Source organism: Mycobacterium sp. JS623 (genome assembly GCF_000328565.1).
Taxonomy (GTDB): Bacteria; Actinomycetota; Actinomycetes; order Mycobacteriales; family Mycobacteriaceae; genus Mycobacterium.
Genome location: NC_019966.1, coordinates 5,108,619 through 5,165,821, shown reverse-complemented (window position 1 = coordinate 5,165,821; position 57,203 = coordinate 5,108,619). Strand labels below are relative to the sequence as shown.

At 65.6% G+C, this 57,203-nt stretch carries 51 protein-coding genes, 1 tRNA gene and 2 pseudogenes (2 of these 54 cut by a window edge); 27 read left to right on the top strand and 27 right to left on the bottom strand.

Annotated elements, in window-relative coordinates; all coding sequences use genetic code 11:
- On the top strand, positions 1 to 533 hold the 3' portion of the coding sequence (locus MYCSM_RS25165; RefSeq protein ID WP_015308990.1) for a DUF5642 family protein. Its footprint begins 136 nt before the window's first position; only the last 533 of its 669 coding nucleotides appear in the window; the start codon falls outside the window, past its left edge; its stop codon occupies positions 531 to 533.
- Here the strand turns inward: MYCSM_RS25165 and MYCSM_RS25160 are convergent.
- Together MYCSM_RS25160 and soxR are read right to left on the bottom strand one after the other, a co-directional pair.
- The gene (locus tag MYCSM_RS25160) at positions 530 to 1,126 is read right to left on the bottom strand and encodes an alpha-ketoglutarate-dependent dioxygenase AlkB (RefSeq protein WP_015308989.1); all 597 of its coding nucleotides are present in this window, start codon (positions 1,124 to 1,126) and stop codon (positions 530 to 532) included. The two genes, MYCSM_RS25165 and MYCSM_RS25160, sit on opposite strands and share 4 nt — an antisense overlap.
- Before the next feature lie 32 nt (positions 1,127 to 1,158).
- Entirely contained in the window at positions 1,159 to 1,593 is a 435-nt protein-coding gene (gene soxR / locus MYCSM_RS25155; protein WP_015308988.1) for a redox-sensitive transcriptional activator SoxR, read from the bottom strand.
- Positions 1,594 to 1,630: 37 nt separating this feature from the next.
- Between soxR and arcA the strand changes: the two genes are divergently transcribed.
- On the top strand, positions 1,631 to 2,842 hold the full coding sequence (gene arcA, locus MYCSM_RS25150) for an arginine deiminase (protein WP_041314950.1): 1,212 nt from the start codon (positions 1,631 to 1,633) through the stop codon (positions 2,840 to 2,842).
- Positions 2,843 to 2,893: 51 nt separating this feature from the next.
- Here the strand turns inward: arcA and MYCSM_RS25145 are convergent, their stop codons facing one another.
- Both MYCSM_RS25145 and MYCSM_RS25140 read right to left on the bottom strand, forming a co-directional pair.
- Positions 2,894 to 3,748, bottom strand: coding sequence for a type IV toxin-antitoxin system AbiEi family antitoxin (locus MYCSM_RS25145; RefSeq protein ID WP_015308986.1), 855 nt, complete (start codon positions 3,746 to 3,748; stop codon positions 2,894 to 2,896).
- A gap of 101 nt (positions 3,749 to 3,849) precedes the next feature.
- Entirely contained in the window at positions 3,850 to 5,391 is a 1,542-nt protein-coding gene (locus MYCSM_RS25140) for a dolichyl-phosphate-mannose--protein mannosyltransferase (RefSeq protein WP_442928541.1), read from the bottom strand.
- Positions 5,392 to 5,424: 33 nt separating this feature from the next.
- Between MYCSM_RS25140 and rsmI the strand changes: the two genes are divergently transcribed.
- Entirely contained in the window at positions 5,425 to 6,261 is an 837-nt protein-coding gene (rsmI, locus tag MYCSM_RS25135) for a 16S rRNA (cytidine(1402)-2'-O)-methyltransferase (RefSeq protein WP_015308984.1), read from the top strand.
- Between the two features lie 15 nt (positions 6,262 to 6,276).
- Positions 6,277 to 6,729: a hypothetical protein gene (locus tag MYCSM_RS25130; protein WP_157681394.1), complete on the top strand. Its 453-nt coding sequence runs from the start codon at positions 6,277 to 6,279 to the stop codon at positions 6,727 to 6,729.
- Here MYCSM_RS25130 and MYCSM_RS25125 read toward each other — a convergent pair.
- From MYCSM_RS25125 to MYCSM_RS25115, 3 genes are read right to left on the bottom strand one after another with little or no spacing between them, the layout of a single operon-like run.
- Complete coding sequence (locus tag MYCSM_RS25125; RefSeq protein WP_015308982.1) at positions 6,666 to 7,931, bottom strand: aminodeoxychorismate synthase component I; 1,266 nt, start codon at positions 7,929 to 7,931, stop codon at positions 6,666 to 6,668. The two genes, MYCSM_RS25130 and MYCSM_RS25125, sit on opposite strands and share 64 nt — an antisense overlap.
- 20 nt (positions 7,932 to 7,951) lie before the next feature.
- Positions 7,952 to 8,854: an RNA polymerase sigma factor SigJ gene (gene sigJ, locus MYCSM_RS25120; RefSeq protein ID WP_015308981.1), complete on the bottom strand. Its 903-nt coding sequence runs from the start codon at positions 8,852 to 8,854 to the stop codon at positions 7,952 to 7,954.
- On the bottom strand, positions 8,851 to 10,032 hold the full coding sequence (locus MYCSM_RS25115) for an NAD(P)/FAD-dependent oxidoreductase (protein ID WP_015308980.1): 1,182 nt from the start codon (positions 10,030 to 10,032) through the stop codon (positions 8,851 to 8,853). Before MYCSM_RS25115 ends, sigJ begins: the two co-directional genes overlap by 4 nt.
- A gap of 128 nt (positions 10,033 to 10,160) precedes the next feature.
- Between MYCSM_RS25115 and MYCSM_RS25110 the strand changes: the two genes are divergently transcribed.
- Positions 10,161 to 11,474, top strand: coding sequence for an NtaA/DmoA family FMN-dependent monooxygenase (locus MYCSM_RS25110; RefSeq protein ID WP_015308979.1), 1,314 nt, complete (start codon positions 10,161 to 10,163; stop codon positions 11,472 to 11,474).
- 141 nt (positions 11,475 to 11,615) lie between these two features.
- Positions 11,616 to 13,241 carry an ABC transporter substrate-binding protein gene (locus MYCSM_RS25105; protein WP_015308978.1) on the top strand — a complete coding sequence of 542 codons (1,626 nt, stop codon included), beginning with the start codon at positions 11,616 to 11,618 and terminating at the stop codon, positions 13,239 to 13,241.
- On the opposite strand, the gene MYCSM_RS25100 is transcribed toward MYCSM_RS25105, so the two are convergent.
- Positions 13,238 to 13,780, bottom strand: a complete 543-nt coding sequence (locus MYCSM_RS25100; protein WP_015308977.1) for a flavin reductase family protein — start codon at positions 13,778 to 13,780, stop codon at positions 13,238 to 13,240. The two genes, MYCSM_RS25105 and MYCSM_RS25100, sit on opposite strands and share 4 nt — an antisense overlap.
- The gene (locus tag MYCSM_RS25095) at positions 13,735 to 14,220 is read right to left on the bottom strand and encodes an NADPH-dependent FMN reductase (RefSeq protein WP_015308976.1); all 486 of its coding nucleotides are present in this window, start codon (positions 14,218 to 14,220) and stop codon (positions 13,735 to 13,737) included. The genes MYCSM_RS25100 and MYCSM_RS25095 overlap by 46 nt, the downstream gene beginning before the upstream one ends.
- Before the next feature lie 207 nt (positions 14,221 to 14,427).
- Here MYCSM_RS25095 and MYCSM_RS25090 point away from each other — a divergent pair, with 207 nt between their 5' ends.
- The 5 genes and pseudogenes from MYCSM_RS25090 to MYCSM_RS38425 all read left to right on the top strand — a co-directional run.
- Positions 14,428 to 16,377 carry a dipeptide ABC transporter ATP-binding protein gene (locus MYCSM_RS25090; RefSeq protein WP_015308975.1) on the top strand — a complete coding sequence of 650 codons (1,950 nt, stop codon included), beginning with the start codon at positions 14,428 to 14,430 and terminating at the stop codon, positions 16,375 to 16,377.
- Between the two features lie 62 nt (positions 16,378 to 16,439).
- Positions 16,440 to 17,756, top strand: coding sequence for an NtaA/DmoA family FMN-dependent monooxygenase (locus MYCSM_RS25085; protein WP_015308974.1), 1,317 nt, complete (start codon positions 16,440 to 16,442; stop codon positions 17,754 to 17,756).
- Between the two features lie 27 nt (positions 17,757 to 17,783).
- Positions 17,784 to 18,662 carry an ABC transporter permease gene (locus tag MYCSM_RS25080; protein WP_015308973.1) on the top strand — a complete coding sequence of 293 codons (879 nt, stop codon included), beginning with the start codon at positions 17,784 to 17,786 and terminating at the stop codon, positions 18,660 to 18,662.
- Positions 18,662 to 19,657: an ABC transporter permease gene (locus tag MYCSM_RS25075; RefSeq protein WP_015308972.1), complete on the top strand. Its 996-nt coding sequence runs from the start codon at positions 18,662 to 18,664 to the stop codon at positions 19,655 to 19,657. The genes MYCSM_RS25080 and MYCSM_RS25075 overlap by 1 nt, the downstream gene beginning before the upstream one ends.
- A gap of 50 nt (positions 19,658 to 19,707) precedes the next feature.
- Positions 19,708 to 20,796: pseudogene (locus tag MYCSM_RS38425) on the top strand (MFS transporter); the annotation flags it as partial.
- Between the two features lie 18 nt (positions 20,797 to 20,814).
- Here the strand turns inward: MYCSM_RS38425 and MYCSM_RS36220 are convergent.
- Positions 20,815 to 21,549 carry a GntR family transcriptional regulator gene (locus tag MYCSM_RS36220; protein WP_257720763.1) on the bottom strand — a complete coding sequence of 245 codons (735 nt, stop codon included), beginning with the start codon at positions 21,547 to 21,549 and terminating at the stop codon, positions 20,815 to 20,817.
- Positions 21,550 to 22,268: 719 nt separating this feature from the next.
- Positions 22,269 to 22,754: a hypothetical protein gene (locus MYCSM_RS25065; RefSeq protein WP_015308969.1), complete on the bottom strand. Its 486-nt coding sequence runs from the start codon at positions 22,752 to 22,754 to the stop codon at positions 22,269 to 22,271.
- Positions 22,755 to 23,189: 435 nt separating this feature from the next.
- On the opposite strand from MYCSM_RS25065, the gene MYCSM_RS25060 reads away from it, so the two are divergent.
- Positions 23,190 to 23,453, top strand: a complete 264-nt coding sequence (locus MYCSM_RS25060; RefSeq protein WP_015308968.1) for a hypothetical protein — start codon at positions 23,190 to 23,192, stop codon at positions 23,451 to 23,453.
- Between the two features lie 18 nt (positions 23,454 to 23,471).
- On the opposite strand, the gene MYCSM_RS25055 is transcribed toward MYCSM_RS25060, so the two are convergent.
- The 5 genes from MYCSM_RS25055 to metG form a co-directional block, all read right to left on the bottom strand.
- On the bottom strand, positions 23,472 to 24,653 hold the full coding sequence (locus tag MYCSM_RS25055; protein WP_015308967.1) for an MFS transporter: 1,182 nt from the start codon (positions 24,651 to 24,653) through the stop codon (positions 23,472 to 23,474).
- Positions 24,653 to 25,792: a 3,4-dihydroxy-2-butanone-4-phosphate synthase gene (ribB, locus tag MYCSM_RS25050; RefSeq protein ID WP_015308966.1), complete on the bottom strand. Its 1,140-nt coding sequence runs from the start codon at positions 25,790 to 25,792 to the stop codon at positions 24,653 to 24,655. Before ribB ends, MYCSM_RS25055 begins: the two co-directional genes overlap by 1 nt.
- Before the next feature lie 2 nt (positions 25,793 to 25,794).
- Complete coding sequence (locus tag MYCSM_RS25045) at positions 25,795 to 27,096, bottom strand: NtaA/DmoA family FMN-dependent monooxygenase (RefSeq protein WP_015308965.1); 1,302 nt, start codon at positions 27,094 to 27,096, stop codon at positions 25,795 to 25,797.
- Entirely contained in the window at positions 27,096 to 28,397 is a 1,302-nt protein-coding gene (locus tag MYCSM_RS25040; RefSeq protein ID WP_041312654.1) for an NtaA/DmoA family FMN-dependent monooxygenase, read from the bottom strand. The genes MYCSM_RS25045 and MYCSM_RS25040 overlap by 1 nt, the downstream gene beginning before the upstream one ends.
- A gap of 145 nt (positions 28,398 to 28,542) precedes the next feature.
- The gene (metG, locus tag MYCSM_RS25035) at positions 28,543 to 30,117 is read right to left on the bottom strand and encodes a methionine--tRNA ligase (RefSeq protein WP_015308963.1); all 1,575 of its coding nucleotides are present in this window, start codon (positions 30,115 to 30,117) and stop codon (positions 28,543 to 28,545) included.
- Positions 30,118 to 30,141: 24 nt separating this feature from the next.
- On the opposite strand from metG, the gene MYCSM_RS25030 reads away from it, so the two are divergent.
- The 3 genes from MYCSM_RS25030 (at position 30,142) to rsmA (ending at position 33,196) form a co-directional block, all read left to right on the top strand.
- The gene (locus MYCSM_RS25030) at positions 30,142 to 30,984 is read left to right on the top strand and encodes a TatD family hydrolase (RefSeq protein WP_015308962.1); all 843 of its coding nucleotides are present in this window, start codon (positions 30,142 to 30,144) and stop codon (positions 30,982 to 30,984) included.
- 83 nt (positions 30,985 to 31,067) lie between these two features.
- Complete coding sequence (locus MYCSM_RS25025; RefSeq protein WP_041312650.1) at positions 31,068 to 32,195, top strand: resuscitation-promoting factor; 1,128 nt, start codon at positions 31,068 to 31,070, stop codon at positions 32,193 to 32,195.
- On the top strand, positions 32,192 to 33,196 hold the full coding sequence (rsmA, locus tag MYCSM_RS25020) for a 16S rRNA (adenine(1518)-N(6)/adenine(1519)-N(6))-dimethyltransferase RsmA (protein WP_015308960.1): 1,005 nt from the start codon (positions 32,192 to 32,194) through the stop codon (positions 33,194 to 33,196). Before MYCSM_RS25025 ends, rsmA begins: the two co-directional genes overlap by 4 nt.
- A 15-nt stretch (positions 33,197 to 33,211) precedes the next feature.
- Here rsmA and MYCSM_RS25015 read toward each other — a convergent pair whose 3' ends face one another.
- Positions 33,212 to 34,009, bottom strand: coding sequence for a serine/threonine-protein kinase (locus MYCSM_RS25015; protein ID WP_015308959.1), 798 nt, complete (start codon positions 34,007 to 34,009; stop codon positions 33,212 to 33,214).
- Positions 34,010 to 34,125: 116 nt separating this feature from the next.
- Here MYCSM_RS25015 and MYCSM_RS25010 point away from each other — a divergent pair, with 116 nt between their 5' ends.
- Positions 34,126 to 35,100 carry a 4-(cytidine 5'-diphospho)-2-C-methyl-D-erythritol kinase gene (locus tag MYCSM_RS25010; protein ID WP_015308958.1) on the top strand — a complete coding sequence of 325 codons (975 nt, stop codon included), beginning with the start codon at positions 34,126 to 34,128 and terminating at the stop codon, positions 35,098 to 35,100.
- Between the two features lie 309 nt (positions 35,101 to 35,409).
- Positions 35,410 to 37,044 (top strand): fatty acyl-AMP ligase, encoded by a 1,635-nt coding sequence (locus MYCSM_RS25005; protein WP_015308957.1) that lies wholly within the window; start codon positions 35,410 to 35,412, stop codon positions 37,042 to 37,044.
- A gap of 58 nt (positions 37,045 to 37,102) precedes the next feature.
- Here MYCSM_RS25005 and MYCSM_RS25000 read toward each other — a convergent pair whose 3' ends face one another.
- Entirely contained in the window at positions 37,103 to 38,557 is a 1,455-nt protein-coding gene (locus tag MYCSM_RS25000) for a lipase maturation factor family protein (protein ID WP_015308956.1), read from the bottom strand.
- A gap of 101 nt (positions 38,558 to 38,658) precedes the next feature.
- On the opposite strand from MYCSM_RS25000, the gene MYCSM_RS24995 reads away from it, so the two are divergent.
- From MYCSM_RS24995 to MYCSM_RS24975, 5 genes are all read left to right on the top strand, one after another.
- Positions 38,659 to 39,612 (top strand): daunorubicin resistance protein DrrA family ABC transporter ATP-binding protein, encoded by a 954-nt coding sequence (locus tag MYCSM_RS24995; RefSeq protein ID WP_041314934.1) that lies wholly within the window; start codon positions 38,659 to 38,661, stop codon positions 39,610 to 39,612.
- A gap of 69 nt (positions 39,613 to 39,681) precedes the next feature.
- Positions 39,682 to 40,530, top strand: coding sequence for an ABC transporter permease (locus MYCSM_RS24990; RefSeq protein WP_015308954.1), 849 nt, complete (start codon positions 39,682 to 39,684; stop codon positions 40,528 to 40,530).
- Positions 40,531 to 40,766: 236 nt separating this feature from the next.
- Positions 40,767 to 42,248 carry a flavin-containing monooxygenase gene (locus MYCSM_RS24985; protein ID WP_015308953.1) on the top strand — a complete coding sequence of 494 codons (1,482 nt, stop codon included), beginning with the start codon at positions 40,767 to 40,769 and terminating at the stop codon, positions 42,246 to 42,248.
- Positions 42,221 to 42,661, top strand: coding sequence for a VOC family protein (locus MYCSM_RS24980; protein WP_015308952.1), 441 nt, complete (start codon positions 42,221 to 42,223; stop codon positions 42,659 to 42,661). The genes MYCSM_RS24985 and MYCSM_RS24980 overlap by 28 nt, the downstream gene beginning before the upstream one ends.
- Positions 42,658 to 43,383 carry an SDR family NAD(P)-dependent oxidoreductase gene (locus MYCSM_RS24975; RefSeq protein ID WP_015308951.1) on the top strand — a complete coding sequence of 242 codons (726 nt, stop codon included), beginning with the start codon at positions 42,658 to 42,660 and terminating at the stop codon, positions 43,381 to 43,383. Before MYCSM_RS24980 ends, MYCSM_RS24975 begins: the two co-directional genes overlap by 4 nt.
- Here MYCSM_RS24975 and MYCSM_RS24970 read toward each other — a convergent pair.
- Positions 43,380 to 43,919, bottom strand: a complete 540-nt coding sequence (locus MYCSM_RS24970) for a DUF6611 family protein (RefSeq protein ID WP_015308950.1) — start codon at positions 43,917 to 43,919, stop codon at positions 43,380 to 43,382. The genes MYCSM_RS24975 and MYCSM_RS24970 overlap by 4 nt on opposite strands.
- Before the next feature lie 114 nt (positions 43,920 to 44,033).
- On the opposite strand from MYCSM_RS24970, the gene MYCSM_RS24965 reads away from it, so the two are divergent.
- The 3 genes and pseudogenes from MYCSM_RS24965 to MYCSM_RS24955 all read left to right on the top strand — a co-directional run bounded on the left by MYCSM_RS24965 (position 44,034) and on the right by MYCSM_RS24955 (position 47,109).
- A complete protein-coding gene (locus MYCSM_RS24965) occupies positions 44,034 to 45,068 on the top strand; it encodes a 4Fe-4S binding protein (protein ID WP_015308949.1) in 1,035 nt (344 codons plus the stop codon).
- Positions 45,069 to 45,583: 515 nt separating this feature from the next.
- Positions 45,584 to 45,898: pseudogene (locus tag MYCSM_RS24960) on the top strand (transglycosylase family protein); the annotation flags it as partial.
- A 77-nt stretch (positions 45,899 to 45,975) separates the two neighbouring features.
- Complete coding sequence (locus tag MYCSM_RS24955) at positions 45,976 to 47,109, top strand: cellulase family glycosylhydrolase (RefSeq protein WP_015308947.1); 1,134 nt, start codon at positions 45,976 to 45,978, stop codon at positions 47,107 to 47,109.
- A gap of 23 nt (positions 47,110 to 47,132) precedes the next feature.
- On the opposite strand, the gene pth is transcribed toward MYCSM_RS24955, so the two are convergent.
- The 8 genes from pth to MYCSM_RS24915 all read right to left on the bottom strand — a co-directional run bounded on the left by pth (position 47,133) and on the right by MYCSM_RS24915 (position 53,063).
- Positions 47,133 to 47,711: an aminoacyl-tRNA hydrolase gene (pth, locus tag MYCSM_RS24950; protein ID WP_015308946.1), complete on the bottom strand. Its 579-nt coding sequence runs from the start codon at positions 47,709 to 47,711 to the stop codon at positions 47,133 to 47,135.
- Positions 47,712 to 47,723: 12 nt separating this feature from the next.
- Positions 47,724 to 48,395, bottom strand: a complete 672-nt coding sequence (locus tag MYCSM_RS24945; RefSeq protein ID WP_015308945.1) for a 50S ribosomal protein L25/general stress protein Ctc — start codon at positions 48,393 to 48,395, stop codon at positions 47,724 to 47,726.
- A gap of 126 nt (positions 48,396 to 48,521) precedes the next feature.
- On the bottom strand, positions 48,522 to 49,391 hold the full coding sequence (locus MYCSM_RS24940; RefSeq protein ID WP_015308944.1) for an oxidoreductase: 870 nt from the start codon (positions 49,389 to 49,391) through the stop codon (positions 48,522 to 48,524).
- 32 nt (positions 49,392 to 49,423) lie between these two features.
- Positions 49,424 to 50,074, bottom strand: coding sequence for an LpqN/LpqT family lipoprotein (locus MYCSM_RS24935; RefSeq protein ID WP_015308943.1), 651 nt, complete (start codon positions 50,072 to 50,074; stop codon positions 49,424 to 49,426).
- Complete coding sequence (arsC, locus tag MYCSM_RS24930) at positions 50,071 to 50,415, bottom strand: arsenate reductase (glutaredoxin) (protein WP_015308942.1); 345 nt, start codon at positions 50,413 to 50,415, stop codon at positions 50,071 to 50,073. Before arsC ends, MYCSM_RS24935 begins: the two co-directional genes overlap by 4 nt.
- Complete coding sequence (locus tag MYCSM_RS24925; RefSeq protein WP_015308941.1) at positions 50,415 to 51,395, bottom strand: ribose-phosphate diphosphokinase; 981 nt, start codon at positions 51,393 to 51,395, stop codon at positions 50,415 to 50,417. The genes arsC and MYCSM_RS24925 overlap by 1 nt, the downstream gene beginning before the upstream one ends.
- 74 nt (positions 51,396 to 51,469) lie before the next feature.
- Positions 51,470 to 52,987, bottom strand: coding sequence for a bifunctional UDP-N-acetylglucosamine diphosphorylase/glucosamine-1-phosphate N-acetyltransferase GlmU (gene glmU, locus MYCSM_RS24920; RefSeq protein ID WP_015308940.1), 1,518 nt, complete (start codon positions 52,985 to 52,987; stop codon positions 51,470 to 51,472).
- A 4-nt stretch (positions 52,988 to 52,991) separates the two neighbouring features.
- Positions 52,992 to 53,063, bottom strand: a tRNA-Gln gene (locus tag MYCSM_RS24915).
- A 124-nt stretch (positions 53,064 to 53,187) separates the two neighbouring features.
- On the opposite strand from MYCSM_RS24915, the gene MYCSM_RS24910 reads away from it, so the two are divergent.
- Entirely contained in the window at positions 53,188 to 53,790 is a 603-nt protein-coding gene (locus MYCSM_RS24910) for a TetR/AcrR family transcriptional regulator (RefSeq protein WP_015308939.1), read from the top strand.
- Positions 53,791 to 53,895: 105 nt separating this feature from the next.
- Positions 53,896 to 57,203, top strand: the 5' portion of a protein-coding gene (gene mfd, locus MYCSM_RS24905) for a transcription-repair coupling factor (protein ID WP_015308938.1). The gene runs 388 nt beyond the window's last position; only the first 3,308 of its 3,696 coding nucleotides appear in the window; the start codon lies at positions 53,896 to 53,898; its stop codon lies beyond the right edge, outside the window.

The window sequence follows — 57,203 nt, the reverse complement described above, 5'->3', positions numbered from 1 at the left end:
CGGAGTTCAAGGTCACGAGCGTGGGACCGACGGGCATCGATCCGCGACTGCTTGGGCCGCAGGCGTTGCCACAAGGCATGACGTTCGACCCCGCGGACTGCGCCAACGCCGTCAGCCAGCAGGTGCTGCCCGCCGGGGTGAAGGGCAACATGGCCGCCACGACCGCCGAGGGCAAGGGCAACCGGTTCATCGCGATCGCGATCGAGACGTCGGAGGCGGTGCCGCGCAACGACCCCGCGCAGAACTGCCAGAAGGTCGGCTTCACCGGCGCGGGTGTGCGTGGTCTGGTCGAGGTGGTGCAGGCGCCGCAGATCGACGGGGTGCACACGCTGGGCATCCATCGGGTGCTGCAGACGACCGCCGACGGGAAGCCCCGCACCGGCGAGCTCTACAACTACATCGCGAACTTCGGCACGTTCGTCGTCATCGTCACGGCCAACCCGCTGGTACTGCCCGACAAGCCGGTCGTGCCGGTGGACACGCAGCGCGCACGTGACCTGCTGACCGCGGCGGTCGCTGATGTACGGGGCTAGCGGACGTCATGTGGGCGGAACTGGATACTGATCCGCGGGCCGACTGGTCGCGTCGTCTTCGGGATCGCGTGCTCCCAGGTGCGCTGGCACGACCCGCCCATCACCAGCAGGTCGCCGTGCCGGTGCGCCAGTCGCAATGACTTGCCGCCGCCCTTCGGGCGTAGCGCGAAAACCCTTGTGGCGCCGAGGCTGACGATCGCGATCATGGTGTCCTCGGTGCTGCTGCGGCCGATCCTGTCGCCGTGCCAGGCGACACTGTCGTTGCCGTCGCGGTACAGGCATAGGCCGGCGGTGGTGAACGGTTCGCCGAGCTCGCCGCCGTAAGTGTCGTTGAGGCGTCGCCGCATCTGCTTCAACCGCGGATGAGGGGCCGGCTCTTCGATGAGGTTGTGAAAGCTGACGAGCCGGGGCACGTCGAGCACGCGGTCATACATGTGTCTGCGCTCGGCGCGCCACGGGATGCAGTCGTACAGTTCGCCGAACAGCTCGTCGGCGTCGGATAGCCAGCCGGAGCGCACCTCGACCCACGCGCCGCTGCCGAGGTCACGCCGCTCGGCGTGCTCGAACAGAGAGCTTTGGAGAGCCAGCTCCATGACGGCGAGTCTATCGCACAGGCGTTCGATTCCTAAAGGCGGACGGCACCGGGCCCCTGGTCGGCGAGCACGTCGCCCGGATTGGACAGCGCGCAGGTTTTCAGGCTCAGGCAGCCGCAACCGATGCAGCCGGCGAGGTTGTCGCGCAGGCGCTCCAGGTGCAGGATGCGGTCGTCGAGGTCCTGGCGCCAGCCGGCCGAGAGTTTGGCCCAGTCCTTGCTGGTGGGGACGCGATCCGACGGCAGGCTCGCGAGGGCATCGCGAATGCGTGCCAGCGGGATGCCGAGGCGCTGCGACATCCGGATGAACGCGACGCGTCGCAGCGTCTCGCGGGCGTACCGGCGTTGGTTGCCGCTGGTGCGCTTGCTGGCGATCAGGCCCTCGCGTTCGTAGAAGTGGAGCGCCGAGACGGCGACGCCGCTGCGCTGCGACATCTCGCCGGGAGTGAGTTCATGTATCAGCTCCATAACCCAAACCATAGTTGAGGTGCTGGATGCGGTTACGGTGCTAGATGTGAAGTTGGGCTGCGACTCCGAGGTCGGCACGCTGCGGACCGTCATCCTGCATCGGCCGGGGGCGGAGTTGCAGCGGCTCACACCGCGCAACAACGACGCACTGCTGTTCGACGGGCTGCCGTGGGTGTCCAAGGCGCAGGAGGAGCACGACGCGTTCACGGAGTTGCTGGAGTCGCGGGCAGTCGAGGTGCTGTTGCTCGCGGATCTGCTGACCGAGGCGCTTTCGCACAGCGGCGCGGCGCGGATGCATGGCATATCGGCGGCTGTCGATTCGCGACGACTGGGATTGCCGCTGGCGCAAGAGCTTTCAGCGTATCTGCGGACGCTGGACGCGGGCCCGCTGGCGCGGGTGCTGATGGCGGGTATGACGTTCAACGAGTTGCCGCTGTCTGGGGGCGACCTGTCGCTGGTGCGGCGCATGCACCATGGCGGGGACTTCGTCATCGAGCCGCTGCCGAATCTGTTGTTCACACGCGACTCGTCGTTCTGGATCGGGCCGCGGGTGGCGATCCCGTCGCTGGCATTGCCTGCGCGGGTGCGCGAGACATCGCTGACCGACCTGATCTACGCGCACCATCCGCGGTTCCTCGGGGTGCGGCGGGCATACGAGTCGCGGTCGGCGCCGGTCGAGGGTGGCGACGTGCTGCTGCTGGCGCCGGGCGTCGTTGCGGTTGGGGTGGGGGAGCGGACGACACCCGCGGGCGCGGAAGCGTTGGCGCGCAGCCTGTTCGACGATGACTTGGCGCATACGGTGCTGGCGGTGCCGATCGCGCAGGAGCGTGCGCAGATGCATCTGGACACGGTGTGCACGATGGTCGACGTCGATGCGGTCGTGATGTACCCGAAGATTGTGGACTCGTTGTCGGCGTTCACAATTCACCGCGACGGTGCCGGGGGTGTGAAGATCGACGACGCGGTACCGTTCGTGGAGGCGGCCGCTGCGGCGATGCACATTGACAAGCTGCGGGTCATCGCGACGGGCCTGGACCCGGTGACCGCGGAGCGTGAGCAGTGGGACGACGGCAACAACACGCTCGCGCTGGCGCCGGGCGTGGTGATCGCATACGAGCGCAACACGGAAACCAATGCGCGGCTTGCCGATGCGGGCATCGAGGTGCTGCCGATCGCGGCGTCCGAGCTGGGCACCGGTCGCGGCGGACCCCGCTGCATGTCATGCCCGGCGGCGCGCGACCCGCTCTAGTCGGGATCCAATTTTGCACTCACGGCTATAATTTCGTCGAATTCACAACCCTCACTGCAATTTTGGAGGTGTCCACCCGCGTCGGTCGAATGCTTCGTGCGCACGGTGCAGGATGAATCGCCTGCTGTGTTCGGCGACAACCTTGATGTCGATCCAGCCCTCACGATCGACCAGTTCTGCTCGGCCGATGTCGTGCACGTACCGATTGCGGTTGGCTTGGTGTTGCTCGCCGTCGTAGTCGAAGCCCACCATCGGCTCGTGGTAGCCCATGTCGAGAAATGCCTCGCACACTCCGTCGCTCACTCTGATCTGAGTGTGTGGCGGCGGCAACCCGTCGTCGATGAGGATCAGCCGGACTCGTGTTTCCTGCGGCGATTCAGCCCCACCATCCATCAGCGGCAGCGCTATTCGCGATCGTGGCAGTCCGCGTGCCCTCGGATAACGATCAGCGAGCAATTGGACATCGGTCACTTTGATGCCAGTGGCCCGAGCGAGCGCATCGAGATGTCGGATCGCGAGATCACGCGGCAGGTGTCGAGCGATGTCGAAGGCAGTTCGTTCCGGTGTCGTGACGGGGATTCCGCCGACCAGCATGATGTCTTCGGCGTCTATTCGCTCGGTGTGCACGACGATGCCAGCGGGAGGGCGACCGCATCGCCAGATCATCTCGATGGGCGTTGTCGCGTCGATCCACAGCGCACCGTGGAGTTCGGCCGCGGCTCGACCGGCGATCACGCCTTCGCGCTTCGACCACAACCACGCGCCGACGGTACGGAGCTGAAGCGATGGCACCGCAAGCTTGGAAAAGTAGACGTCAGGGAACATCGTGCGGTAGTTCCAACGTAGCTGCGCGCGCGTCAGGCCACCGCTGGCCAACGCCTCACTGCCGATGAACACCTCACGCATGCCGCGATGCTCTCGGTCAACGCCGACAGTTCCGCGGTTATCGCCTCGATTTTGCGCCTAGGGCTGTGGATAACGCCGAACTACAGCCTTGAGTGCAAAATTCAGCGCCAAGAGGGCAGCCAGATCTGCATATTCCACGTCGCCTGCGAGATGGGCAGACCCGTCAGGATCGGATACATCCACGCGAAATTCGTTATGACAAGCGCGATATAGCAGCACACGGCGATCAAGCCCAGTGTTCGCCGCTCCGCGTTCTGGTTCGGCTTGTGCAGTATGTCGCCCAGGATCATCGCGATCATCAACACGAGGAACGGCGCCATCGTCGCCGCGTAGAAGAAATACATCTGCCGGTCGATGTCGCCGAACCACGGCAGGAATCCCGCGCCGTAGCCGACCAGCAGCGCGCCATACCGCCAGTCCCGTTTGACGAACGCCCGCCACAGCGCCCACCCCAGCACCGGCACCGCGATGAACCACATCGCCGGCGTGCCGACCAGCATCACGGCCTTCACACACGACTGCGCCCCACACCCCGGCACGTTCTGGTTGTCGATCGCGTAGAGCACCGGCCGCAACGACATCGGCCACGTCCACGGCTTGGACTCCCATGGATGGTGATTGCCCGCTGCGTTGGTCAGGCCGGAATGAAAGTGATACGCGGCGTATGTGTAATGCCACAGCGAGCGCAACGCGTCCGGAATGGGCAGCACGCTGTCGGGCCCGATGGAATTGCCGACCTCATGCCGATTCACCGCCGTCTCCGACGCGAACCACGGCGAATACGACGCCAGGTACACCCCGAACGGGATCAGCACCAACGCATACAACGACGGGCCGAGGTCTCGCCGCAACGCCCCGACCCATGGCCGCGGCACCCGATACTGCCTGCGCGCGTTGATGTCGAAGGCGAGCGTCATCAGGCCGAAGAACACGATGAAGTACAGTCCGGACCACTTTGTGGCACAAGCCAATCCGAGCAGCACGCCAGCGCCGAACCGCCACCACCGCACCCCCAGCCGGGGCCCCCACGGCGTCTCACTGATGCGGCCTTCCAGCAAGGCAACGTGCATGCGCTCGCGTACCTGATCGCGGTCGACGATCAAAGCGCCGAACGCCGCCACCACGAACACCACCAGGAAGCCGTCCAGCAGCGCCGTACGCGATGCGACAAAGCTGACGCCGTCGCCGATCAACAACAGCCCGGCCATCCCGCCGACCAATGTCGACCGGCTGATCCGTCGCCCGATCCGCGCGACCAGCAGCACCAGGATGATGCCGCACACCGCGCCGCTGAACCGCCAGCCCAGCCCGTTGTATCCGAAGATCGCCTCACCGATCGCGATCAGCTGCTTGCCGACCGGCGGGTGCACCACCAGCCCATAGCCGGGGTTGTCCTCGACACCGTGGTTGTGCAGCACCTGCCATGCCTGCGGCGCGTAGTGCTTCTCGTCGAAGATCGGGGTGCCCGCATCGGTCGGCGAGCCCAGGTTCAGGAAACGCGTTATCGCCGCCAGCGCCGTGATGACCGCCGTCATCGCCCAGCCCTGCAGCCGGTCAACCGGGCCGAAGTCAGCGACGGGCACCAGGGGCGCGGGGCTGATGACGGGAACCGCGCGCCCCTTGGCAACGAGTTCATCGGCCAGGGCGGTCACGACAGCGATCGTAGGCTGTCTCCCATGTCCACCGGCCGACTGCTCATCGGCGCCACGCCGCTGGGCCAGCCGACGGACGCATCCGCGCGGCTGGTCAAGGCGCTGGCGAGCGCCGACGTGATCGCCGCCGAGGACACCAGGCGCATCCGCACGCTGGCCGCAGCCCTCGAGGTCAAGCCCCGCGGCAAGGTGCTCAGCCTTTACGACGCCAACGAGGCGTCGCGGGTGCCTGCGCTGGTGGACGACATCCAGGCCGGGGCGACGGTCCTCCTGGTCAGTGACGCGGGCATGCCGCTGATCAACGATCCGGGCTATCGGCTAGTCGCGGCCTGCATCGGGGCAGGCGCACAGGTTCAGTGCCTGCCGGGCCCGTCGGCGGTCACCACGGCGCTCGCGGTGTCGGGTCTGCCGGCGGACAGGTTCTGCTTCGAGGGGTTCGCCCCGCGTAAGCACGCCGCACGCGTGTCCTGGTTCAAGGCGCTCGCCGCCGAGCCACGCACATGCGTGTTCTTCGAATCGCCACGCCGGTTACCCGACACGCTGAGGGACGCGGTCGAAGCGCTCGGTCCTGGGCGCAAGGCGGTCGTCTGCCGCGAGCTGACCAAGACGCACGAGGAAATTCTCCGCGGCACGCTCGGCGAGCTCGCAAAGTGGGCGAGCGACGGCGTGCTCGGCGAGATCACGGTCGTGCTCGCCGGGGCGACCCCGAAGGCCGACATCGACACGCTCGTTGCTGAAGTCACCGCGCTGGTTGACGACGGAGCGCGCGTCAAGGATGCGTGCGCGCAAGTTGTTGAGCAGAACCCGGGGGCGCCGTCACGCCGTGAGCTCTACGATGCGGTGTTGCGCGCACGCCGCTGAGAGGGGTGGGCCACGGTGAGTACCGCGGTGTTTGTTGTCTTACTGGTCGTCGGGATTCTGGCTGTGCAGGCGTTGATCTGGATTCCGATCATCGTGTGGTTTCGGCGCCGCAGCCGCCGAGTTGCGGCCGAGCTGGCGACCGAGTTGCAGAGCGAGACCGTTGTCCGCCCGCCCGAGAAGGGCAACTATCGAGGGGCGACGGCGCCTGGCTACCCCATGGTCAAGAACAACGGTTTGATCGCGCTGACGAAGCGACGCCTGGTTTTTCGGACGCTGACCGGCAAGGCGATCGACATCCCCGTCGCCGCGATCACCGGCGTTCGCGAGGCAGCCGTGTTCAACGGTTCGGTGGTTGGCGGGCGCAAGCACCTGATTGTTGCGACGGCCGCTGGCGAAATCGGCTTCTACGTCTCGGATAACGCGGGCTGGACGGCCGCGCTGTTGCCGGGTCGGCAAGTGTCACTTTGACGGCCGATGAACGGTGCCGCCTTGTGCAGGCACTCCTCCCATTCGCGGTCGGGGTCGGAGTCGGCGGTGATGCCGCCGCCCACGCCAAGGACCGCGTTGCCAGCAGCGTCGAACTCCACCGTCCGGATCGCCACGTTCAGCTCGCATCCTGCGACGGGTGACGCTAAACCGACTGTGCCGCAATACACTCCGCGGCGATGAGGCTCCCAGCCGCGTAGCAGCTGACGGGCCCGCAGCTTCGGCGTGCCGGTCACAGACGCTGGCGGGAACGTCGCTTCCAACACCGAACCGAGTGGCACGCCGACCCCGACGCGCGCCGACACCGTCGACACCAGATGCCACACGCCCGGCGCCGGTTCGACCGCCAACAACTCGGGCACCGTGACGGTGCCCGTCATCGCGACGCGGCCAAGGTCGTTGCGGACCAGATCGACGATCATGATGTTCTCCGCGACGTCCTTGACCGAGGCCCGCAGTGCCGCCGGATCGGCGTCCCGCGGCAGCGTGCCCTTGATCGGGCTCGACGTCACCGTCTCACCGCGACGCCGCAGGAACAGTTCCGGCGACAACGACGCCACCGCGCCCCACGCGCCGGCCACATATGCGGCGCGCGCGGGAGACGTCCGCTCGACGGCGTCGACGAAGAAATCGATTGGTGCACCGTCGATGCGGCCCGAGAACTGCGTGCACACACACGCCTGGTAGATCTCTCCCGCTGCAATCGCTTCCAGGCACTCGAGCACGCCGCGGTGGTGAGCATCCCGGTCGGCGTCGTCCCACTCGATGTGGAAGTGCCGCGGCGGCACACGTCGGTCAATGGCTTCGGCCACCCACTCCGGAAGCGCTGTGCCGGAAAGGCTTTCATACCACCACTGCCCATCGCGGTCCTGCCGCAACACGCAATCCGACCAGCCGCCTGCGGCTACAGGAATTCGTGGACCACGGCCGTCGACGCCGCCGTCGGGATACGACAGATACCCGAACCAGCCACCGCCGATCGCGCGGCCGGATTCACCGGTGGGCACCGCGAAGACGTCGTCAACGGCGACGGCCTTCAGCGACGGAGCGATGACCGCCGCGGAGCCAAACCAGTCGCCGATCAGTGCGGCTGGCGGCGCATGGCCATACCGCAGTGCACCTGCGGCGATCGCGCTCAGCACCCCGGGTGCTTCGCCCAAGTCGCCGAGCCGCTCGATACGCACAGATCAAGCGTGACAGAGGGCTAGCGGCTGATCACCCGCGGGACCGCGATGCCCACCAGCTTGTCCGGGTTGCGCATTGCGTAGAAGTGCGTGATCTTGCCGTCGACGACCTCCACCAGGAACACACCCTCTAGGTGATCGCCGCTGTAGACGACGACCGCAGGCGCACTGTTGTACACCGCCGTCTCGATTCGCACGTTCGGCAGCTTCTGCCCGAGTCGGAAGATTCCGATGATCGCCTTGGCCACCCTGTCCGCGCCCACGACCGGGCGGCGGGCAGCGCTGGCCTTGCCGTTGCTGTCGGCGGTCCACACGGCATCCGGCGCGAGCATCGACATCAGCCCGTCCAAGTCACCGGTGGATGCTGCGGTCAGGAACTGCTCCGTCAGCTCTGTGGTCCGAGCGGAGTCGACGGGCTCGAAGCGCTTGCGCCGCGCATGCACGTGCCCGCGGGCACGGTGCGCGACCTGGCGCACCGTCGTGACGGATTTGCCTACCGCTCCGGCGATTTCGTCGTAGTCGAAACCGAACACCTCGCGCAACACGAACACCGCGCGCTCATCGGGCGTGAGTGTCTCGAGCAGTACCAACATCGCCATCGACACCGACTCGGCAAGCACGACGTCACTAGAGGCGTCGCACTCGTCGAGCAGCAGTGGTTCGGGCAGCCACGGGCCGATGTAGTCCTCGCGTCGACGAGCGCCTGCGCGCAACGCATTCAGCGCCTGACGGGTCACCAACTGCGCCAGATACGACTTCGTATCCCGCACCGTCGCGAGGTCCACTTCGGCCCACCGCAGATAGCTGTCCTGCAGCACGTCATCGGATTCCGTTGCTGAGCCCAGTATTTCGTAGACGATCGTGAACAGCAGCGGCCGCAGATGCGTGAACCGCTCGGCGTGTTCCGTCGACGAGGTGGTCACGATTCCGTGACCACCTGGCGCAGTGGAGCAGAAGGACGCCTGCCGCCCTTCATCACGAAGGTGGAGCCTGGCTTGCGCGCCTCGTGGCGGATGCCCCACAGCGTGCCCTTGCAGATGGCCTCCTTGAGCGCCGCGCCGAGTCGGCCGCCGAAGTAGAAATTCACGGGCGTGTCGTCCTTGCGGGCCAATTGCACCGTGGCGGCGTGCCGCCCCAGGCTGACGCAGGATCCCACGAACGCCTGGTCGATGGGAGCCGGCTCGGTGCCTGCGATCCGGCTCAGCACGGTGTCGGCCGCCCGCGCCCCCAACGGCACCGCGGCCTGGCAGCTCATCCGCAGTGGCTGGCCCGACGGGGCCGCGCAGTCGCCTGCCGCCACAATGCCCGGGTCGTCGACGCTGGTGAGCGATTCATCGGTGAGCAGCCGGCCCATCCCATCAGTCTGCAGTCCGCTGGCGGCAGCCAGTTCGGGCACGCCGAAGCCCGCGGTCCAGATGGTCAGCGCGCTCGGCCGGACTGCGCCGTCTGCAAAGACGACGGCATCGCGGCGAACTTCCTTCACCACGTCGGCGTCGAGCACTGTGACGCCCAGCTTGCCGAGCCGCTTGCGCGCGGAGCGCCGGCCGGGCTCCGACAGCGTCGGAAGCAATTGGCCGCCGCAGACCAGAGTGACGTTGCGACCCTCTTCGGCGAACTCGGCCGCGGTCTCGGTGCCGGTCAACCCGGCGCCGACGACGGTGATCGGGGCGGAAGGATGCAGCTCGTCGAGCGCGCTACGCAACCGCTGCGCCAGCTCCAATTCGGCGATGGGATAGGCGAATTCGGCCGCGCCCGGAACCGATGCGGGCGCACCGCCGGTGCTGCCAACGGCATAGATGACGTAGTCGTAGTCCAGCGCCCGACCCGACGCGAGGGCGACGGTGCGCGAAGCGGTGTCGATTCTGATCGCGCTGTCTACGACAAGGCGGACGCCCTCGCCGAGCAGCGTGCCGTAGTCGACAGTCGCGTCGTAGTTGCCTACGACGTGCTGGTGCAGCCTGATCCGCTCGACGAACTTCGGGCGGGAGTTGACCAGCGTGATGTCGACGTCGGTGCGCTGCCGCAAGTGGTTGGCCGCGGTGGTGCCTGCATAGCCGCCGCCGATGACGACGACGTTTGTGCTTCCGTTGTGTTCAGTCATGCCCTCAAGACACCGCCGACCGCCGCGATGTGACGAGGGGTGACGCAGATCACTGCTCTGCGGCGGCGTAATGCGCGCGGAATCATCTGTCCCCGTGCGCCGAAACATCTGCACGTCACATTGGTTGCATGTTTCATCTGGGTTGGTTCATGGGCAGTGGATTTTCGGTACAGACATGGGCGCTTGATCCGTGGGCGGGCAACACAGGCCACGACTGGATGAAGGGCGACCTCTTCGTCGATCTGGCCGCATCGCTGGAGCGCGCCCGCTTCGACTACCTGCTGGTCGAGGACACCAGCATGGTCGAGGACGCTTACGGCCGATCGATGGAGACGACGCTCAAGTACGGGATGCTGGCCCCCAAGTGCGACCCCGTCCCGCTGATCCCGCTGCTGGCCCAGCGCACCAAACACATCGGCATCGCGGTCACGCTGTCGACGAGCTTCTACCACCCGTTCATGGCGGCTCGGACCATGACCACCCTCGATCACCTGACCGACGGGCGAGTCGGCCTGAACGTGGTGACGAGCAGCTCGGCGCGTGCGGCGCAGCAGTACGGCTACGACGAGCTCATGTTGCACAGCGAACGCTACGAGATGGCCAAGGAATGGATGGAAGCCGTTGGGGCACTGTGGGACTCGTGGGAAGAAGGGGCCGTCCTGGTCGATGAGGACACGCCACGGTATGCCGACCACACGAAGGTGCACACCGTCGACTTCGAGGGCAAGTACTTCCGCACGCGCGGCCCGCTCAACACGATTCCTGGACCGCAGCGCCGTCCGGTGATCGTGCAGGCCGGCGCTTCGCCCGCGGGGCGTGACCTTGCCGCCAAGTACGCGGAATCAATGCTCGCCCACGGCACCAGCATCGAGGGCATGAAGGCATTCAGGCAGGACATGCACCGCCGGATGAAGGAGTACGGCCGCGACCCGAGCACGCTCAAGATCCTGTTCCTGATCGACCCGATTCTCGGCGACACCGATCGCGTCGCGCAGGCCCGCGAGGACGACATGAAGGCCGCTCGCTGGAGCGACCACGCGATCGAAAAGGCGTTGTGGGGTTTGAGTTACACGTCGGGCGGCGAATTCGACTTCTCCACCTTCGATCTGGACAAGGAGGTGCCCGACGTGTGGGGCAACGGTGAAACGAGCACGCTGCGCACGTTCATCGAAGGCGCACGGGGCAAGACGCTTCGCGAGGCGATCGCCACCGTCGACACCCACGCCGGTCTCGCGTTCGTCGGCTCGCCTGACACGGTGGCGGCGAAGATGGGCGAGGCGATGGAGGAAGTCGGTGGCGACGGTTTCCTGCTTTCGCCGGTCGTCACCCGGCGCAATATCGCCGAGATCGCCGACGGCCTTGCGCCCGCGTTGCGAAGACGCGGGCTGATCAGGGACGGATACCAGCACAGCACGTTCCGGGAGAACCTGCTGGAGTTCTAGTAACCGTCGCAATCCCGGCGTAATGCGCGGTGCACTGATGCGAAGCGGCGACGTCACACGCCGCCGATTTACTGCTCCGAAATGGCACGCCAGCGAATGCCGTGCTCTCAGGTCGAGCGTTGACCCACGTAGGAGGCATTCGTGTTCGAGACAACACACCCGCGGAGCAACCCGTCCGGTCCGCAGTGGGACCGCCGCGCATTCCTGAAGGCAGGTGGCATCACCGTCGGCGGCATCAGCCTCGCCGCTCTGATCGCCGCATGCGGTGGCGCGCCGGGCGGTTCGGGGAACGGCGGGACGCTTGTCCTGCGCATGCCGTTCCTGGCCGACATGCAGGTTCCCGACCCCGACATCATGTACGAGGGCGAGGGCGTGCAGGTGATGGAATCGGCCTATGAGGGACTCGTGCGCTACAAACCCGGCACCTCGGACTTCCTACCGAGTCTGGCGAAGTCGTGGACGGTCTCACCGGACCAACTGACGTATACCTTCACGCTGCAACCGAACGTGAAGTTCCACGACGGAACGATCGCCGACGCGCAAGCGTGGACCAAGAGCTTCGACCGTCGCGGGAGGATCAACCAGGGCCCCTCGTACATGGTCGCGGGTGTGGTCAAGACCGAGGCGCCGGACCCGACGACGTTCGTCGTCACGCTCAAGGAGCCAAACAACGCGTTCTTGCACTATCTCGCCTGCCCGTGGCAGCCGTTCGCGGTCAGCCCGACCGCCGTGGCCAAGAATGCCGTCGGCGACGATATGGCGCAGGAGTGGCTGAAAACCCATGACGCGGGCACTGGACCGTACATCATCAAGGAGTTCGTCACCGGCAGCCACTACACGCTCGAGGCATTCGGTGATTATTGGGGCGAGAAGCCGGTGTTCAAGAGCATCCGCATCGACATCACGCCGAGTGTGGCGACCCAGAAGCTACAGCTGGATTCCGGCGCATTCGACATGGTGACAAAGGGTTTCGCAATCCCCGACGTGCTTGCCTACCAGAAGAACACTCAGTTCGCGGTCGTCAATTCGTTCGGCGGTGTCGGCGAGGCGATCTGGCTCAACCCGACATCGGGCATCTTCGCGAACAAGGCGCTCCGCAAGGCCATGCTCACCGCCCTGGACCGCAAAACGATCGTCGACACGGCATGGGGCGGGCTGGCGAAGGTGCAGAACGCGATGTGGCCGGAGCTCACCCTCAACCCGGCACTGGCGCCGTTTCCGTCGCAACTCGACACAGCGGCGCTCAAGGCGATCGTGCCGACACTTCCTTCGAAGAAGATCGACCTCGCGTGGAGCGCCGACGGCGGAGCGCCCCGCGGGCAGATGGCCGAGCTCATCCAGAACCAGCTTGCGGCGTTCGGGCTCGACGTCACGGTGCGCCAAATGCCGGTTGCCGAGGAATTCGACCTGCCCAACCAGGCACCCGAGAAGCGGCCGGACATGCTGGTGTCTTTTCTCGGCGGTGATGCGCTACACCTGGACACGACGCTCCGGATCCTGCTCCGTACCGGCGCCAAACCGCTGAATTTCTACCAGTATTCGAATCCCGAGCTCGACAAGCTGATGGACGATGCGGTCCAGCAGGCGGATTGGGTGCAAGCACAACAGATCTACCAGAAATGCAGCCAGATGGTCGTCGACGAGGCGATCTGGATCCCGCTCTGCATTCCGCCGAACTCCACGATCGCGCACAGTTACGTGATCGGCGTCGAAGACAACTCGTTCTATCCGGCGATCTTCTGGCCGCAATCCCTCAAGCGGGCCTAGCGCACAGGGGCGAGCTCGTGAAAGTTGCTGCGGTGGAAGACCATCGGGGCGACATCCGGATACATCGCCAGCGAGACGATCTGCAGCACCACGATTTCATGGTCGCCTGCATCGATTCGCTTGTACGGTGCGCACTCCAGCCACAGCGTCGCGCCGTGGACGAATACCGCGCCACTGTCGGTCGCCATCCAATCGACATCGGAGAACCGGTCACCGGTCTTCGACGCGAGTGACCGCGCCACCGGCGCGTGGTCGCCGGCCAGCACGGACAGCCCAAGGCGCTGCAGCCGTGCCAGTTTCGGCCAAGTGGTCGATGACTTGGCCACACACACCGACACCAGCGCCGGATCCAGCGAAACCGAGGTGAACGAACTTGCCGCCATCCCCTCGGCGACGCCGTCGAGCAGGCCGCAGAATGCGGTCACCCCGCTCGGGAAACAGCCGAACGCCTGGCGCAGCAGCGCCTGGTCGAACTGGTCGTCCGCCGCCGCGATCACGACGACACCGCCGGGACGAAACGGCGAGCGACCGTGAGCCATTTCTCCAGATCCTCGGACGTCTCGTAGTCGGAGTCGAGCAGATACAGGCTCGGCGCCGGGCAGCTGGCGCCGATCTCGACAAGCACTGGGCGCAAGGTCAATTCGGGAGCAAGGGCATGTGTGTACGAGCCTCCGAGCATGAGCGGAAATGTCGTGATCTGAGCGAGTTCGCCCGCCCCGAACTGGTCGAGGAACAGTTTCAGCAGGCCGGTATAGGTGGCCTTGAACGTTGGCGACGCCACCACCAAGGAGTCGGCGGCTTTCACGATCGCCTTGGCCTCTGCCACCTTGGGGTCGCCCCACCCCAGCAGGCCGGCGCCAAGGTCGACAACATCGATAACGTGTTGAGGCGCAACGCCGGTCAGCTTTTCGGTAACCAGCTCGGCCGCAGCACGCGTCCGCGACATCGGCTTGGGATTTCCTACCACGACAACAGTCATGCCCCGCAGTCAACAATGTGCGGATTTCCTGGCTTCGGCCCTCGGGTAACGCCTTCATTGCGCCGCGGCGACGTCGGACGCCGTGATCGGCGCAATCTCACCGACACAGTTCCGACGTGACTCCGTCATCCGTTGCGGCTTTGCTCATGCCAAGAGATTGCGTGGCGCCGGCGCCCGATCGAACCCCAACGGGAATCGAGGCTAACCATGAGCGAGAACACGCCGCGCGCCAGGGTGCACGATCTGCGCGTCACCTTCCAGCGCCGCGGGGTTCCGTTGCACGCGCTTCGGGGCGTCAGCATGGATGTCCAGCCGGGCGAGGTGCTCGCGCTGGTCGGCGAGTCCGGATCCGGCAAGAGTGTGATGGGCCTTGCGCTGCTCGGCCTGCTCGCAGGGGAGCCCGCACCGATCATCAGTGGCAGGGCAGAGGTCTGCGGCATCGACATGGTCGCTGCCTCACCAGCGGAACGGCGTCAGGTGCGAAAGGCCCACTTGGGCGCGGTGTTTCAGGATCCGATGACCTCGCTGGACCCGACCATGCGGGTCGGCAGGCAGGTGAGCGAGGCGACGGGGGACTCCGAAGAGGCCGGGCGGCTGCTCGAGATCGTCGGAGTCCCCGACCCGAAGCGGCGCATGAAAGCCTTCCCACACGAGCTATCCGGAGGACTGCGCCAGCGCGTGATGATCGCGATGGCAGTCGCGGGCAAGCCGGATCTGGTCATCGCCGATGAGCCGACGACAGCTCTCGACGTCACGGTGCAGGCGCAGGTGCTCGGTCTGCTCCGGGACTTGTGCAACGAGCTGGGGACTTCATTCATCGTCGTCACCCACGACATCGGGGTGGCGTCCCAGATCGCCGACCGTGTCGCGGTGATGTACGGCGGACGGGTCGCCGAACTCGGTTCGATGGACGAGGTGCTGCGGGCGCCGTCGCACCCTTACACGGTCGGACTGCTGAACTCGCGGCTGGATCTCGATCTGCCACTCGGTCGCGCGATTCACGCGCTGCCGGGCCAGCCGCCCGACCCCAGAAATCATCCGAAAGGATGCGCGTTCTCACCGCGCTGTCCGGCCGCGGTGCTCGCGTGTTCAGACGCGCTGCCCGAACCGACCCCCGCCGCAACGCATTCCGGTGTGGCGGCATGCATCGTCGACAACGCGACAACAGAGGCGGGCACTCGCGAGGACACTCCGCTGTTCGCGCCGATGGTTAAGGTTGCCGATAGCCGAAAAGCGTTGCAGATCACCGGGATCGACAAGCGCTTCGCGGTGCGGCGCGGCTGGCTCAAACGTGACAGCCTGCACGCGCTGCGCCACATCATCCTCGACATCGCGGCCGGTGAGTCGATCGCGGTGGTCGGCGAATCCGGCTCGGGCAAGTCCACGCTGCTGCGCGTCGTGGCCGGGCTGATGCGCCCGGAGGACGGGACAGTCAGCTATCTCGGATCGCGACCCCAGATGGTGTTCCAGGATGCGGGCGCGTCGCTGACACCGTGGATGACGGTTGGCGAGATCGTCGGTGAGCGGCTGCTGAAGACGACAGGTCGCACCGAGCGTCGCGATCGCGTCGATCAAGCACTTCGCCAAGTCGGCCTACCGCCGGACGTCGCGGGCGTCAAGGCGACCAGCCTGTCCGGTGGGCAGCGTCAGCGCGTCGCGTTGGCGCGCGCGATCATCGTGCCGCCGCGTCTGCTGCTGTGCGACGAGCCGACGTCGGCGCTCGACGCGTCACTCGCCGCTTCGGTGCTGAACCTCCTTCAGGAGTTGCGCCGCGAACTCGGGATGGCCGTCATGTTCGTCACGCACGACCTCGCCGCGGCACGGTTCATCTCGGATCGAATCGCTGTGATGTATCTCGGCCAGATCGTCGAGGTGGCGCCGACAGAGGAACTCATCAACAGCCCCCAACACCCGTATACGAAGGCGCTTCTCGCCGCGGTGCCGACTCCGGGGACCGACCCAGTGCGGCTGCCGGGCGAACCGGCGAGCCCGCTGGCGATCCCGACCGGTTGCTCGTTTCATCCCAGGTGCGCAGAACGGGTGGACGGTTGTGACAGCAAAGTGCCGACATTGGTCTCCACCGACGGAACGAGCCGGCATCTGGCTTCATGCCTGCTGGTCGCCACCGACGACCCGTCGGCCGACCAGGTGGCGTAATGCCGTTGCTACGGCAGCGAATCCGATGAGACATAGAGCGGGCCTGTGATGAGGAGATGGAGATGACGAAAAAGTTCCACCTGGGTTGGTTCATGAATTTCATCCCCCCGGAATGGGATACGCCATGGGCATCGCCGGATGTGGCGAACTGGCCCAACGGCAAGTTCTACGTCGACATGGCCAAGAGCATGGAACGAGCCTGCTTCGACTACATCATGATCGAGGACACCGTGATGGTGGCCGACTCCTATGGCGGCACAATGGAGGGCTCGCTGAAGAATTCGGTGTTCGCACCGAAGCACGATCCGATCCCGTTGGCGGTGTTGATCGCGGCGAACACCTCGAAACTCGGTGTGGTGGCGACGATGTCGACGTCGTTCTATCCGCCATACCTGTTGGCGCGGCTGGCCTCGACGGTGGACTCGATCGCCGAGGGCCGCTTCGGCTGGAACATCGTGTCCTCGGCCGAGGACCGGGCCGCCCAGAACTTCGGCCTCGACGCGCTGCCCGAGCACGACGAGCGCTACAACGTCGCCGACGAGTACTACGACCTGGTATGCGAACTGTGGGATTCGTGGGATGAGGACGCCGTCGTGATGGACCGTGAGACCCACACGTATGCCGACTTCAAGAAGGTTCGCACCATCGACTTCGTCGGCAAGTACTTCAAGTCGCGGGGACCGCTCAACACGGTGCCGTCGCCGCAACACAAGCCGACCATCCTTCAGGCGGGGGCATCCCCGCGTGGGCGGGCCTTTGCAGCCCGCGCCGCCGATGCGATCGTCGCCGTCGGCACCGGCACGGAAGGCATGAAGGCGTATCGCGACGACATCAGGGCCCGCGCCGAGGCGGCGGGCCGCAACCCCGACGACGTGAAGCTCATGTTCTGTGTGTCACCGGTGGTCGCCGCCAGCGAGGATGAGGCGAGAGCACAGATCGACCGTCTCACCGCACTCGACAGCTACATTGAAAAGCAGCTGGCCGGAATCTCGTCCAACACCGAGATCGACTTCAAGCAGTTCGATTGGGACAAGCCACTTCCCGACGGCCTGACCACGAACGGGGAGCGCGGCTCGCTCGAGCACTTCATGCGTGGCGACGGCAGCCCTGGACCAAAGACGCTGCGGCAGTTGGCGATTGACTGGGCTACCACCGGCGTCGAGTTCATCGGAACGCCAGGGCAGGTAGCCCGCAAGATGGGCGAGACGATGGAAGAGATCGGCGGTGACGGCTTCCTGATCATGAAGCCGGGCTGGGACTTGAACCGCAACTACATTTCGTCGATCACCGACGGGCTGGTGCCCGAATTGCAGCGACTTGGACTGACCCGCACCGAATACACGCAGTCGACCTTGCGGCAGACGCTGCGCGAGTTCTAACCACAGCGATTTCACAAGGAGGCGTCAATGGCGGTCGCGGAATACTACGTACCGGCACCACTTGTGCGGTACCGAAGCCGTGTCGGGTTCTCGGTCCGGCAATACTTCCATGGCACATCGTTGCCCAGCTACGTCGCATTCGGCGCGTTGGCCGCGGTGATGCTGATCGCTATCTTCGCAAGGCAGATCGCGCCGTACGACCCGCTGGCAGCGGTCGGGCAGCCGATGACGGCCCCGAACGCCGCGAACCTGCTCGGCACCGACACCGTCGGGCGTGATGTGCTCAGCCGGGTCCTGGCCGGCATGCAGAGCAGCTGGTTCGGTGCTCTTGCGGTGTGCGCGTTCGGCGTGGTGTTCGGTGGTCTTGTCGGGCTGGTCGCAGGAGCGTGCGGCGGTTGGTTCGACGCCGTGCTGATGCGCGTGACCGATGCGTTCCTCTCGCTTCCGGGACCGATCCTTGCACTGGCGGTGGTGGCCGCGATCGGGCGGTCCTACACCCATACGCTGATCGGCGTCGCGATCGTCTGGTGGCCGCTGTACACGCGGATCGTGCGCTCGGAGGTCCGAAGGCTGAAAGCCTCGCCGCACCTGGAAGCGGCCAAAGTGGGCGGCGTCGGTTGGTGGCGGCTGATGTATCGCCATCTGCTGCCCGGTGCGATACCCGTCACGATCGTGACAGCGAGCCTCGACATCGCGGCTCTGGTTCTGATGGTGGCAGGCCTGTCGTTTTTGGGTCTCGGTGCGCCCCAACCTGCGCCCGAACTCGGCTCGATGAGCGCACAGGGCGTCACCTACATCTTCAGCGCCTGGTGGATTCCGATCGTGCCTGCTTTCGCCGTTGCGGTCATCGCGATCGTCGCGAACTTCGCGGGCGATGCGATCCGTGACCGGATCCGCGACCGCTGATGCTGACCGTCCTACCCCGCCGCCTGCTCGGCGCGATCCCCGTTCTGCTCGTGCTCATCCTCGCAGTGTTCACGCTGCAGAAGGTGGCGCCGGTGGACCCGGTCGCCGCGCTGGTCGGCGCCAAGGCCTCACCGCAGGTGTACGAGGCAGCACGGCACAAGTTGGGCCTGGATTCCCCACTGCCGGTGCAGTTTTGGCAGTATCTGACGCACGCGGTCAGGGGCGATCTCGGCGAGTCGAGCGTCACCCGCACCCCCGTGCTGTCCGACCTCGCGCAATTCTTACCGGTGACACTCGAGTTGCTCTGCGTTGCGCTCATCTTCACGGTGCTCATCGGCTTCGTCATGGGCTTGGCCACGGCACAGGGCTGGCGCGGGTCCGGAGCGCTGCGGGTGATGATGGTGTCCGGAGCGTCGGTGCCGGTGTTTCTGGCCTGCCTGCTCGGCATGCTGGTGTTCTACCGCTGGCTCAACATTCTGCCGGTCACCGATCAAACGTCCTACGTCGACGCCCCGGCCGGTCCGACGCACTTCCTGCTCGTCGACAGCCTGCTGGCCGGGCGACCCGAAGTGTTCCTCGACGACCTGTATCACCTTGTGCTGCCTGCGTTTTGCCTGGCGTTGACACCCGCCGCTGCCGTCGGGCGGGTGTTGCGCAGCAGCCTGGAAGCGACGCAGCGTGCCGACCACACCCGAACGGCGCGAGCAAAAGGGCTGGGGGAGAAGCAGATCCTGATCATCCATTCGCTGCGCAACTCCGTCGGGCCGGTGTTCGCATTGATCGGTCTGCAGCTCGCGCTGATGGTCGGCAACTGCATTCTCGTCGAGTTGATATTCGCCCGACCGGGTATCGGCCTGTACATCTCCCGCGCCATCGACAAGGCCGATTTCAACGCGATCGCCGGGGTGACCCTGGCCGTTGGACTGCTCTATGTGCTGACCAACATCGCCGTCGACCTCATGCAGTCGATCGCGGATCCGCGGGTGGCACTCTGACACGCGAACCGTTGGGCGGTTCGTTGCCCTGGCTGCTGATCAGCTCGTGGATGTGGCATCTCACGCGGTGGGGCGGCCTGTTTCTGGGGACGTACCTGGTCACGCATCTGGGTGGGCAGCCGATCGCCAACCAGTTCGTCGGCGTTGCGATGTTCGCCCCGATGTTGCTCGGCACCTACGTGTCCACCCGGGTCGACCTCGACCACCGCAAACTGGTTCTGGTCACCGAGCTTGTGCTGTTGCCTATTTCGGTGTTGATGGCCGTGCTCGTCGGCAGCGGAGCCGTCGCGACGTGGATGGTCTTCCCGTACGAGTTGGCGTACGGATTCGGTGGCATGGTCAACATGACCGCGCAGCGCGCACTGCTGTTCGGGATCGCAGGCCCGCTTCGTTCGATGCGCGTGCTGAACACCGAACTCGCGGGCATGGCGAGCGCCATGATGCTGGGGCCGCTCATCGGGGGGGTCACCATTGCGAAATTCGGTCTTGGCGTCGCGTTCGGCGTTCCGGCCGCGCTGCTCGCCTGCTCGGCGCCGCTGCTGTGGCTCTCGACTCGCCACCTTCCGGCCCAACCGCGCGAGACGGCAACTGCGACAACCGGGCGCAATGCCCACTGGCGGCTGATGCGCACCTCGCGGCCACTGGCGGTGATCCTGTTGGTGACGTTGATCTGCAATCTGTGCTACTTCGCGTTCACACCGCTGGTGCCCGTCATCGCCAAGCACCTGGGTGCAGGCCCGGCGATGGCAGGCGTGATCGGCGCGACCGCCGGCATAGTGCAACTGGTGATCGCCGCGGCTCTGATCGTCCGGCCGGCGCGGCATCCGATCCCGACGTACACCGTCGGCGTTGTGCTGTGCCTGTTCGGGCTCGGGATACTTTCCTACACCCCGGTTTTGACCGTCGCCCTGCTTGCCTTGGGTCTCGCGGGAATCGGCCAGGCCCTCTTTGGCTCGACGCAGGCGACGTTGCCGTTCACCGCGGTCGCACCGCACGAACGCGCCGCCGCGCTCGGGCTGATCACCACGACCATCGGCGTCGCGCTACCGACGGGCATGGTGATCCTCGGCGTAACGTCCAGCCTGCTCGGTGCGCAGCTGGCAATGCTGCTGTCGGCCTTCGTGGGGCTGGTCGCGCTCGTCGCCACGCTGCTGGCGTCACGCGGAGCGATAAGCGTTGGCGGAGAAGGCGACTCGATCACCCCGCAGCCGCAGCTGGGCGAGCGCGCGCGGCTGGGCGTTGTCATCCTCGATGACGTCCTCGAGCCAGACGAGTGGAGCGCCGATGTCGACACCGATGAGCTCGGCGGTCTGCTCGTCAGCGGCGACCGCGCCGATCGTGGTTTGGCTGCCGCCGATGCGAACCCCGAGTTGGCGCTCGAGGATCAGGATCACGTCGGCCTCGTCGACGTCGAAGTCCGGCGACTGGTCCTCGCCGAGGGCGATGTAGTTGACCGACAGCCCCAGCGGCAGACCGTTTTCCACCACGAGGCTTTCGATCATCAGCACCGTCCAGCCGACGGGCAGACGTAGCCTGTCGCGCACCATCGGCGGGCAGCCGAGCTGCCGACGTTCCAGAGTGCGCGCCTCGACGGTGCTGGACGGTTCGGTCGTGAATTGGGCGACCGGGCTGAGTTGGTCGATGCGCAGGAGCAGCGAACCGGTGGCCCTGGTGCCGTTCTTAGGCTCACGGGTGACGAGTCCCTCGCGGGCGAGCTGCTGGAGCACGGCCCGCACTGTGTTGCGGCTCGCCGACAGCGCGTCGGTGAGGTCTCGCTCCACGAGGGGCATCTGCCTGCCCGTGCTGACCAGCGTCGAGCGCAGCAGGTCATAGGTGCGCCGCGCCGAGTTGTTCAGCCGGTCCGGGCTTTGCCGCCGACGTTGGTAGAGCACTTCCGGAGGGACCTGCCCGGTCGGCAGCAACCTGGCGCGACATGCCGAATACAGGGATGGTTCGCGTGTTGACACCTGTTCATTGGACCAGTCGATTGTTAACAGGCCCGGGCGTCGTTGATTCGCCGGAGTTACGGGTAGGAACTCTCGAACCCACCGCACGCGCTTGCGCCCGTGCGGCGGTACTCGATGGTGGCCTATCCGGTGTGTGGGTTGTGCTTTTTCGTACCTGCATTCGTCGCGTCGGGTGGCGCAGTGGTCGTGTCGGATATTGCAGCTGTCACACTCGGAGGTGCCTGGGGCCCTTTGGTACACGCTACGTCGTACTGGGACTTCGCGCTGTAGTGTTGTCCGCCGACACCGCCGTTGGTGCTGTTGATGCCGGGTTCGTTGAACGGTGACCCGGGTGAGGAGCTGGAGTGGCCCGGTGTCGAGCCTCCGAGGCCTTCGCTGGCTTGACACGACTGGCTCGGTGGACCTGTTCCGCTGGGGTTTCCGCCTCCGGCGTATGCCATCGGCGCGGCGGCGGCGCTGACGATGATACTGGCCAGACAGCTTGCGGCAAAGAGCTTGTACATCATGATCGCATTCCGTTCCCGTGCGCGCCCTTCGCGCACTTATACCTGCAACACGTTGCTGACCGGCGGGCAGTTCGAGTTTCACGCGATTTGCGCGAGCCTGTGAATTTGCTGGACAGCGTTACGTCACGAGTGACCGCGCTACCTTGCAACCGGTTGACGTCGGTGGGGCGAGTCGAGCGTCGAGACCTGGCGCTGCGCGGTGCTGCGTGACCGCGCGCGTCGGGCCGCGACGAGGACGGTGACAGATAGGGCGAGCAGCGCGGACTCAACGAATAGACTTACGACACCGAGTGGTTCGGTCCAATTGCCGATGTCGTCGTCGTAGTCGGGGAGTCCGGGACCGCGGGACAGAACATATCCGAGTAGGGGTGCCGCCGAGACGAATACGGCTGCGATGGTCCATGCTGCGGCACTCAGCCGTGACGCGAGCGACAAAAGCAAGGCCGTGGCGGTGAGCACGGCCACTCCCTCCAAGAGGTAATAGCCGACGCCGAGATAGTCGGGGGTCTTCGAGCCGGGGAAACCGCCCTGATCGGCGATGTGGATTCCCGCGACCGCCAACGCCAGCGCGGCACCTGCGAATCGCGCGACGAACGCCGTCTTGACACGGAAAGAACCAGACATGCGCACATTCCTCCTCGCCCGAGCCGCCCGCGGCCCCGGGGTCGCGTCACAACGAGCCGACCTCTGCCCCTGTATACGCATCGCCACGGAAGTTCGTTCAATGCAACGCGATTCAGAAATCGACAGCAATCGACGCGAGCGACAATTGTCGGCCGAATGATTCGACGAACTGCAGGTGGAAAGCTGGAGATCACCACCATTGCATCGTAAATAGCCAGGGCGACAACAGGATTGAGATCAACCGGCTCGTGCATGATGCAGCCGACAGTGTGTTCGCAAGGCCTTGAAGCGTGGCTATCCGGCTACGGACGTCGTTACCGTTTGCAAACACAAACCCAAATCGCGAGTGTGCGTTGAACCGTGTTGGGGTCGTAGCTCGTTAGTCGAGTAGGTCGGGGGCTGTGCAGGGCACAGCATTTCAACAAAGGAGTGACCATGACTACTCGGCACGCAACGGTCAAGAGGTTTGCGGTTACGGCCGTGATGGCGACAGCGGTGACAGTGGTGGGCTTGGGTCTTGGCTCGGGCACGGCCCAAGCAACGACGATCCATCCCTGCCCGCACATGATGTTCTGCAGTCAAATTCACACCCGCGCGCAAAGCGCCGACAACTTCTTCGACTCTGTCCAGGGTGTGTTTCGCGTCGGCGAGAGTACCCGATTGGATAAGGCGGTCGACCGGCTCTTCGGTGTGAAGTAGACGACGACGCTGGTCGGATTACGTTGCGGGCAGCCGTCGCCCGACGACGTGCGCCAGCCGTGCGCTGCCCAACAGAACGATCGCAATGAGGGCGAACAGCGCCGCGATTCCGATCTGAGCCTCGAGTACCGCGCAGCCAACCGAGCCCGCGAGCAAACCGATGCCAGCTGAAATCCGGAACTTCGCGAGACCCGCCGAGGACTCACCGACCTGGGCCACGACCATCACGGGCAGACTCGCGGTCGCTCCGGCCAGGCTGACACCGAACAGTGCCGATGCCACCAGATAGGTTGTCGCGCCGGGAATCAGGGCAAGCAGCGTCGCGCACACCATGCCCAAAGCGAATGACGTGATGAGCACAGCGACGACCCCGATGTGCCGGATGATGCGATAAGCCACTGCAAGAACCGCGATCTCGACACCGGACATCAGCGCGATGGCCGCCGTGATGGTGTTCGTTGAGTACTCGCGCGCGGCCCCTGCGAGCGGGAGCGCGGTGAACAACACGCCGCCACGTAAGAAGTCGCCGCTCATCGCCAGTATGAGCGCGGCGCCGCCGCCTGGTGTCCCGTCAAACTTCGGCAGGCTGATTCGCGGCGGCGGTGACTCGGGCGGCGCGGCGAGGCTGGGGAGGGCGGCGGCCAGCGCGGCAGCGACGACCACGGCCAGCCCGCCGGTGACGACGAACGCGATCTGGTAGCCGGCCCGTCCCGCGATGAGACCCGCAACCAGCAGGCCACCCGGTGAACCGACAGCGCCGCCGAACAGGAAGGCCGCGTTGAAGCGGCCCAGCGACCTGGCGATGTCGCCGGTGGCAGGATCGACGCGCACCGCGGCTTGCAGTCCGGCGCCGAGCACCACGCCGCCACCAAAGCCCTGCATGACTCGCGACGTCATCAGAAGGACGCCGCCGGACGCCAGGCCCATGCCGATGCACGCCGCTCCGAACAGGCACAGTCCGATGATCAGTGCTGCCCTGGCGTCAAGCCGCGGAACGAATCTGGTGCCGAATACGTCGATCACGATCACGCCCAACGCCGCGCTCAGCATGAAGACGCCGATATAGATGCTGTTGTGCCAGAATTCGCGCACGAAAAGGACTTCCAGCGGCGCGGTGAGGCTCATGGCGACCCCGCTCGCGGCCATCAAGGGCAGGAACCATCGCGACCGCGGGATCGGCCCGCACCGTGCCCGCGTCATCAGGATGTCGATGCGAGGCGCGAAGATGCGGTGAACGGCAGGCCCACCGTCTCGGCGACCTCGAGGCCGAACGCCTCCAGCCCGATGCGTTTGACCGGGTGATTCGTCAGTAGCCGCATGCGCCGCACCCCGAGGTCGGCGAGGATCTGTGCGCCAAGACCGTAGTCGCGCGCGTCTGCGCCGGCATCCTCGAGGTGATGTGCGTGCCTGCGCTCGCGACCGCGAAGATAGACCACGACGCCGCGACCCTCGGCGGCGATCATCTGCATTGCGCGCTGCAGCTCGCCATGGCAGTCACAGCCTGCGGACTCGAAGACATTGCCCGTCAGACACTCCACGTGCACCCGCACCAGCGGCGGCGAAATAGCTTGTCCGGTAATGTCTCCCATCGCCAAGGCGATGTGTTCGCGACCGTCCAGCATGGACCGGAAGCCGTAGGCCTGAAATTCACCGTGCTCAGTCGGCAGCCTGCTGCTTGCCTTGCAATCAACGAGCCGTTCGGTGCGATGCCGGTAGGAGATCAACTCGGACATCGTCACGATAGGAAGCCCGTGTTTGGCGGCGAAGGCGCGTAATCGTGCGCCGCGCGCCACCGTGCCGTCGTCATCGACGACTTCGCCCATCACCGCGACGGGCGGCAGTCCCGCCATTTGTGTCATGTCGACGGCCGCCTCGGTGTGACCCGCCCGGCGCAGCACGCCGCCGTCCACGGCCCGCAGCGGAAACACGTGACCGGGTCTACTCAAGTCGCGCGGTTGAGTGCTGGGGTCGGCGAGCAGTGAGATCGTGCGTGCCCGGTCAGCGGCAGAGATGCCTGTGGTGATTCCCGTGCGGGCGTTCACCGACACCGCGTATCCGATGCCGCGTGAGTCCTCGCTGACCGCGACCATCGGCGGCAGGTGCAGTCGGTCGAGGTCGGCCGCCGGCATGGGCACGCACAGGATGCCGCCCGTGTGGCGCACCATGAACGCCACCCGCTCGGGCGTTGCGTGCGAGGCGGCGAGCATGAGATCGCCGTCGTCATGCGGATTTTCGGCGTCGACGACGATGACCATCCGGCCTGCGCGCAACGCGCCGACTGCCGCTCCGACAGGATCGCCTGCGCGGGCTGCGCGCCTGCGGATCCCGATGACACCCATGCTCAGAACTCGCGCAGAGTGTCTCGCAGGTGCGCGTGTGTGTACTGAGTCCGGGCCAGTCCCTGGCGCTGCAGCGCGGGGATCAGTCCTTCGCAGATCTCGGTGATGTAGGCCTTGCTCACCCGGTTGGTACTGATGAGGAAGCCGTCGCCGCCGACGGCCTCCATCGCCTCGCCCATCTTGGTGGCAACCTGGTCGGGGGTGCCGACCAACTCGATGGAGTCCGAGGTTCCGCCTGCATCAAGGACCAACTGGCGCAGCGTTTTACCGCTGCCCCATTGCGCGAACTTGTCGAGGGAGCCGCGCTCGCCGTTGGTCTCCAGCTGCGGAAGCGGCTCGTCGAGGTCGTAGACCGAGAAGTCGATGTCGGTGACCGACGAGATGCTGGCCAACGACTGCTCGAAGAACGCCGGATCCTCCGACGCGGCCTTCTTGCGGGCCAGCGCCTCCTCCTCGGTCGTGCCCAGCGTGGGGCTGACGACGAACAGCACCTTGATGTCGTCGGGATTGCGGCCCTGCGCGGCGGCCCTTGCCCGCACGTCGTCGCGGTAGGACTTCATGCCCTCCACCCCGTTGGCGACGGCGATGATCGAGTCTGCGTACTTCGCCGCGAACTGGCGTCCCTTCGGGGATCCGCCTGCCTGTACGAAGGTGGGTTGGCCCTGCGGGGAACGCACTGTGTTCAGCGGGCCGCGGGACCTGAAGTACTTGCCCGCGAAGTGAATTGCGTGCACCTTCTTGAAGTCGGCGTAGGTGTTGGTCTGCCGGTCGCGGATCACCGCGTCGGGCTCCCACGAATTCCACAGCTGGCACACCAGGTCGACGTACTCGTCGGCGATGTCGTAGCGCAGGTCGTGTTCGGTGAGCTTGTCCATGCCGAAGTTCTGCGCCGATCCGTCCTCACCGGAGGTGACGATGTTCCAGCCGAAGCGTCCCTCGGCGATGCTGTCGAGCGTCGAGGCAAGCCGGGCCAGCAGGAACGGCGGGTAGAAGGTCGTCGACATGGTTGCGACGACGCCCATCTTCGATGTGGCAGCCGCCATGATCGCGGCGAGCGGTGCCGGGTCGTGCTTGGGCGCCATCGTCGCGTACTTCAGGTACGCCTCGGAGTTGCCGCCGTAGGCCTCGGACACCATCAGCGTGTCCTCGATCATGATGTAGTCGAAGCAGGCCTTCTCCATCGCCTGGGCCATCTCGATGTAGAACTTCCCGTTCCACGGGTTTCCGTCGTTGCCGAACGGTGAGTTCCACTCGTTCGCCGTGAAGTTCATGAACCAGCCGAGGTGCAATCGCTTGTCGGTCATCAGAACTCACGAAGGTGGTCACGAAGCATGGTGGTGGTGTACTCGGAGCGGACGAGGCCGCGTTTCTGTAGTTCCGGAATCAGGCCATCGGTGATCTCGGTGATGTAGCGGCGGTTCAGCCGCATCACCGGGCTGGTGATCAGGTAGCCGTCACCTCCGACCTCGTCCATCACCGCCCCCATCTCGTCGGCGACCTCTGCGGGCGTGCCGATGAACGGGACGTTGCCGGAAAGGCCACTGCCGGTGACGATTTCGCGCAGTGTCTTGCCCTTGCCGCGGGCCAGGAAGCTCTCGAGCGCGCCGCGCTCGCCATTGGTCGACACGTCGGACGGCACCGGCTCATCGAGATCGAACTGCGCGAAGTCGATCTCGGTGATCGACGAGATCTCGGCCAGCATGTACTCGATGTACAGCGGGTCGTTGAACCACCGCTCCCGCTTGGCCAGCGCCTCCTCGTGGGTGTCGGCGACGATCGGGGTGACGAGGTAGAGCAGCTTGCAGTGTGACGGATCGCGGCCGTTGGCCCTCATCCTCGCGTGGATGTCGTCGCGATAGGCCTTCATCGCGTCCACGCCGTTGGCGGGCGCAACGATCGTGTCGGCGTGCTGCGCGGCCAGCTCGCGTCCCGGCGGTGACGCGCCCGCCTGGGCGATGGTCGGGCGGAACTGGGGTGACGGTGCGGTGTTCAGCGGCCCGCGGGACTTGTAGTACTTGCCCTCGAAGTCGATCGTATGGACCTTCTTGTAGTTGGCGTACGTCCCGGTCATGTAGTCGCGCTCGATGGCGTCGGGCTCCCACGACTCCCACAGCTTGCTCACCAATTCCAGGTATTCGCTTGCCATTGCATAGCGTTCGTCGTGTTCGTAGAGCTTGTCGAGCCCGAAGTTCTGCGCGGCACGATCCTCTCCCGAGGTGACGACGTTCCATCCGAACCGGCCGCGGGCGATGTGGTCGATGGTGCTGCACAGCCGGGCCAGCAGGAACGGCGGATAGAAACTGGTCGACATCGTCGGGACGACCCCGAGCCGGGTGGTGGCGGCGGCCATCAGCACCGCGAGCGGAACCGGATCGTGTTTCGGATTCACGCCGTGCTTGAGGTCGTGCTCCATGGTGCCGCCGTAGGCGGTCGACACCATGAGCTTGTCCTCGATCAGCACGTAGTCGAACTTGGCGCGCTCGAGGTCCTTGGCCATTTCGACGTAGAAGTCGCCGGTGAAGTCGCGGCCGCCGTCGCCCCAGTTTCCGTTCCACTCGTCGGCGACGAAGTTCAGGAACCATCCCAGATGGAACATGTTGGTCATGCCCTCAAGGGAAGTCGTGAGGCGTTACTCCGAGATTTCCTGATCGTTCCGCGGTGATTGCGCTACACGACCTCTCGCGAGCAGACGCAAAGTGCCCCGACACGCCGAGGATTTGGAGCATTTTGCGTCTGCTGGCGCTGGGAAGTCACTCGGGTTGGTAGCGCGGGAACACGCCGACGGGCGCAGGCAGCGCGGTGCCGGCTGCAAGCCGCGTGCCGATCGAAGCGAAGCTCCGCTGGTCGTCGGCCTGGCCGAGTAGTTCGAGCAGCTTGCCCGTCGACTCCGGCATCACCGGCTGGGAGAGCAACGTGGCGATCCGCACGGTCTCCAGCGTCACGTACAGCACGGTGCGGAACCGATCCCCGTCGGTCTTGCGCAGCACCCACGGCTCTTGAGCGGAGAAGTACTTGTTGGCCGCGGATAGCACGGACCAAATCGACTCCAAAGCCAGATGCATTGCGGTGGCGTCGTAATGGCTGCGGACCCGGTCCATCAACCCGTCGGCCAACTCCAACAGTCCCTTGTCCTCGGCGGTGAATTCGCCTGGCTCAGGGACCTTTCCGTCGAGGTTCTTGGCCACCATCGACAGCGAACGCTGCGCCAGGTTGCCCAGCTCGTTGGCCAGATCGGCGTTGATGCGGCCGATGATCGCATCTTCGCTGTAGCTGCCGTCTTGCCCGAAAGGCACCTCGCGCAGGAAGAAGTAGCGCACCTGGTCCACCCCGAAGGTGTCGATCAGGTTCAGCGGGTCGACGACGTTGCCCACCGACTTGCTCATCTTCTCGCCGCGGTTGAGCAGGAAGCCATGCACAAAGACCTTGCGCGGCAACTCGATTCCCGCCGACATCAAAAACGCCGGCCAGTACACCGTGTGAAACCGGATGATGTCTTTGCCGATCATGTGCAGATCGGCGGGCCAGAACCGCTTGAACATCTCCGACGAGGTATCCGGAAAGCCAACGCCCGTCAGGTAATTCGTCAGCGCGTCGACCCACACATACATCACGTGGTCGGGATGGTCGGGCACCGGCACGCCCCAGTCGAACGTGGTCCGCGAGATCGACAGGTCGCGTAGCCCGCCGGAGACGAAGCTGACGACCTCGTTGCGCCGCACCTCGGGTTCGATGAACTCCGGATGCGCCTCGTAGAGCGCCAGCAGCCGCTCCGCGTACGCCGACAGCTTGAAGAAGTAGGTCTGCTCCTCGGTCCACGTCACCGGGGCCCCCGTTTCGGTGGCGATCCGCACGCCGTCGGTGCCGACGGTGGTTTCGGCCTCGGTGAAGAAGCGCTCGTCGCGCACCGAGTACCAACCCTTGTACGCGTCAAGGTAGATGTCGCCGGCCTCGTTCATTCGGCGCCAGATCTCCTTGGACGCCTCGTAATGGTCGGCATCCGAGGTGCGGATGAACCGGTCGAACGAGATGTTGAGCCGCTCCTGCATCTCCTGGAACACATCGGAATTGCGCCTCGCCAACTCCGCGGCCGGAATGCCTTGGGCCGCCGCCGTCTCGGCCATCTTCTGCCCGTGCACGTCGGTGCCCGTCAGGAAGCGCACGTCGAATCCGTCGAGTCGCTTGAACCGCGCGATCGCATCGGTGGCGATGTATTCGTAGGCATGTCCGACGTGCGGGTCGCCGTTGGGATAGGCGATGGCTGTGGTGATGTAGTACGGGTCCCCGGGGGTGCGCGTCCTCGCGCCGGGGGAAATCGGGGTGCTCATTTGAGCTCAGCTTATTGTGTCCAGGTGAGCTCGAGTCGCCCGGCGCCGCCCGCCCCGGAGCCGCTCAGTCCCTTGATTGACGCACATACCCACCTCGATGCCTGCGGTGCAACCGACGCTGCCAGCGTGACAGCGATCGTCGACCGCGCGGCCGAAGTCGGCGTCCAGGCTGTCGTCACCATCGCCGACGACCTGGAGTCCGCGCGGTGGGTGACCGAGGCCGCAGACGCCGACCCCCGCGTCTACGCCGCCGTCGCACTGCATCCGACGCGCGCCAGCGCGCTCACTGACGACGCCAAAGCCGTCATCGAGCGGCTGGCGCAGCATCCGCGCGTCGTCGCGATCGGCGAGACCGGCATGGACATGTACTGGCCGGGCAAGCTCGACGGCTGCGCCGAACCCGCCGCCCAACGCGACGCCTTCGCCTGGCACATCGACCTCGCCAAGCGCACCGGCAAGCCGCTGATGATCCACAACCGCGACGCCGACAAAGAAGTCCTCGACGTCCTCACCGCCGAGGGCGCGCCAGACACGGTGATCTTCCACTGCTTCTCCTCGGACGCGGCCATGGCGCGTACGTGCGTGGCCAACGGCTGGCTGCTCAGCCTGTCCGGCACCGTCAGCTTCAAAAACGCGAAGGCGCTGCGGGAAGCCGCCCGCCTGATCCCGCCTGAGCAGCTGCTCGTCGAGACCGATGCGCCGTTTTTGACCCCGCACCCGTATCGTGGGGCCCCGAACGAGCCGTACTGCCTGCCCTACACAGTGAGGGCGCTCGCCGAAGTCGTCGATCGCCCGGCAGAAGAAGTTGCCCAGGCAAGTACCGCCACCGCCACGCGGGCCTATGGGCTGGCGAGTTGCCGCCCCTAGGCCTTTTCGTTACCGTGCTGTGATCGAACGGGGGGGTCGGCCTAGGCCGGCGACCGTCCGATAGTCGGGGATAGACCAGGCAATTGAATACTCTGAATAAGCTTCACGAAGCGCGCTCGCCGATGCTCCGCCTGTTGGTTGGTGCGATGTTGCTCGCACTCACCTTCGCCGGCGGGTACGCCGTCGCCGCGCACAAGACTGTCAAGCTGACCGTCGACGGTTCTGAGATGACGGTTGCCACGATGAAGTCGCGCGTGATCGATGTCGTCAAGGAGAACGGCTTCGACGTCGGCGAGCGCGATGACCTTTATCCGGCGGCCAACGACTCAGTGCATCAGTCCGATTCCATCGTGCTCCGGCGCAGCAGGCCGCTGCAGATCTCGCTCGACGGCGAGAACAGCAGGCAGGTCTGGACGACCGCCTCGACGGTCGACGAGGCGCTGGCGCAGCTGCGCATGAGCGACAAGGCTCCGGCCGCCGCGTCCCGCGGCAGTCGCGTCCCGCTGGCCGGCATGTCACTGCCCGTGGTGAGCGCAAAAACGGTGCAGCTCAACGACGCTGGCGTGATCCGCACCGTGCGCCTGGCCGCGCCCAACGTCGCGGCTCTGCTCGAAGCGGCGGGTGTGCCGCTGCAGCAGAACGATGCCGTCGTACCCGATGCGTGGGCGCCGATCGTCGACAATATGCAAATTCAGGTGACCCGCATCCGCATCGACAAAGTCACCGAGCGCATGCCCCTGCCACCCGACAACAAGCAGATTCCGGACCCCGCGCTGAACATGAGCCGCCAGGTCGTCGAGGACCCCGGCACCCCAGGCACACAGGACGTCACCTTCGCCGTTGCTTCCGTCAACGGAGTGGAGACCGGCAGGTTGCCAGTAGCCAATGTCGTTGTGAATCCAGCCCGCGACGGAGTGCTTCGCATTGGCGCGAAGCCGGGCACAGAAGTTCCTCCGGTAACTAACGGAGCTGTCTGGGACTCGCTGTCTCGGTGCGAAGCCGGAGGTAATTGGGCCATCAACACAGGCAACGGATTTTACGGTGGCGTTCAATTCGATCAAAACACCTGGGAACGACAGGGGGGTCTGAGGTATGCTCCGAGGGCGGATCTGGCTACCAGAGAAGAGCAGATCGCGATTGCTGAGGTCACTCGGGCGCGACAAGGTTGGGGCGCGTGGCCCGTGTGTAGCGGGAGGATTGGAGCGCGCTGACTATTCGACTCCTCGGGCGGACCGAGATACGACACCTGGCGAAAGAGATCGACTTCAGGCCCCGAAAGTCTTTCGGCCAGAATTTCGTCCATGACGCGAACACCGTTCGCCGTATCGTTTCGGCCTCCGGTGTCAATCGTCACGACCATGTCCTCGAGGTCGGTCCCGGCCTTGGCTCGTTGACGCTGGCCCTGCTCGACAGGGGCGCCAGGGTGACCGCCGTCGAGATCGATCCTGTGCTGGCGCGGCAGCTTCCGAAGACCATCGCCGACCATTCGCACAGCGAGATCAACCGGCTGACGGTAATAAACCGCGACATCCTGACCCTGAACCGGCCAGACGTTGAAGACCAGCCCACCGCGCTGGTGGCCAATCTGCCGTACAACGTCGCCGTTCCGGCGCTGCTGCATCTGCTCGCCGAATTCCCGTCGATTCGCACGGTGATGGTGATGGTGCAGGCCGAGGTTGCCGAGCGACTGGCCGCCGAACCCGGTGGCAAGGACTACGGCGTGCCCAGCGTGAAGGTTCGGTTCTTCGGCAATGTGCGGCGCTACGGCATGGTCTCGCCGACGGTGTTCTGGCCGATTCCCCGGGTGTACTCCGGGCTGGTGCGCATCGATCGCCATGAAGCCTCGCCGTGGCTGACCGACGCCGAATTCCGTAGTCGGGTGTTCCAGTTGATCGACGTCGCGTTCGCGCAGCGTCGCAAGACGTCGCGTAACGCGTTCGCCGAATGGGCGGGCTCCGGCAATGAGTCGGCCCGCAGGCTCCTGGCCGCCAGCATCGACCCGTCCCGCCGTGGTGAGACGTTGGCCGTGGCGGACTTCGTCCGGCTGCTGGAGCGCTCCGGCGAGTGGGAGGCCACCCCCGCCGCCCCTCCCGTGCCGCAGCCAGCCGTGCCGCAGCCAGCCGTCGCGCAGCCAGCCGTCACGCAGCCAGCCGAGCCGCAGCCGCAGACCCAGGAGCAGCCGGCGCAGCAGCCGCACTTCCGCGCGATCTAGCTGCTTCGCTGCCTGCTAGCGCAGCGCGCGGGTGATCAACGCGATGAACTCCGCGCAGGAGTCATACCTGTTGTCTGGGGTCTTCGCCAACGCTTTGCTCATGATCGAGTCGAAGGCGTGCGGCAGCCACTCGATTTTGCGCGACAACGTCGGCGGTTGCTTATGCAGTTGCTCGTCCATCAGGTCGATCGACGTGGCAGCGGTGAAAGGCGGTGAGCCGGTGATCAACTCGAAGGCGGTACATGCCAACGCGTATTCATCGGTTGCTGCCGACGGCGGCTGTCCGCGCAGCAGTTCGGGCGCCGAGTAGGGCAGCGACGCCTCAACGTGTGTTGGCCTGCGGCCAACGTCTTCGGCCACCGCGCGAGCGACGCCGAAGTCAATCAGAACGGCGCCACGCTTCGAAAAGGGCAGCGATGCAAGAATATTGGACGGCTTGACGTCGCAGTGCACGATGCCAAGCCGGTGGGCGTAGTCCAACGCGTCGGCAATCTGTGCCAGCGCCGCCAGCCGGTCCGGCAGGCCCTGCAACTCGGTCGCCGTGCCGCCTTCGACCAATTCCATTGCCAGCCAACCCTCGCCGCACTCGTACACCTTGATGATGTGGGGGTGGTCGAGCTGGTGTGCGAAGTCGAATTCTCGCTGTAGCCGGGCGATCTGGGCCGGTTCGCAGTGAAAATCGTCGAGAATCTTCAGCGCCACACGGCGATTCCTGTCCACGGCGTCATGCGCCAGATACACCGTCGCATAGCCGCCGTGACCGAGCGTGGCGTCGACGACATAGCGCTCATACCAGCCGCCGAGTGACACCACGCCCACCAGCCTAGAGTTTTTGCTGGGGGTATTCGCCTGCCAGGAATTGCAGCCCTGACGGGCCGTCTCGGTGCTTTCGGTGCATGTCCCGGTCGTCGCGGCGATAGTGTCGTGCCGTGTCTGCCTCCGACGGAAGCGCCGCCTCCGAGTGGGTCCCCACTGGGTCGGTCACCGTGCGAGTGCCGGGCAAGGTCAACCTGTATCTGGCCGTCGGTGACCGCCGCGACGACGGCTACCACGAGCTGACGACCGTCTTTCATGCCGTCTCGCTGCTCGACGAGGTCACCGTGAGCACCGCCGACGTGTTGTCGCTGGAGATGGCGGGCGAGGGTGTGGAGTCGCTGCCGACCGACGAGCGCAACCTGGCCTGGCGCGCCGCTGAGCTGATGGCCGAGCACGTCGGACGAGCGCCCGACGTCGCGATCTCGATCGAGAAGTCGATCCCGGTCGCGGGCGGGATGGCGGGTGGCAGCGCCGACGCGGCGGCCGTGCTGGTCGCGATGAACACGTTGTGGGAGCTCGGCGTGCCGCGTCGCGACCTGCACGCGCTGGCCGCGCAGCTCGGCAGCGATGTCCCGTTCGCCTTGCACGGCGGTACCGCGCTGGGCACCGGCCGCGGCGAGGAGCTCACAACGGTCCTCGCCCGCAGTACCTTCCACTGGGTGTTGGCCTTCGCCGACGGCGGCCTGTCGACCCCCGCGGTGTTCACAGAGATCGACCGCTTACGGGACACCGCGGGCGCCGGGCGAGATGCGCCGCCGCGGCTCGAGGACCCGGAGCCGGTGCTGGCCGCGCTGGCGTCGGGCGACCCTGCCGAGCTGGCCCCGCTGCTGGGCAACGACCTGCAGGCCGCGGCCGTCAGCCTCGACCCCGGGCTGCGGCGCACGCTTCGCGCGGGCACCGACGCGGGTGCCCTGGCGGGGATCGTGTCGGGGTCCGGCCCGACGTGCGCGTTCCTCTGCACCTCGGCATCCGCGGCGGTCGACGTCGGGGCGGAGCTCTCGGGCAGAGGGGTGTGCCGCACGGTGCGAGTGGCCAGCGGACCTGTGCACGGCGCACGCGTGGTGCCGACTCCGTCGACATCGGTTTGATCACGACGAAGTGTGACGCAGGCCTCAATTATCGCTTCAGTTTGGCGGCTACTTAAGAGTTGCTTAAGATGATCGACGGTGAAAGCTAGCGGTCAGGAATCGGGCGCGACCTTTTCAACTTCCGGTAACCCCGGCGGTGGCTCCGTCAGATATATAAGGCGAACCCCGATTCGAGACTTAACCGCTCCCCAAATGTGTGCGTGCCTACGCGAAAGCGTCGCCTATCAGCGGGAGCATGATTTGTCGACGTTTGCGCGGAAGCCAAATGTCGCCGGCGCTGCGGCTCCGGGAACCCAATAGGAGGTTGGCGTGAGCAGATTCACCGAGAAGATGTACCGCAACGCCCGCGAAAGCAAGCGCGGCATGGTCACCGGTGAACCCCACGAGCCCGTCCGCCATACCTGGGGCGAGGTGCACGAGCGCGCGCGCTGTATCGCGGGTGGCCTGGCCGTCGCGGGCATCGGCCTCGGCGACGCGGTTGGCGTGCTGGCCGGCTTCCCGGTCGAGATCGCGCCGACGGCGCAGGGCCTGTGGATGCGTGGCGCCAGCCTGACCATGCTGCACCAGCCGACGCCCCGTACCGACCTGGTGATCTGGGCCGAGGACACGATGACCGTCATCGGCATGATCGAGGCCAAGGCCGTCATCGTCTCCGAGCCGTTCCTGGTCGCCATCCCGGTGCTAGAAGAGAAGGGCATCAAGGTCCTCAAGGTTTCCGACCTGCTCGCGGCTGATCCGATCGACCCGGTCGAGGTCGGCGAGGATGATCTGGCGCTGATGCAGCTGACGTCCGGTTCGACCGGCTCGCCGAAGGCCGTGCAGATCACGCACCGCAACATCCACTCCAACGCCGAGGCGATGTTCATCGGCGCCGAGTACGACGTCGATAAGGACGTCATGGTCAGCTGGCTGCCCTGCTTCCACGACATGGGCATGGTCGGCTTCCTGACCATCCCGATGTACTTCGGTGCCGAGCTGGTCAAGGTCACTCCGATGGACTTCCTGCGCGACACCCTGCTGTGGGCCAAGCTCATCGACAAGTACAAGGGCACCATGACCGCGGCGCCGAACTTCGCGTACGCGTTGTTCGCCAAGCGGCTGCGTAAGCAGGCCGAGCCGGGTCAGTTCGACCTGTCGACGCTGCGATTCGCGCTGTCGGGCGCCGAGCCCGTCGAGCCGGCCGACGTCGAGGACCTGCTGGACGCGGGCAAGCCATTCGGCCTGCGACCCGATTGCATTCTTCCGGCCTACGGCATGGCCGAGACGACGCTGGCGGTGTCGTTCTCCCCGTGCAACGCCGGTCTGGTGGTCGACGAGGTCGACGCCGACCTGCTGGCCGCGCTGCGGCGCGCCGTGCCCGCCACCAAGGGCAACACCCGCCGGCTGGCCTCGCTCGGCCCGCTGCTCAAGGACCTCGAGGCCCGCATCATCGACGAGCACGGCAACGTCATGCCGCCGCGCGGTGTCGGCGTCATCGAGCTGCGCGGTGAGTCGCTGACGCCCGGCTACCTGACCATGGGTGGCTTCATTCCGGCGCAGGACGAGCACGGCTGGTACGACACCGGCGACCTCGGCTACATCACCGAAGAGGGCAACATCATCGTGTGCGGCCGCGTCAAGGACGTCATCATCATGGCTGGCCGCAACATCTACCCGACCGACATCGAGCGGGCCGCTGGCCGCGTCGAAGGCGTTCGGCCGGGCTGCGCCGTCGCGGTGCGACTGGATGCCGGGCACTCACGCGAGACGTTCGCCGTCGCAGTCGAGTCCAACGCCTGGCAGGACCCGGTCGAGGTGCGTCGCATCGAGCATCAGGTCGCGCATGAGGTCGTCGGCGAGGTCGACGTGCGGCCGCGCAACGTCGTCGTGCTGGGACCGGGCACCATTCCGAAGACGCCGTCGGGCAAGCTGCGCCGGTCCAACTCGGTCTCCCTCGTCACCTAGCTACTGCCGAACTACCGCGAGTGACCGTGTCTGTACGTAGACACGCCGGCTCGCGCTGTCATTTTGCGGTCGCTCGCGGAGATTTCCCGAGCGCGACGGGCGGCAGATATTCGCCAACGAGCGTGCGATGCCACCACATCTTTTCGTGCCGCAACTCGTGCCACGTGGTGAACCGGTACTGATACAGCTGCGCCCGCACATACTGCGGCGGTGCCTGGGGGAACGGGTTGTGCCGAAGCAGGCGCAGCGTGGGGGCATCGTTGCGCAACAGCCGAATCACGAAGGGGCCCAGCCAATCCCGCGCATAGGCCGGTGTCAGCGCGGCGAACCACATCAGCCAGTCCAGTCTTAAATGGTAGGGCGCCCATTGGCGCGGCAGCCGGTGCGGGTCACCGGGTTTGCCTTTGAAGCCGTATTCCTTCCACACCGTCTGCTCGGTGATCGCTGCGTCGTCGGTGCCTTCGATCACCACCTCGAGCCGCTCGCGACCGATGCTGCCGAAGGCACCGTAGGTGTTCATCAGGTGGAACGGGTTGAACGCCGCGTTCATGCGTTGGTGGCTTGAGATCATGTTGCGCACCGGCCAATAACTCAACACCACGCACACCGCTGCGAACACCATCACGAAGCTCGCGAACCACAGCGGCGGGTTGGACAGCGCCGGTGGCTCTGGCACCGGGAGTACCGCCGCGAACGATGCGTGGTCGATCGCGCAGAAGGCCAGGATGATCGTGACCCAGTTCAACCAGGCGAAATTGCCGGAGAGCACCAGCCACAGCTGGGTGACGATCACGATGGCGGCGGCCACGCTCGCTATCGGCTGCGGGGCGAACAACGCGAAGGGCACGACAAGCTGCGCGAAATGGTTGCCTGCCACCTCCACCCGGTGCAGCGGCTTGGGCAGGTGATGGAAGAACCAGCTCAGCGGCCCCGGCATCGGTTGGGTTTCGTGGTGGTAGTACAGGCAGGTCAGGTCGCGCCAGCACGGGTCGCCGCGCAGCTTGATCAAACCCGCGCCAAACTCGACGCGGAACACCAGCCAGATCGCGAGCAGTATTGCCGGCAGCGGCGGCGCGGTCTCGTCGTTGCCGAGGAAGATCGCGATGAAGCCGGCCTCCAAAAGCAAGGACTCCCAACCGAATCCGTACCAGCGCTGGCCGACGTTGACGATCGACAGATACAGCACCCAGAGCAGCAGCCAGATCGCCATCGAGGTCCAGAGCGGAACAAGATCGATCAGGCCGACGACGATGGCCGCAGACAATGCCGCACCGAACCAGCTGACAGCAGCGAAGAATCGGTCGGAGTAGTGCAGGTGAAAGATGCTCGGGGCAGCCCGCAACCGTACCCGCGCCACGAACGCCGGCACCGGCAGCATTCCCCGCTCACCGATGAGCGCCCGGAATTGTCGAGCAGCGGCGACGAAGGCGATCAGATAGATCACCGCGGCGCCCCGCTGCAGGATCTGCCTAGCCAGCCAATACTCGGGTGCTACGAACCATTCCGCGTCCATGTTCGGGTACTCCTGAATCTGTTGTACCCGCATGCGGGCGGAAGCGACGCGGAAACAAAACCAATGGCCCGGTGTCGGTCTGGGCCGATACCGTCGGTGGCATGACACCCGCGATCGAGGCCATTGACTTGGTCAAGAGATTCGGCGAAAACACCGCCGTCGACGGTGTCAGCTTCGCGGTTCCACCGGGCACTGTGCTCGGCCTGCTGGGGCCCAACGGCGCGGGCAAGACGACCACGGTGCGGATGATGACGACCCTGACGCCGCCGACCAGCGGCGCCGCCCGGGTCGCGGGCTATGACGTCGTGCGCGAGCCGGACAAAGTGCGCCGCAGCATGGGCCTGACGGGTCAGGTCGCCACCGTCGACGAACTGCTCACCGGCCGCGAGAACATCCGGATGATCGGCGGGTTGTACGGCATTCGGCGCAAGGAGTTGGCGCGACTGGGAGACCAACTGCTGGAACAGTTTTTGATCGCCGACGCTTCCGACCGCGTGGTCAAGTCGTATTCCGGCGGCATGCGTAGGCGGCTCGACCTTGCCGTCAGCCTGCTGGCGTCGCCGCCGGTGTTGTTTCTCGACGAGCCGACCACCGGGTTGGATCCCCGCAGCCGCAGTGACTTGTGGGAGGTGTTGCGTGGCCTCGTTCAGGGTGGCACGACGCTCCTGCTGACCACGCAGTATCTCGAGGAAGCCGATCAGCTCGCCGACAACATCGTGGTGATCGACAAGGGCCGCATCATCGCCGAGGGTTCGCCGTTGCAGCTCAAGGATCAGGCGGGCAAGGCGAGCCTGGTGGTCACGGTTTCGGACGCCGACGATCTGCCGGCTGCACAGGCGTTGCTGGGCAAGACGGGTGCCGAGGTGTTCGTCGACACGGGTGCCCGCCGGCTCACCGCAGCGGCCGACGGCCTGGCAGACATGATCCAGGTCGCGGGGTGGCTGCGCGACAGTGACATCGATGTCGACGACATAGGCCTGTCCCGGCCCAGCCTCGATGACGTGTTCTTGTCGCTCACCGGACACCGCACCGAAGAGGAAGAGGTAGACGCATGACGACCGTAGACGACGAGTGAGGATCGCAGCGAGGAACGAGCGAGGACCGGAGCGAGAAGGAGTCGAGGCATGACTTCAGTGGATTCGCCGCCGCGCATTCAGCTGCAGCCTGCGCGCACGCATCCCACCAATATCGTGCAGCAGTCGTGGATCATGGTGAAGCGCAACATGATCCACACCAAGCGGATGCCCGAAATGCTCAGCGACGTGACGGTGCAGCCAATCATGTTCGTGCTGCTGTTCGCGTTCGTGTTCGGTGCGTCGATCGCGACGGGCGGCGGGGCGTCCTACCGGGAGTTCCTGCTGCCGGGTATTCAGGCGCAGACCATCGTGTTCACGGCTTTCGTTGTGGCGTCGGGGATTACCGCCGATGTGGAGAAGGGCATCATCGACCGTTTTCGGTCGCTGCCGATCTCCCGGTCGTCGGTGCTGATCGGCCGCAGTGTGGCCAGCCTGATGCACTCATCGATCGGCGTGGTCGTGATGGCGGTGACGGGGCTGGCGATCGGCTGGCGCATTCGGGGCAGTGTCGCCGAGGCGGTGCTGGCGTTTCTGCTGATCCTGGTCTTCGGCTTTTCCATGATCTGGTTCGGCATTCTGATCGGCTCGGTGATGCGATCGGTCGAGGCGGTCAACGGCGTGATGTTCACCGTGCTGTTCCCAATCACGTTCTTGGCCAACACCTTTGCCCCGACTGAACCGATGTCGCACTGGCTGCGCGTGGTCGCGGAGTGGAATCCGGTGTCATCGCTGGCGCAAGGCATGCGCGAGCTGTGGGGCAACGGCGGCCCCGCGCCGGCAAGCGCACAGCTGCCGCTGCACCACCCGATTCTGGCGACCATACTGTGGTCGGTGGCGTTGACGGCGGTCTTCGCGCCGTTCGCGTTGCGCGCGTATGCGCGCCGCACCGGGGGTTAGTTCCGGCGCCGCGGAACGGTCCCATAGTCGGAATGCGTGCCTTGAGGACTGAGGACTCAAGGCGCAAGGAATAATATTTCACTCTTGAAAATAGTGTCCACAGAATCGTAGGCCGTTCAGAGTGCTTGAGAACTCGGCAGACTCTGGCATGGATTGCGCACAATTGCGGGCTGGTCGGGTGGTGCAGCCGAGTGGGATAGAGTTACGCATTCCGCTATTTATGTAATGATTGCTGGATGGCGAATCGGAAGCCGACCGTTGCGATCATCGGTGCTGGTCCCGGCGGCATCGCGATAGGCATCCAGCTCGCTGCCGGCGGCTACGACTTCACCATCTTCGACCGCAACGAGGGCTTCGGCGGCACCTGGCGCAACAACACCTATCCTGGCGCCGCCTGTGACGTGCCATCGCACTTCTACTCGTACTCGTTCGCGCTCAACCCGCGGTGGAGCAAGACCTTCGCCAACCAGCCGGAGATCCTCGCCTACCTCGAGAAGGTCGCCACCGACAATCGCCTCGCCGATCACCTCACAACGCGAAGCCGCATCACCACCCTGCGGTGGTCCGACGACCACCGGCGCTGGACGCTGGAGACCGAGGACGGCGCTGTATATCGATTCGATGCCGTCGTCACCGCAGTCGGCATGCTCGACCAACCCAATATCCCAGAGATTCCCGGCGCCAACCGCTTTCGTGGTCGTACCTTCCACTCCTCGCAGTGGGACCACTCGAAATCGACTGCGGGGGAGCGGGTCGCGTCGATCGGAACCGGTGCCAGCGCAATCCAATACGTTCCCGAGATCGCCCCAGCCGCAGCGCATCTGACCGTCTTTCAGCGCACGCCGATATGGGTGAGCCCCCGCTACGACGAACCCTTTACCCCTGAGCAACACGAGCTCTTCGAGCGTGATCCTGTCGAAGCCCTCAAGGTCCGCGACGCCGCGTTCGACGCCTACGAGTCCGCGAACTTCGGCGTCGACTCCGCGATGACCAAGGAACTCACCGACACCGCCCGCGCCTATCTGACGCGAAAGGTCCCAGATCCCAAACTGCGCGCGAAGCTGACGCCGAGCTATCCCGTTGGATGCAAGCGGCCGTTGCAGTCCCGCGCTTGGTTCCCGACCTTCGCGCGACCCAACGTGCATCTAGAGACGTCGCCGATCGTCGAGTTCACCGAACGCGGCCTGCGCACCGCCGATGGCACCGAGCATCAGGTGGACACCGTCATATACGGCACCGGTTTTCACGCCGCCGACTACCTCCGCAGCCTCGACGTCTACGGCGCGCAGGGCCGTCGCCTGCACGACGACTGGCACGACGGCGCCGAGGCCTATCTCGGCACGGTGGTCCCGGGCTACCCCAACCTGTTCACGCTCTACGGCCCCAACACCAACGGGGTCACTTCGATCGTCTACATCCTGGAGGCCCAGGCCGAGTTCGTTCGCCGCACCCTCGACGGCATGGTCCGCCACGGCGTACAGGCGATCGACGTCAAGCGCGACGTTCACGACGCCTATAACGTCGACATCCAGCAGGCCATGCAGGGCACCGTCTGGCTGGCCAACTGCAACAACTACTACCGACATCCGAACGGCAAGGTCGTCACCCAGTTCCCGTACAGCGGAACGCAATTCGCGGCGATGCTCGGCCAGGTCGGATTGGATGCATTCGATCGGATGGAGGCAACTGCGTGCCAGGAATCCACCACACGGCGATAGTCACCGCCGACGTCGAACACTCGAAGCGGTTCTGGTGCGACGGCCTCGGCTTCACCGAACTGTTCGACCACACCTTCACCGGCGATTGGCCCACGCTGTTCAACGCCCGCACCGACCGGCTGCGGTCGGTCTTCCTCGGCGACCCGGCCACACCCGACAGCGGCATCGTCGAACTCGTTCAATTCGACGACACCCCAACCGGACCCGAGCGACCCGATGAGCCGACGTTCGGCTTCTTCCTGCTTTCCTTGCAGCGCGAGGTCGACGTTACGTTGGCCGGTCTCGCCACACTCGGCTTCTATGACGGCGTGCGCCGCATCGACATGCCGGCACCTGGCGGCAAAACGGTTGCGATGGCGGTGATCACCGCGCCCGACGGAGTGCGCGTCGAGCTGATCGGACCACCGAAGTGATCGCCGTCGTCACAGGGGGAGCGTCCGGGATCGGCAAGGCAACAGCCGATCGCCTGCGTACCCGAGATGCCGACGTCGTCGTCTGGGACCGCAAGGACGGCGACATCGATTGCGACATCAGCGATCCCGACGCAGTATCGGCCGCCATCGACCAGACCATCGCCCGCCACGGCACACCTGACCGGCTGGTCGCCTGTGCCGGCGTCGGGGCGTCCAGTCTGCTGCTCGACCAGAGCCCAGCCGACTGGCGGCGCGTCCTCAACACCAACCTGACCGGCACATGGCTGACGATGCGCGCCGTCGCCAAGGCGATGGTGAACGCCCAAACCGGCGGCTCGATCGTCGCTGTCTCAAGCATCAGCGGAACACTTGCCGACCGCGACATGGGCGCCTATTGCGTGTCGAAAGCGGGCATCGACATGTTGGTGCGCGTCGCGGCTGCGGAATGGGGTCAGCACGGTATCCGCGTGAACGCCGTCGGGCCCGGCGTCACCCGCACGCCGATGCTCGCCAAACCGGAACAACTGCCCGGCTGGGTGGATGGCCTGACCGAACGCACTGCGCTCGGCAGACTCGGCGAGGCCGATGACGTTGCCGAGGCCATCGTCGCGGTGCTCGAAATGTCTTGGGTGACAGGGCAAACCGTGTTCGCCGACGGGGGTCTTGCGTTACACAGCCCTATCGACGCCTACGGTCAGATGAAGCGGGCGCGACGCGACTAGGCCGCTATGCTGGTGGATTCCATCTGGTCATAAACCCGCCACCACGTCATCTCGTGAGCCATCGGCGAGACGACACCGCGGGCAAGCAGTTCGTCGGCTTCCAGCAGCGCACCGGCGAGCGTGTCCAGTTTGTGAAGCAGCGCCGACGACACCGGATCGCGGTGACCCGCCATCACCATCACACCCATTGTCCTGACTTGTCTGCGCGCATCGCCTGCCCTGGTCGTGGCGACCAGACCCAATCCCAGGTAGATGGCCGTCGACGTGACAAGAGCCGTCATCGGCCCCGTCAGATGGCTCAGCCATACTTCGCAGAGGATCCACACCAGCGCGCCCCACAGGGGCCAGCCCTGCGCCACGCGTACCTGCCTGCGCTCGGAGTCGCTGATCCCCGGCGGGAACACCACCAGCCGATATCGGGTCACACCGAAGCGGTCGGGACGAACCTCGATTGACCCCCAAACACGGTCGCCGTCAAGCAACCGCGACCACCCTCGCCGTAGCAGGCCGGAATGGCCCGTACGTATGTCACTCATGTGTCCGGTGTACCCCCGTCATGGGCAGGAATGTCGGGTCCGAACGTTTTCTTTACGCAGGAGGCGGGCTTTCTAACGGGCCGAGGTAGCTAAGTATTGTGTACTATACTCAGCATGACGATCGAGAAGATCCCGGCCCGCCTCGCCGACCATCCGACGGTTCGCAAGGTGCGTGCTCGAAAGACCGAGAAGCCGGGAGTCATCGACGCGGACTGGCTGCGGCAGGTGTGCCTCGATGCCGGTGTCGACGACGTCGCGTTCGCAAGTGTCGAGAACGCTGATCTGGCGAGCGAGCGCGAGCACGTCGACGCGGCGCTGCCGGGCGTGCAGAGCTACATCTCACTCGTCGTGAAGATGAATCGCGACAATGTCCGCTCGACCGCGCGAAGCGTCGCCAACCAAGAGTTCCATCGCAGCGGCGAGATCATGAACGAGGCCGCACATCGGATCACCCGCGCGTTGCAGGACGCGGGATACCGCGCGATCAACCCGTCGATGTCCTTCCCAATGGAGATGGACCGCTATCCCGGTCGCATCTGGGTGGTGGCGCACAAGCCGGTCGCAGTGGCGTCAGGACTCGGTGTGATGGGCATCCACCGCAATGTGATACACCCGAAGTTCGGCAACTTCATCCTGCTCGGCACGATCCTGGTGGCCGCACCCGTCAGCAGTTACGGTGAGCCGCTTGACTATTCGCCGTGCCTGGAGTGCAAGCTGTGTGTGGCGGCCTGCCCGGTCGGGGCGATCAAGAAGGACGGCGACTTCGATTTCGTCGCCTGCTCGGTGCACAACTACCGCGAGTTCATGGGCGGGTTCACCGACTACGTGCAAACCGTCGCCGACAGCGCCGATGCCGACGACTTCCGCTCGCGCGTCAGCGATTCCGAGAACGCGTCGATGTGGCAGAGCCTTTCGTTCAAGGCGAATTACAAGGCGGCGTACTGCCTCGCCGTATGCCCAGCGGGCGAGGACGTCATCGAGCCCTATCTCGACAACCGCAAGGGGTTCATGGATCTGGTGCTGAAGCCGCTGCAAGAGAAGAAGGAGACGCTCTACGTGTTGCCCAACTCCGCGGCCAAGGAGCACGCCGAACGCCGCTACCCGCACAAGCAGGTGAAGGTCGTCGACAGCGGCATTCGGGGACGCTGACGTCGTCAACCCACCTAGTCACAACAATCACATTTGCACCAATTATCACTAGAGCATCAGAATTGATCTTGTTGGGCGAAAAATAGCACACCTTAAGAACACGGGCAACAGAAACAACATCTGTCACATTGGCATTTGCCATTTGTACGTGCGAGTGACGACATCGGTCGCCGTTGAACCCCAGATGCGCGCCGCTGACCTCGGGTTATCCGACGTGGCTCGGCAGCAGTGAGTCTCGCCAGCCTCATATGACGCATAGCTATTAAATAGACTCAAAGAATACATTGAGACTCATTAGACAGGCTGTTTAACTCGCGCCTCATGAGTAAGCTCAGTATCACGACCGAGCAACGGGGACATCGCCCGCTCGCCCTGCCCTTACTGGAGTGCGCGTCCGCGCGCCTTACGAAGGGATCGACATGCGCCTACGCAAGGTCATCGCCGTGCTAGCGATAACCGGCGCGCTCGCGATGGCTCAACTGGTGCTGCAAGTTCCGACCGCTGGTGCCGAACCCAACTGGGACGCAATGGCGCAATGCGAATCGGGAGGGAACTGGTCGGCGAACACCGGCAACGGCTTCTACGGCGGCCTTCAGTTCACGCCGGCCACATGGGCCGCGAACGGAGGTGTCGGGTCACCCGCCGCCGCGAGTCGGGACGAACAGATCCGGGTCGCGCGAAACGTCATGCGCACTCAAGGCGTCGGCGCCTGGCCGGTCTGCGGCGGCCCAATCGGGTTTGCGGCCTCGACATGCCGCGCGTTGGTGGCCTGGATTCCTCTCGGGAACCTGCCCCATCTGTGCAGCGTGTTGCTCAACCCGATGGCGTGATAACGATCTTGAACCCAACAGGTTTCGAATCGATATGGAGGTCTGAGTACGGGGCTGCGGGCCACTAACGTTGCTGCGTGCACCGCCGTACAGCCCTAAAACTGCCGCTCTTACTGGCGGTTGGTGCTGCAATGACCCGTTTGCCTCCGGCTGTCGCCGAGCCGACTCGATGGACGGCGGACTACGCCAATCGCTGGTATCAAGCGCAAGGCTGGCTCGTCGGCGCCAACTACGTCACGTCGACGGCCGTCAACCAGCTGGAGATGTTTCAGCCGGGTACGTACGACCCACGACGAATCGACGCCGAACTGGGTTACGCCCGATCGCTCGGGCTGAACTGCGTGCGGGTCTTCCTCCACGATCTGCTCTGGGCCCAAGATCCACGCGGATTTCTCGGCCGCCTAACGCAATTCGTCGGCATCGCGGCCAACCGCGGGATCAAGCCCTTGTTCGTGCTGTTCGATTCGTGCTGGAACCCGTTCCCCCGCGTGGGCCCGCAGGGCCCGCCAACACCCGGCGTGCACAACTCCGGCTGGGTGCAGAGCCCGGGCGCCGAGCATCTCGGGGATCCGCAGTACCGCAACGTTCTGTACGCCTATGTCACGGGCGTCGTAGGCCAATTCCGAAGTGACAGCCGAATTTTGGGCTGGGACTTGTGGAACGAGCCCGACAATCCCGCACGGGTGTATCGGAAAGTGGAGAGGAAGGACAAGCAGGATCTCGTCGCGGCGCTGCTACCCCAAGTCTTTCAGTGGGCGCGTTCGGTGAACCCGGTGCAACCGCTGACAAGTGGTGTCTGGACCGGAAGCTGGGACGAGGGCAGCCGCAGCGATATCAGCGACATTCAACTCGACAACTCCGACGTGGTCACCTTCCACTCCTACGGCAAGCCGGCCGAGTTCGAGGCCAAGATCAACGAGCTTTCATCACTGGGCCGTCCGATTCTCTGCACGGAGTATCTGGCCCGGCCGTTGGGCAACACCGTCGAAGGAATCCTGCCAATCGCCAAGCGGCACAACGTCGGTGCATTCAACTGGGGCTTTGTCGCTGGCAAGACGCAGACGTATCTGCCGTGGGATTCGTGGGACCACGCGTACCGCGGCGCTCCGAAGGTGTGGTTCAGCGACCTCGTATACCCCGATGGACGGCCCTTCCAAACCAGCGAAATTCAAGCGATTCGCCAGTTGGTCGGCGGGTCCGGCACCACCTGACGGCGCTACCCGTCCGCTCGGCTCTACCCCCAGGCGTGCACCGTATTCTGCGCTGGCTCAAGCCCTTGGGACACAAGGAGTTCGGTGGCGTCGGCCGCCTGCTCGCAGATAGTTGGAACCTCGCGCCATTCAGCGTTGGTGAAGTTTCCCAACACGAATGCCGCGCCTTCCATCCGACCGGGCGGACGGCCGATGCCTATGCGGACACGCTGAAAGTCATTGGTGCCCAACGATGATCCCACCGAGCGCAGCCCGTTGTGCCCCGCAACACCGCCGCCGAACTTGAGCCGGATGCGGCCGAAGTCGATGTCGAGCTCGTCGTGGATCACCACGATGTCGGCCGGCGGCACCGAGTAGAACTTGGCCAGCGGCCCCACCTGGCGCCCCGACTCGTTCATGTAACACCGCGGTTTGGCCAGCACGACAGACTGACCGCCGAGGCGGCCTGTCGCCACCTCGGCCCCCGACTTCTTGTGCACCTTGAACCCCGAACCGAGGCGGTCCGAAAGGATATCTGCGACAAGGAAACCGATGTTGTGCCGCGTCGTTGCGTACTGCGCTCCAGGGTTGCCGAGGCCGACCACCAAAATGGTTTCGGCCATATTGGCGTCCGTCTACTCGGACTCTTCGGCGGGCGCCTCTTCGGCCGCCTCGCCCTCGGCGGCTTCGGCCGGTGCCTCGCCCTCGGCTTCGGCTGCCTCGCCGGCACCCTCGCCTTCCATCTCCTCAGCGGTCGGCGCGGCGACGACGTTCACGACGAGCGTCTCCGGGTCCGAAACCAGGGTGACGCCCGACGGCAGCGTGATGGCGCCGGCGGCGAACTGGGTGCCGAGTTCCGCCCCCTCGATCGACACGGTGAGGTGGTCGGGAATCGACTGGACGTCGGCTTCGACCGTGATGGTGTTGGCGTCCTGGGTGACGAGCGCCCCGGAAACCGGCTCGCCCTCGACGATGACGTTGACCTCGACGGTCACCTTTTCACCACGGCGCACGACGAGCAGGTCGACGTGCTGGATGCTGCGGCGGATGGGATGGATCTCGAGCGCCTTGGTCAGCGCGAGCTGCTCCTTGCCGTCGATGTCGAGGGTGAGCACCGCGTTGGTGCCCGAGTGCCGCAGCACGGCCGAGAAGTCGTGCGCATCGAGTTCGAGGTGTTGTGGGTCGCTGCCGTGGCCGTAGAGAACGGCGGGCACCTTGCCGAGGCGACGGGCGCGACGTGACGCGCCCTTACCCGTCTCGGTGCGTACCGCAGCGGTCAGCTTGTTCGCGGTGGAAGTCTTAGCCATTTTCGTGCTGCTCCTGTGTCGTGTGCTCAGCACAGCAAGGGCGCACCACTGAAAAGAGGCTCGCGTCGATAACGGTGGCCGGGCCACCCTCGCCGTGATCGCCAGCAAGGTTAGCGCATCAGCTGTTCAGAGCGGAAATTTGGTGTCCGTGAGCTGCTCGGACAGCTCCCATAGCGCCGCCGCCTTCTTCGCGTCGCGTGCCAGCGGACTGCGCAGCGGGGTCGGCCCGGTCGGCCCCCAGAAGGCGCCGCGCGGTCCGACGTACGTGTTGCCCGGCAGCTCCTGCGACGCCGCGTACAAGGTCTGGCGGGCGCCGAATTCGGCCGACGTGGCCATCAGCGAATTGCCTGCCTGGAACACCTTGCCGAACAGGCCCGTCGAGTGCGACTGCAGTTCGGTCGCCGAATATCCGGGATGTGCGGCGAGTGCCTTCACCTGTGAACCCGCCGCCGCCAGACGGCGCTGCAGTTCCTTGGTGAACAGCAGATTCGCGAGCTTTGACTGCCCGTAGGCAGGCCACGCGAGGTATGGCCGCGACTTCCAGTTCAGGTCCTTGAGATTGATGCGGCCGATGAGATGCATCATCGACGCGACAGTGACCACCCGGTCGGTGATCTTCGGCAGCAGCAAGTTGGTCAGCGCGAAGTGGCCGAGGTGGTTGGTGCCGATCTGGCGTTCGAAGCCGTCGGCGGTCTGCGCGTACGGCACGGCCATGATCCCTGCGTTGTTGATCAGCACGTCGGCGCCGTCGACACCGTCGGCGAAGGCGCGCACCGACGCCAAGTCCTGCAGGTCGAGCTTACGAACCTCCACGTCACCACTCATCCCCGCGGCCGCGGCGTCACCCTTGGCGGTGTTGCGCACGGCCAGGATCGTCTTGGCGCCGACGCGGGCGAGCTCGCGCGCGGTGATCGCACCGAGGCCGCTGTTGGCACCGGTGACGATCACGGTGCGCCCGGTGAAGGAAGGCAGATCTGCGGCGGTCCACTGGCTCATGGCGCTAAGCCTAGTTCGGCGCTACGCGTCGTCTACTTCGGCAATGCGACGTTGAAGCCGCCGATCACGGCCTCGATGTCCGGGGCCTCTTCGGCGGCCTTCTCGGCGTAGCCCGTCACCGTGAACTGAACGAGGTAGCGCTGATTCGCCGGCGGCGCGGTCGTCGGGATCACAATGCGGTTGTAGCTGTGCATCCGGCGACCGTTGAGGTCGTAGCTGCCCTCGATCATCGCCGACGGGAAGCCGTGCCAGTTCGCAGTAGAAGCATTGAGCTGCTTGAAGTTCTGTGACAGTTGCGCGTCGGCGTAGCCGTGCTTGATCGCCTCGTTGACGTCGAAGTCGCCGGTCAGCTTGAAGACGATGAGCATCGCGGTGGGATAGGTGTCGTTCTTGGCGATCATCTGCGTGCCCGGTGCGAAGTTCGGATTGTTGTACTGCGTCCAACCCTTCGGCTGCGGCATCGTCACCGTCAGACCGCTGAGCTTCTGCGGCGCGACCGGGTCGCCCTTGACGCCCTTTTCCTCGAGGAACTGCGCGATCGGGACCGGCGCCGCATTGCTGGTCGTCGACGTGGTTGTCGTGGCTGACGTCGACCAAACCGATTGATAGTCAGGCGTTTTCGCGCCACAGGCTGTTGCGGTGAGCACCGCGAGAGCGGCGACCAGCCCTCGCCTCAGCTTCACAAAATCTCGCGAACCGCGTCGATCGGCCGGGCCAGCCGGGTGCCCTTGGGGGTGATGACGAATGGGCGCTCGATGAGGATCGGATGCTCGGCCATCGCGTCGAGCAACTCGTCATCGGACGCGTCGGCCAATCCGAGCTCCGCATACAGCGCTTCGCGCTTGCGCACCGCGGTGCGCACGTCGATGCCTGCGTCCTTGATCATCTTGACCAGCTCGGCCCGCGACGGCGGCGTCTTCAGATACTGGACGATTTCGGGATCGATGCCGTTGTCCCGCAACAGATCCAGGGTCTTACGCGATGTCGAGCAGTTAGGGTTGTGATAGATGACGTTTTCTGCCACTACGCCGACCCGTCGAAAAGGCCAGTGACAGAACCATTTTCGAACACCGCGCGGATGGTGCTGGCCAGCAGTGGTGCAATCGACAGCACGGTCAGCTGCGGGAACTGCTTGTCCTCACCGATCGGCAGCGTGTTGGTGACGATCACCTCGCGGGCACCGCACTCAGCCAGTCGCTGCGACGCCGGTTCGGACAGCACGCCGTGTGTCGCGGCGATGATCACATCGCCCGCGCCGTCCTGATGCAGCAGCTTCACCGCACCCGCGATCGTGCCGCCGGTGTCGATCATGTCGTCCGTGAGGATGCAGGTCTTGCCCTTGACGTCACCGACGACGCGGTTGGACTTCACCTGGTTGGGCACCAGCGGGTCGCGCGTCTTGTGGATGAAGGCCAGCGGGACACCGCCCAGCGCGTCGGCCCACTTCTCAGCGACACGCACGCGGCCGGAGTCGGGGGAGACCACGACCATGTCGTGGTCGGCGTAGTTCTCGGCGATGTGGCCGCACAGCAGGTTCTGCGCCCGCATGTGGTCCACCGGGCCGTCGAAGAAGCCCTGGATCTGGTCGGTGTGCAGATCGACGGTGATGATCCGGTCGACACCGGCGGTCTTGAGCAGGTCGGCGACCAGTCGAGCCGAGATGGGCTCGCGGCCGCGGTGCTTCTTGTCCTGACGGGCATACGGATAGAACGGCAGGATCGCGGTGATTCGCTTGGCGCTGCCGCGCTTCAAAGCGTCGATCATGATCAGCTGTTCCATCAGCCACTGGTTCAGCGGCGCGGGATGCGACTGCAGTACGAACGCGTCGCAGCCGCGAACAGACTCATCGAAGCGAACGAAGATCTCGCCGTTGGCGAAGTCTCGTGCGGTCTGCGCGGTGACCGGAGTGTCGAGCTCCTTGGCCACCTGCTCGGCCAGTTCGGGGTGCGCGCGACCCGAGAAGAGCATCAGATTTTTGCGGTTATCGGTCCACTCGGTGCCCACGGTGCCCTCATTGCTTGGGGATCGTTACGGGCTAATCGTACGGGTAGCCAGATGGCCAACAATCGGCAACCGGCTCACGGCTTTGCGGCGTCGCCCGAGTCCGTTGGTTCGCCGGCCTGCCTAGAGGCGGCCCGACGGGCGGCCTCGGCGGTGCCTGATGCCGCCGCCGCTGCGGCGGCCGCCTTCGACCCCGGCCGTTTCTTCGCCACCCAACCCTCGATGTTGCGCTGCGGGCCGGCCGAGACGGCCAGCGCGCCGGGCGGCACGTCCTCGCGCACCACCGTGCCCGCGCCGGTGTACGCGCCGTCGCCGACATTCACCGGCGCGACGAACATGGTGTCGGACCCCGTCCGCACGTGCGAGCCGATCGTCGTGCGGCTCTTGTTCTCCCCGTCGTAGTTGACGAAGACGCTCGACGCGCCGATATTGCTGTGCTCGCCGATGTCGGCGTCGCCGACGTAGGTCAGGTGCGGCACCTTGGTGCCGGTGCCGATGGTCGCGTTCTTGGTCTCGACGAACGCGCCGAGCTTGCCGTCTGCGCCGAGCACGCTGCCGGGCCGCAGATAGGTGAACGGCCCGACGTCGGCGCCGTCACCGATCGCGGCGGACGTGGCGTGCGTGCGGACCACCGAAGCCTGGTCGCCGACGGTGACGTCGGCCAGTGTGGTGTCGGGCCCGATCAGGCAGTGGCCGCCGATGCGGGTCGAGCCGAGCAGCTGCGTGCCGGGCCGGATCACCGTGTCGCGACCGATGGTGACGTCGACGTCGATCCACGTCGTGGCGGGATCGACGATGGTCACCCCCGCCCGCTGATGCGCGGCGACGATGCGCCGGTTCAGCTCGGCGCCCAGCTCAGCCAGCTGCACGCGGTCGTTGACGCCGGCGACCAGCGTCGAGTCGTCGATGTGCTTGGCCCGCACGACCAGCCCATCCGAGCGGACGATCGAGATCACGTCGGTCAGATACAGCTCCTGCTGAGCGTTGTGCGGCTCGAGCCGGTCCAGAGCCGAGCGCAGCGCCGTGGCGTCGAATGCGTAGACGCCGGCGTTGATCTCCTGGATGGTCAGCTCCGACGGCCCGGCGTCGGCATGCTCGACGATGGCGATGACTTCACCGTCGGCGGTGCGCACTACCCGCCCGTAGCCGGTCGGATCGGCCAACGTTGTGGTCAGCACGGTCACCGCGGCCGACTCGGCGCTGTGCGCGGCGATCAGCCCGGCCAGCGTGTCGGCGTCCAGCAACGGCACATCGCCATAGGTCACGACGACGACGCCGGTGAAGTCGTCGGGTAGCGCCGCCAACGCGCAGCGCACCGCATGACCGGTGCCCAGCTGCTCCTGTTGAACCGCGACCTGGATGGGCCGACCCAACTCCTCGGCAAGCGCGGCGACGGCGGGCTCGACGCGGTCGCGGTCATGGCCAAGCAGGACGACGAGATGCCCGGGTGCGGCGTTGGCCACCGAGTGCAGCGCGTGCGCGAGCATGCTGCGGCCGGCCAGGGTGTGCAGCACCTTGGGGGTGTCTGAGCGCATGCGGGTGCCCGCCCCGGCCGCCAAAACCAGGACAGCGGCCTCACCGCGCACATTGGACATAGAGCTCCGTCGCCAGGACTCGAACCTGAACTATCTGAACCAAAATCAGAGGTGCTGCCGATTACACCACGACGGACTGATCAACTCGTGATGCTAGTCGAACGCATCTACGTCCCAGGGCGCACGAGCGGAGCGGGAGGGGGATTAGCCTGATTAGCGTGGCAGCACCCGACAAGGAAGTGCGTGCACCCCGCGCCAGGATGACCGGCGCGGAGCGGCGGCATCAGCTGATCGACGTCGCGCGAACGCTGTTCGCCGAGCGTGGCTACGACGGCACCTCGATCGAGGAGATCGCGCAGCGCGCCAATGTCTCCAAACCAGTCGTCTATGAACACTTCGGCGGCAAGGAGGGGCTCTACGCGGTGGTGGTCGACCGCGAGATGTCGGCGCTGCTCGACGGGATCACGAATTCGTTGACGCTGATGACCAACAACCGGTCCCGGCTGCGGATCGAGCGGGTGGCGCTGGCGCTGCTGACCTACATCGAGGAGCGCACCGACGGCTTTCGCATCCTGATTCGCGACTCGCCTGCTGCCATCACGTCGGGCACCTACTCGACGCTGCTGAACGACGCGGTAAACCAGGTGTCGTCGATCCTGGCCGGCGACTTCTCCCGTCGCGGTCTGGACCCGGAGATGGCGCCGCTGTACGCCCAGGCTTTGGTCGGCTCGGTGTCGATGACGGCCCAGTGGTGGCTGGACGTGCGCGAGCCGAAGAAGGAAGTCGTGGCCGCGCATCTGGTCAACCTGTGCTGGAACGGGCTGGCCCACCTCGAGGACGATCCGCTGCTGCTCGACGAGTAGGCCTCTGCATTCGCCGAGATCGACGTAATGGCGCGCTGCACCCGTATTTTCGCGCGCAAACGTGAATTTGGGCGTCGGTGACGACCACCTAGGATGGACGACATCATGACCGCATCGGGGCACACCCATGTCCAAACCCCGATCGCGGGGCTGATTGACCTGGCGCTACGGGATCCCTCACTTCAGGACGTCGCCCGCCGCGCCGCCGACAGACCCAGCGATCTCACCCTCGTCGGGCCGGCCAGCGCCCGGCTGTTCGCGGCGTGCGCAATCGCGCAAGCCGGGCCGCTGCTTGTCGTCACCGCCACCGGCCGTGAAGCCGATGATCTGACCGCCGAACTGCGCGGCGTTTTCGGCGATGCCGTCGCGATGTTCCCGTCCTGGGAGACGCTGCCCCACGAGCGGCTCTCGCCCGGCGTCGACACCGTCGGTGCGCGGCTGATGGTGCTGCGACGGCTGAGCCATCCTGACGACGCGCGCCTCGGCCCGCCGCTGCGTGTCGTGGTCACGACCACGCGATCGCTGCTGCAGCCGATGGCGCCCGACGTCGCCGACATCGAGCCGGTCACGTTGACTCTCGGCGCCGAGGCCGATTTCGACGCCGTCATCGCGCGGCTCGTCGAGCTGGCGTATGAGCGGGTCGACATGGTCGGCAAGCGCGGCGAGTTCGCGGTCCGTGGCGGCATCCTCGACATCTTCCCGCCCACCGCCGAGCACCCGGTGCGCGTCGAGTTCTGGGGCGACGAAGTTTCCGAGCTGCGGATGTTCTCCGTCGCCGACCAGCGCTCCATCCCGGAGATCGCCGTCGACTTCGTGGTCGCGGTGCCGTGCCGCGAGGTGCTGCTCACCGACGACGTCCGTGACCGCGCCGCCAAGCTGTCCGCCGAGCACCCAGTGCGGGAGAACAGCGTGCCGGGCGGCGTGCCCGACATGCTGGCCAAGCTGGCCGAGGGCATCCCGGTCGACGGGATGGAGGCGCTGCTGCCGCTGCTGCGGCCAAGCCGAGCGGCGACGGCCGCGACATCGGGCTCCGAGCTGGCGACACTGTCCGCGCACCTGCCCGCCGGCACGCCCGTATTGATCTGCGATCCCGAGAAGGTCCGCACGCGGGCGGCCGACCTGATCAAGACGGGCCGCGAATTCCTCGAGGCGTCGTGGTCGACGGCGGCGGTCGGCGGTGACGTGCCGATCGACATCGAGGCGCTCGGCGCGTCGGGGTTCGTCGAACTTGACGACGCCCGCGCCGCGGCCCGTGAGGGCGGACACCCCTGGTGGACACTGTCGCAGCTGTCCGACGAGGCCGCGCTCGAGCTCAATGTCCGGCCTGCGCCGTCGGCGCGCAGGGCGCAGCCCAACCCAGACTTTCAAGCCGAGATCTTCGCGATGCTGCGCGCACACGTCGCCACCGGTGGTTATGCCGCGGTCGTCACGCCCGGCACCGGCACCGCGCACCGCATCATCGAGCAATTGGGTGAATCCGATACTCCTGCAACCTTTTTGGAGGATGGCGAGTCGCCCAAGCAGGGCGTCGTCGGCGTGCTCAAGGGCCCGCTGCACGACGGTGTGGTGATCCCGGGCGCCAACCTGGTGGTGATCACCGAAACCGACCTGACCGGCAACCGCGCGACGGCCACCGAGGGCAAGCGGCTGGCGGCCAAGCGCCGCAACGTCGTCGACCCGCTGGCGCTGACCGCGGGCGATCTGGTGGTGCACGATCAGCACGGCATCGGCCGGTTCGTCGAGATGACTGAGCGCGTGGTGGGCGGTGCGCGTCGCGAATACCTGGTGCTCGAATACGGATCGGCCAAGCGCGGCGGCGGCTCCGACCGGCTCTATGTCCCGATGGACTCCTTGGATCAGCTGTCCCGCTATGTCGGCGGCGAGGCGCCGACGTTGTCCAGGCTCGGCGGCAGCGACTGGGCCAACACGAAGACCAAGGCGCGCCGCGCGGTCCGCGAAATTGCGGCCGAGTTGGTGTCGCTGTACGCCAAACGGCAGGCCTCGCCCGGCCACGCGTTCGCCCCGGACACCCCGTGGCAGGCCGAGATGGAGGACGCGTTCGGCTTCACCGAGACGGTCGACCAACTGACCGCGATCACCGAAGTCAAAAGCGATATGGAGAAGCCGGTCCCGATGGACCGGGTGATCTGCGGCGACGTGGGCTACGGCAAGACCGAGATCGCGGTGCGTGCGGCGTTCAAGGCGGTCCAGGACGGTAAGCAGGTCGCGGTATTGGTGCCGACGACGCTGCTGGCCGATCAGCATTTGCAGACGTTCTCGGAGCGGATGGCCGGCTTCCCGGTCACCGTGAAGGGGCTGTCGCGGTTCACTGACCCCGCCGAATCGCGGGCGGTGCTGGCGGGCATGAAGGACGGTTCGGTCGACATCGTGATCGGCACGCATCGGCTGATCCAGACCGGCGTGACGTGGAAGGACCTCGGCCTGGTCGTGGTCGACGAAGAGCAGCGGTTCGGCGTCGAGCACAAGGAGCACATCAAGTCGATGCGCACCCACGTCGACGTGCTGACCATGAGCGCCACCCCGATCCCACGCACGCTGGAGATGAGCCTGGCGGGCATCCGCGAGATGTCGACCATCCTCACGCCGCCCGAGGAGCGCTACCCGGTGCTGACGTACGTCGGCCCGCATGACGACAAACAGATCGCGGCGGCGTTGCGGCGCGAGATGCTGCGCGACGGGCAGGCGTTCTACATCCACAATCGGGTGCGGTCAATCGACCAGGCGGCCGCGCGGGTCAGCGCGTTGGTGCCGGAGGCGCGGGTCGCGGTCGCGCACGGACAGATGAATGAGGATCTGTTGGAGCGCACGGTCGAAGGCTTCTGGAACCGCGAGTTCGACATTCTGGTGTGCACGACGATTGTCGAGACGGGCCTTGACATTTCGAACGCCAACACGTTGATCGTGGACCGTGCCGACACGTTCGGTCTTTCGCAATTGCATCAGCTGCGGGGCAGGGTCGGCCGTAGCCGTGAGCGTGGTTACGCGTACTTCCTGTATCCGCCCGAGGTGCCGTTGACGGAGACGGCGTACGACCGGCTTGCGACGATCGCGCAGAACAACGAGCTCGGCGCGGGTATGGCCGTCGCGATGAAGGACCTCGAAATCCGCGGTGCGGGAAACGTTTTGGGTGTCGAGCAGTCCGGGCACGTGGCTGGCGTTGGCTTCGACCTGTATGTGCGGTTGGTCGGCGAGGCCGTCGAGGCGTACCGCGCTGCCGCCGACGGGAAAACCGTTGTGGCGCCTGAGGAACCGAAGGATGTGCGAATCGATCTGCCGGTCGACGCGCATTTGCCGCCGGACTACATCGGCAGCGACCGGTTGCGGTTGGAGGCGTATCGCCGCTTGGCGGCGGCGGCCGATGACGCGGCGGTGGATGCGGTGATCGAGGAGTT

What these genes read in the sequence shown, in the direction of transcription:
- MYCSM_RS25160 (WP_015308989.1), bottom strand. Translation starts at nt 1,126, where the DNA reads ATGGAGCTGGCTCTCCAAAGCTCTCTGTTCGAGCACGCCGAGCGGCGT.
- soxR (WP_015308988.1), bottom strand. Translation starts at nt 1,593, where the DNA reads ATGGAGCTGATACATGAACTCACTCCCGGCGAGATGTCGCAGCGCAGC.
- MYCSM_RS25145 (WP_015308986.1), bottom strand. Translation starts at nt 3,748, where the DNA reads ATGCGTGAGGTGTTCATCGGCAGTGAGGCGTTGGCCAGCGGTGGCCTG.
- rsmI (WP_015308984.1), top strand. Translation starts at nt 5,425, where the DNA reads ATGTCCACCGGCCGACTGCTCATCGGCGCCACGCCGCTGGGCCAGCCG.
- MYCSM_RS25115 (WP_015308980.1), bottom strand. Translation starts at nt 10,032, where the DNA reads ATGACTGAACACAACGGAAGCACAAACGTCGTCGTCATCGGCGGCGGC.
- MYCSM_RS25110 (WP_015308979.1), top strand. Translation starts at nt 10,161, where the DNA reads ATGTTTCATCTGGGTTGGTTCATGGGCAGTGGATTTTCGGTACAGACA.
- MYCSM_RS25100 (WP_015308977.1), bottom strand. Translation starts at nt 13,780, where the DNA reads ATGGCTCACGGTCGCTCGCCGTTTCGTCCCGGCGGTGTCGTCGTGATC.
- MYCSM_RS25095 (WP_015308976.1), bottom strand. Translation starts at nt 14,220, where the DNA reads ATGACTGTTGTCGTGGTAGGAAATCCCAAGCCGATGTCGCGGACGCGT.
- MYCSM_RS25090 (WP_015308975.1), top strand. Translation starts at nt 14,428, where the DNA reads ATGAGCGAGAACACGCCGCGCGCCAGGGTGCACGATCTGCGCGTCACC.
- MYCSM_RS25085 (WP_015308974.1), top strand. Translation starts at nt 16,440, where the DNA reads ATGACGAAAAAGTTCCACCTGGGTTGGTTCATGAATTTCATCCCCCCG.
- MYCSM_RS25080 (WP_015308973.1), top strand. Translation starts at nt 17,784, where the DNA reads ATGGCGGTCGCGGAATACTACGTACCGGCACCACTTGTGCGGTACCGA.
- MYCSM_RS25075 (WP_015308972.1), top strand. Translation starts at nt 18,662, where the DNA reads ATGCTGACCGTCCTACCCCGCCGCCTGCTCGGCGCGATCCCCGTTCTG.
- MYCSM_RS25065 (WP_015308969.1), bottom strand. Translation starts at nt 22,754, where the DNA reads ATGTCTGGTTCTTTCCGTGTCAAGACGGCGTTCGTCGCGCGATTCGCA.
- MYCSM_RS25060 (WP_015308968.1), top strand. Translation starts at nt 23,190, where the DNA reads ATGACTACTCGGCACGCAACGGTCAAGAGGTTTGCGGTTACGGCCGTG.
- MYCSM_RS25055 (WP_015308967.1), bottom strand. Translation starts at nt 24,653, where the DNA reads ATGACGCGGGCACGGTGCGGGCCGATCCCGCGGTCGCGATGGTTCCTG.
- ribB (WP_015308966.1), bottom strand. Translation starts at nt 25,792, where the DNA reads ATGGGTGTCATCGGGATCCGCAGGCGCGCAGCCCGCGCAGGCGATCCT.
- MYCSM_RS25045 (WP_015308965.1), bottom strand. Translation starts at nt 27,096, where the DNA reads ATGACCGACAAGCGATTGCACCTCGGCTGGTTCATGAACTTCACGGCG.
- MYCSM_RS25040 (WP_041312654.1), bottom strand. Translation starts at nt 28,397, where the DNA reads ATGACCAACATGTTCCATCTGGGATGGTTCCTGAACTTCGTCGCCGAC.
- metG (WP_015308963.1), bottom strand. Translation starts at nt 30,117, where the DNA reads ATGAGCACCCCGATTTCCCCCGGCGCGAGGACGCGCACCCCCGGGGAC.
- MYCSM_RS25000 (WP_015308956.1), bottom strand. Translation starts at nt 38,557, where the DNA reads ATGGACGCGGAATGGTTCGTAGCACCCGAGTATTGGCTGGCTAGGCAG.
- MYCSM_RS24995 (WP_041314934.1), top strand. Translation starts at nt 38,659, where the DNA reads ATGACACCCGCGATCGAGGCCATTGACTTGGTCAAGAGATTCGGCGAA.
- MYCSM_RS24990 (WP_015308954.1), top strand. Translation starts at nt 39,682, where the DNA reads ATGACTTCAGTGGATTCGCCGCCGCGCATTCAGCTGCAGCCTGCGCGC.
- MYCSM_RS24985 (WP_015308953.1), top strand. Translation starts at nt 40,767, where the DNA reads ATGGCGAATCGGAAGCCGACCGTTGCGATCATCGGTGCTGGTCCCGGC.
- MYCSM_RS24970 (WP_015308950.1), bottom strand. Translation starts at nt 43,919, where the DNA reads ATGAGTGACATACGTACGGGCCATTCCGGCCTGCTACGGCGAGGGTGG.
- MYCSM_RS24965 (WP_015308949.1), top strand. Translation starts at nt 44,034, where the DNA reads ATGACGATCGAGAAGATCCCGGCCCGCCTCGCCGACCATCCGACGGTT.
- pth (WP_015308946.1), bottom strand. Translation starts at nt 47,711, where the DNA reads ATGGCCGAAACCATTTTGGTGGTCGGCCTCGGCAACCCTGGAGCGCAG.
- MYCSM_RS24945 (WP_015308945.1), bottom strand. Translation starts at nt 48,395, where the DNA reads ATGGCTAAGACTTCCACCGCGAACAAGCTGACCGCTGCGGTACGCACC.
- MYCSM_RS24940 (WP_015308944.1), bottom strand. Translation starts at nt 49,391, where the DNA reads ATGAGCCAGTGGACCGCCGCAGATCTGCCTTCCTTCACCGGGCGCACC.
- glmU (WP_015308940.1), bottom strand. Translation starts at nt 52,987, where the DNA reads ATGTCCAATGTGCGCGGTGAGGCCGCTGTCCTGGTTTTGGCGGCCGGG.
- MYCSM_RS24910 (WP_015308939.1), top strand. Translation starts at nt 53,188, where the DNA reads ATGACCGGCGCGGAGCGGCGGCATCAGCTGATCGACGTCGCGCGAACG.